General features: G+C 31.8%; 39 protein-coding genes and 1 tRNA gene (1 of these 40 running past the window's edge). 17 read left to right on the top strand and 23 right to left on the bottom strand.

Features of this window, described 5'->3' with window-relative positions:
* Nucleotides 1–1,218: the 3' portion of a S41 family peptidase gene (locus O9267_RS03075; RefSeq protein ID WP_298175854.1), read on the top strand. Its footprint begins 420 nt before the window's first position; the window shows 1,218 of its 1,638 coding nt (coding positions 421–1,638); its start codon lies off the left edge, out of view; it ends in the stop codon at nucleotides 1,216–1,218.
* Nucleotides 1,215–2,033: an OmpA family protein gene (locus O9267_RS03070; RefSeq protein WP_298175852.1), complete on the top strand. Its 819-nt coding sequence runs from the start codon at nucleotides 1,215–1,217 to the stop codon at nucleotides 2,031–2,033. The genes O9267_RS03075 and O9267_RS03070 overlap by 4 nt, the downstream gene beginning before the upstream one ends.
* On the opposite strand, the gene O9267_RS03065 is transcribed toward O9267_RS03070, so the two are convergent.
* From O9267_RS03065 to O9267_RS03045, 5 genes are all read right to left on the bottom strand, one after another.
* Nucleotides 2,030–2,479 carry a GNAT family N-acetyltransferase gene (locus tag O9267_RS03065; protein ID WP_298175850.1) on the bottom strand — a complete coding sequence of 150 codons (450 nt, stop codon included), beginning with the start codon at nucleotides 2,477–2,479 and terminating at the stop codon, nucleotides 2,030–2,032. The two genes, O9267_RS03070 and O9267_RS03065, sit on opposite strands and share 4 nt — an antisense overlap.
* A 4-nt stretch (nucleotides 2,480–2,483) precedes the next feature.
* Nucleotides 2,484–3,485 carry a DUF4837 family protein gene (locus O9267_RS03060; RefSeq protein WP_298175848.1) on the bottom strand — a complete coding sequence of 334 codons (1,002 nt, stop codon included), beginning with the start codon at nucleotides 3,483–3,485 and terminating at the stop codon, nucleotides 2,484–2,486.
* Between the two features lie 49 nt (nucleotides 3,486–3,534).
* Entirely contained in the window at nucleotides 3,535–6,150 is a 2,616-nt protein-coding gene (locus O9267_RS03055) for a LysM peptidoglycan-binding domain-containing protein (protein ID WP_298175845.1), read from the bottom strand.
* Between the two features lie 216 nt (nucleotides 6,151–6,366).
* The gene (locus tag O9267_RS03050) at nucleotides 6,367–7,554 is read right to left on the bottom strand and encodes a phosphoglycerate kinase (RefSeq protein ID WP_298175843.1); all 1,188 of its coding nucleotides are present in this window, start codon (nucleotides 7,552–7,554) and stop codon (nucleotides 6,367–6,369) included.
* 124 nt (nucleotides 7,555–7,678) lie between these two features.
* A complete protein-coding gene (locus tag O9267_RS03045; RefSeq protein ID WP_298175841.1) occupies nucleotides 7,679–9,250 on the bottom strand; it encodes a hypothetical protein in 1,572 nt (523 codons plus the stop codon).
* A gap of 209 nt (nucleotides 9,251–9,459) precedes the next feature.
* Between O9267_RS03045 and O9267_RS03040 the strand changes: the two genes are divergently transcribed.
* Genes O9267_RS03040 through O9267_RS03030 form a run of 3 tightly spaced genes read left to right on the top strand, consistent with a single transcriptional unit; the run spans nucleotide 9,460 to nucleotide 11,776 of the window.
* Nucleotides 9,460–10,608 carry a DNA polymerase III subunit delta' gene (locus tag O9267_RS03040; protein WP_298175839.1) on the top strand — a complete coding sequence of 383 codons (1,149 nt, stop codon included), beginning with the start codon at nucleotides 9,460–9,462 and terminating at the stop codon, nucleotides 10,606–10,608.
* A 4-nt stretch (nucleotides 10,609–10,612) separates the two neighbouring features.
* A complete protein-coding gene (locus O9267_RS03035) occupies nucleotides 10,613–10,996 on the top strand; it encodes a DoxX family protein (RefSeq protein WP_298175837.1) in 384 nt (127 codons plus the stop codon).
* A gap of 15 nt (nucleotides 10,997–11,011) precedes the next feature.
* Nucleotides 11,012–11,776: a GldM family protein gene (locus O9267_RS03030; protein WP_298175835.1), complete on the top strand. Its 765-nt coding sequence runs from the start codon at nucleotides 11,012–11,014 to the stop codon at nucleotides 11,774–11,776.
* Here the strand turns inward: O9267_RS03030 and O9267_RS03025 are convergent.
* The 6 genes from O9267_RS03025 to O9267_RS03000 form a co-directional block, all read right to left on the bottom strand.
* A complete protein-coding gene (locus tag O9267_RS03025; protein WP_298175833.1) occupies nucleotides 11,771–14,029 on the bottom strand; it encodes a helix-turn-helix domain-containing protein in 2,259 nt (752 codons plus the stop codon). The genes O9267_RS03030 and O9267_RS03025 overlap by 6 nt on opposite strands.
* 108 nt (nucleotides 14,030–14,137) lie before the next feature.
* Complete coding sequence (locus tag O9267_RS03020; RefSeq protein ID WP_298175831.1) at nucleotides 14,138–14,722, bottom strand: OmpH family outer membrane protein; 585 nt, start codon at nucleotides 14,720–14,722, stop codon at nucleotides 14,138–14,140.
* Nucleotides 14,723–14,939: 217 nt separating this feature from the next.
* Nucleotides 14,940–15,785: a class I SAM-dependent methyltransferase gene (locus tag O9267_RS03015; protein WP_298175829.1), complete on the bottom strand. Its 846-nt coding sequence runs from the start codon at nucleotides 15,783–15,785 to the stop codon at nucleotides 14,940–14,942.
* 130 nt (nucleotides 15,786–15,915) lie between these two features.
* The gene (mnmG, locus tag O9267_RS03010; RefSeq protein WP_298175827.1) at nucleotides 15,916–17,784 is read right to left on the bottom strand and encodes a tRNA uridine-5-carboxymethylaminomethyl(34) synthesis enzyme MnmG; all 1,869 of its coding nucleotides are present in this window, start codon (nucleotides 17,782–17,784) and stop codon (nucleotides 15,916–15,918) included.
* A gap of 115 nt (nucleotides 17,785–17,899) precedes the next feature.
* Nucleotides 17,900–18,319 carry an rRNA maturation RNase YbeY gene (gene ybeY, locus O9267_RS03005; protein WP_298175824.1) on the bottom strand — a complete coding sequence of 140 codons (420 nt, stop codon included), beginning with the start codon at nucleotides 18,317–18,319 and terminating at the stop codon, nucleotides 17,900–17,902.
* The gene (locus O9267_RS03000) at nucleotides 18,312–21,719 is read right to left on the bottom strand and encodes a DUF4175 family protein (protein WP_298175822.1); all 3,408 of its coding nucleotides are present in this window, start codon (nucleotides 21,717–21,719) and stop codon (nucleotides 18,312–18,314) included. The genes ybeY and O9267_RS03000 overlap by 8 nt, the downstream gene beginning before the upstream one ends.
* Before the next feature lie 143 nt (nucleotides 21,720–21,862).
* On the opposite strand from O9267_RS03000, the gene gltX reads away from it, so the two are divergent.
* A complete protein-coding gene (gene gltX / locus O9267_RS02995) occupies nucleotides 21,863–23,386 on the top strand; it encodes a glutamate--tRNA ligase (protein WP_298175820.1) in 1,524 nt (507 codons plus the stop codon).
* Nucleotides 23,387–23,426: 40 nt separating this feature from the next.
* On the opposite strand, the gene O9267_RS02990 is transcribed toward gltX, so the two are convergent.
* From O9267_RS02990 to O9267_RS02980, 3 genes are read right to left on the bottom strand one after another with little or no spacing between them, the layout of a single operon-like run.
* A complete protein-coding gene (locus O9267_RS02990; RefSeq protein ID WP_298175818.1) occupies nucleotides 23,427–24,101 on the bottom strand; it encodes an outer membrane beta-barrel protein in 675 nt (224 codons plus the stop codon).
* A gap of 5 nt (nucleotides 24,102–24,106) precedes the next feature.
* Nucleotides 24,107–24,688, bottom strand: a complete 582-nt coding sequence (locus O9267_RS02985) for a hypothetical protein (RefSeq protein WP_298175816.1) — start codon at nucleotides 24,686–24,688, stop codon at nucleotides 24,107–24,109.
* Nucleotides 24,689–24,692: 4 nt separating this feature from the next.
* Complete coding sequence (locus tag O9267_RS02980; RefSeq protein WP_298175814.1) at nucleotides 24,693–25,415, bottom strand: hypothetical protein; 723 nt, start codon at nucleotides 25,413–25,415, stop codon at nucleotides 24,693–24,695.
* A gap of 148 nt (nucleotides 25,416–25,563) precedes the next feature.
* Here O9267_RS02980 and O9267_RS02975 point away from each other — a divergent pair, with 148 nt between their 5' ends.
* Nucleotides 25,564–26,550, top strand: a complete 987-nt coding sequence (locus O9267_RS02975; RefSeq protein ID WP_298175811.1) for an SPFH domain-containing protein — start codon at nucleotides 25,564–25,566, stop codon at nucleotides 26,548–26,550.
* 27 nt (nucleotides 26,551–26,577) lie between these two features.
* Here the strand turns inward: O9267_RS02975 and O9267_RS02970 are convergent, their stop codons facing one another.
* From O9267_RS02970 to O9267_RS02955, 4 genes are all read right to left on the bottom strand, one after another.
* Nucleotides 26,578–26,832, bottom strand: a complete 255-nt coding sequence (locus tag O9267_RS02970) for a DUF6327 family protein (protein WP_298175809.1) — start codon at nucleotides 26,830–26,832, stop codon at nucleotides 26,578–26,580.
* A gap of 3 nt (nucleotides 26,833–26,835) precedes the next feature.
* On the bottom strand, nucleotides 26,836–27,186 hold the full coding sequence (locus tag O9267_RS02965) for a competence protein (RefSeq protein ID WP_298175807.1): 351 nt from the start codon (nucleotides 27,184–27,186) through the stop codon (nucleotides 26,836–26,838).
* Nucleotides 27,186–27,515: a YtxH domain-containing protein gene (locus tag O9267_RS02960; RefSeq protein WP_298175805.1), complete on the bottom strand. Its 330-nt coding sequence runs from the start codon at nucleotides 27,513–27,515 to the stop codon at nucleotides 27,186–27,188. Before O9267_RS02960 ends, O9267_RS02965 begins: the two co-directional genes overlap by 1 nt.
* A 278-nt stretch (nucleotides 27,516–27,793) precedes the next feature.
* Entirely contained in the window at nucleotides 27,794–29,476 is a 1,683-nt protein-coding gene (locus tag O9267_RS02955; protein ID WP_298175803.1) for a glutamine--tRNA ligase/YqeY domain fusion protein, read from the bottom strand.
* Between the two features lie 368 nt (nucleotides 29,477–29,844).
* On the opposite strand from O9267_RS02955, the gene O9267_RS02950 reads away from it, so the two are divergent.
* The 6 genes from O9267_RS02950 (at nucleotide 29,845) to O9267_RS02925 (ending at nucleotide 47,564) form a co-directional block, all read left to right on the top strand.
* Nucleotides 29,845–31,155 carry a hypothetical protein gene (locus tag O9267_RS02950; protein ID WP_298175801.1) on the top strand — a complete coding sequence of 437 codons (1,311 nt, stop codon included), beginning with the start codon at nucleotides 29,845–29,847 and terminating at the stop codon, nucleotides 31,153–31,155.
* A gap of 2 nt (nucleotides 31,156–31,157) precedes the next feature.
* Nucleotides 31,158–32,531 carry a PorP/SprF family type IX secretion system membrane protein gene (locus O9267_RS02945; RefSeq protein ID WP_298175799.1) on the top strand — a complete coding sequence of 458 codons (1,374 nt, stop codon included), beginning with the start codon at nucleotides 31,158–31,160 and terminating at the stop codon, nucleotides 32,529–32,531.
* A gap of 4 nt (nucleotides 32,532–32,535) precedes the next feature.
* Nucleotides 32,536–46,029: a T9SS type B sorting domain-containing protein gene (locus O9267_RS02940; protein ID WP_298175798.1), complete on the top strand. Its 13,494-nt coding sequence runs from the start codon at nucleotides 32,536–32,538 to the stop codon at nucleotides 46,027–46,029.
* A 6-nt stretch (nucleotides 46,030–46,035) separates the two neighbouring features.
* Complete coding sequence (locus O9267_RS02935; protein WP_298175796.1) at nucleotides 46,036–47,016, top strand: type IX secretion system membrane protein PorP/SprF; 981 nt, start codon at nucleotides 46,036–46,038, stop codon at nucleotides 47,014–47,016.
* Nucleotide 47,017: 1 nt separating this feature from the next.
* Nucleotides 47,018–47,377: a dihydroneopterin aldolase gene (gene folB / locus O9267_RS02930; protein WP_298175794.1), complete on the top strand. Its 360-nt coding sequence runs from the start codon at nucleotides 47,018–47,020 to the stop codon at nucleotides 47,375–47,377.
* 116 nt (nucleotides 47,378–47,493) lie between these two features.
* Nucleotides 47,494–47,564: transfer RNA gene (locus tag O9267_RS02925), tRNA-Cys, on the top strand.
* Nucleotides 47,565–47,910: 346 nt separating this feature from the next.
* On the opposite strand, the gene O9267_RS02920 is transcribed toward O9267_RS02925, so the two are convergent.
* The 3 genes from O9267_RS02920 to rnr all read right to left on the bottom strand — a co-directional run bounded on the left by O9267_RS02920 (nucleotide 47,911) and on the right by rnr (nucleotide 51,590).
* Nucleotides 47,911–48,597, bottom strand: a complete 687-nt coding sequence (locus O9267_RS02920) for a LysE family transporter (protein ID WP_298175792.1) — start codon at nucleotides 48,595–48,597, stop codon at nucleotides 47,911–47,913.
* Between the two features lie 97 nt (nucleotides 48,598–48,694).
* Nucleotides 48,695–49,360 (bottom strand): head GIN domain-containing protein, encoded by a 666-nt coding sequence (locus O9267_RS02915; RefSeq protein ID WP_298175789.1) that lies wholly within the window; start codon nucleotides 49,358–49,360, stop codon nucleotides 48,695–48,697.
* A gap of 49 nt (nucleotides 49,361–49,409) precedes the next feature.
* Nucleotides 49,410–51,590 carry a ribonuclease R gene (rnr, locus tag O9267_RS02910; RefSeq protein ID WP_298175788.1) on the bottom strand — a complete coding sequence of 727 codons (2,181 nt, stop codon included), beginning with the start codon at nucleotides 51,588–51,590 and terminating at the stop codon, nucleotides 49,410–49,412.
* A gap of 108 nt (nucleotides 51,591–51,698) precedes the next feature.
* Here rnr and O9267_RS02905 point away from each other — a divergent pair, with 108 nt between their 5' ends.
* The 4 genes from O9267_RS02905 (at nucleotide 51,699) to O9267_RS02890 (ending at nucleotide 56,410) form a co-directional block, all read left to right on the top strand.
* Nucleotides 51,699–51,932: a DUF2007 domain-containing protein gene (locus O9267_RS02905; RefSeq protein WP_298175786.1), complete on the top strand. Its 234-nt coding sequence runs from the start codon at nucleotides 51,699–51,701 to the stop codon at nucleotides 51,930–51,932.
* A gap of 681 nt (nucleotides 51,933–52,613) precedes the next feature.
* Complete coding sequence (gene rpiB, locus O9267_RS02900) at nucleotides 52,614–53,042, top strand: ribose 5-phosphate isomerase B (protein WP_298175784.1); 429 nt, start codon at nucleotides 52,614–52,616, stop codon at nucleotides 53,040–53,042.
* Between the two features lie 327 nt (nucleotides 53,043–53,369).
* Nucleotides 53,370–54,272 carry a cation diffusion facilitator family transporter gene (locus O9267_RS02895; protein WP_298175782.1) on the top strand — a complete coding sequence of 301 codons (903 nt, stop codon included), beginning with the start codon at nucleotides 53,370–53,372 and terminating at the stop codon, nucleotides 54,270–54,272.
* Between the two features lie 11 nt (nucleotides 54,273–54,283).
* Entirely contained in the window at nucleotides 54,284–56,410 is a 2,127-nt protein-coding gene (locus O9267_RS02890; protein WP_298175781.1) for a Tex family protein, read from the top strand.
* 3 nt (nucleotides 56,411–56,413) lie between these two features.
* Here O9267_RS02890 and O9267_RS02885 read toward each other — a convergent pair whose 3' ends face one another.
* Nucleotides 56,414–57,175, bottom strand: a complete 762-nt coding sequence (locus tag O9267_RS02885; RefSeq protein ID WP_298175779.1) for a GLPGLI family protein — start codon at nucleotides 57,173–57,175, stop codon at nucleotides 56,414–56,416.
* A 24-nt stretch (nucleotides 57,176–57,199) separates the two neighbouring features.
* Nucleotides 57,200–57,671, bottom strand: a 472-nt coding sequence (locus tag O9267_RS02880) for a hypothetical protein (RefSeq protein WP_298175777.1), incomplete at its 5' end; no start/stop codon positions are given.

Raw genomic sequence — 57,671 nt, 5'->3', positions numbered from 1 at the left:
TTTAAAGACGATGCTTCACAACTATTGAAAGGTGCAAAAAACACCAAAATAGAAGTTAAATACATAAGACAAGGTAAAGAATATACAACCCAAATCACAAGAGATGAAGTTGATATAAACGCCGTTCCTTTTTTCGGGAAAGTTGATGATAAAACAGGTTATATTGTCCTAACAGCTTTTAACAAAAAAACAACTAGCGAAACCAAAGCAGCTCTTGAAAAACTAAAAGCTGATGGTGCCGAAAAAATCATTTTGGATTTAAGAGGAAATCCAGGTGGATTGTTGACAGAAGCTATCAATATTTGCAATCTATTTGTGCCAAAAAACGAAGTTATTGTTACCACAAAATCGAAAAGTGAAAAACATACAAACACATACAAAACAATAAAAGAACCTTATGATTTAACTATTCCGTTGGTAATTTTAATCAATGGTAGAAGTGCTTCGGCTTCTGAAATTGTTTCGGGTGCTTTGCAAGATTTAGATAGAGCCGTTGTTATTGGAAGTCGTAGTTTTGGTAAAGGTTTGGTTCAGCGTCCAATTGATTTGACTTATGGAACACAAGTAAAAGTTACTATTTCGAGATATTACACGCCATCTGGAAGATGTATTCAAGCGTTAGATTATTCACACAAAGATGCCGAAGGAAAAGCAACTAAAACTGATGCTTCTAAATACAACGCATTCAAAACCAGAAAAGGAAGAACGGTTTACGATGGTGGCGGTGTACAACCTGATATTGAATTGGAAGAAACTAAAACCAGCACAATTGTAGAAGCTTTGAACAAAAAAGATGCAATTTTCAATTATGTAACGACTTACTATTATAAAAATCCAACTTTAGGCAACAAAATTCCATCCATTACAGATGCTGATTTTGCCGATTTTAAAGCATTTTTGAAAAAAGAAAAAATTTCATTTGATACGGAAACCGAACTTGCATTGAAAAAAACATTAGCAACAGCTAAAAAAGAAAAAATTGATACTTCAATTACAGTTGAATACGAACAATTATTAGCAGCTGTTCAAAAAAGCGAAGAAAATCAACTAAATGCAAATCAGAAAGAAATAAAAAAATTAATTTTGGAGGAAATTATTAAACGTTATCAGTATAAAGAAGGTTTATATCAATACTACACCCAAAATAATTCAGAGATTAAAAAAGCCTTAGAAATTATAAACAATCCTTCTGAGTATGCTAAAATATTAAAGTTATGATAACTAAATTTTTAAAGATACTATCGCTATTATTTGGAGGATTTCTTTTTGCTCAGGAAGAAGTTGTGCAATCGGTCTATTTTGAATTTGATAAATACAATCTTGATGATGCGCAAGCCAAAACAGTAGTAGATTTTATAAAAAAAACCGATTCAACCAGAATTGAAGATATTCAAATATATGGTTACACTGATGATATTGGAAAAGATGCCTACAATTACAAACTTTCATCCAATAGAGCCAATACGATTCAGCGTAAGCTACTTGAAAACGGTATAACTAACAAAATTATTGTCACAATTGAAGGAAAAGGCAGAATTCTTATTGATGATGATATTGTTGAAAATCTTCCCGAAAAACGCTCAAAAAACCGTCGTGTTGATGTTGTTTTGAACTTAAAACCATTACCAAAAATTGAAATTCCTGGTTTTTTCAAAACGATACAAAAAAAACATATTGTTGGCGACCATATTTATTTAGAAAATTTGCTTTTTGATCGTGGCAGTAGTAAATTGACTTTTAAAGCAAAAAGCGAATTAGATAAAATTGCAAAATTGTTATTAAAATACAAAACATTACAATTTGAAATTCAAGGACATGTTTGTTGTGTTCCGCCTAACCAAAAAGAAGCTATTGATAGAGATACTAAGAAAAGACAGCTTTCTATAAATCGTTCAGAAGCCGTTTATAAATACTTAGCTTTTAAGAAAATTGACAAAAAAAGAATGACTTTCAAAGGTTATGGAAACTCTGTTCCGCTTGGCAAAGGTCCAGAATATGATAGACGTGTTGAGCTGGTGATTACGAAGATTTAGATTTCTTTCCGCATCTCAATATGCTCAATATCATCTTCTAAATACACATCGCTGGTTTTTACAAATCCCATACTTTCGTAGAACCTTTGCAAATATAATTGTGCCGAAATTGTTATTTTGGTTTCGTTATAATGTGTTTCAATTGCATTGATAGCTTGTTGCATTAAGTCAAAACCCCATTTTTTGTCTCGGTAATTTTGAGAAACGATAACTCTTCCTATTGAGGCATTTTCGAAATAATCATTAGGTTTAAAAAGTCTTGCATACGCAACAGTTTTTCCATCATATTCGCCAAACAAATGAAGTGCTTTTACATCTTTTCCATCAATGTCTTGGTAAACGCAATTTTGTTCGACTACAAACACTTCTGAGCGCAATTGTAACACAGAATATAGTTCGGCAACAGAAAGTGCTTCAAACGGCTTTATTTTCCATTTTGGATTCATTTTTTTATTTCTTTTTTGAAATTGTTTTGGAAGATTTTACAAACTTAATTGTTTTGATAATTGCTTCAAGTTCAAACATCAAATCTCTTTTTTCTTTTGACGGTGCATAACAAAATCCTTCAACGACTAAAATTCGTTTGTTGGGTTTGTCAACAATGCAATAATTGATAAATGGTCCCGACATAAAATCGTTTTCCATTTCCCATGTGCCTCTTGTTTCATAAGCATAACGCTTGTCTAAAACGGTATAAGAAAGATACGGTGCGTAAGCGGCTTCGGTAATCATTTTGGTTCTTCGAGAAGTTCCGTGAATATATAGTTTTCCTATTGAATCTCTAATTTTTATAATATCATCAATCACATTGGGTTTTGTTTCTATAACTGATAATGGTAATTGGTAAATTAATATGCTTGTGTTTCCACTTGTAATTTCTTTTTTTAACCAAACAAATTTATCTTTTTTAGAAGCGTATTTGAATTCTCTTGGGATTTTAAGATTGATTTTAAATTGCTTTTCAAGTTTGGTAAAATCAAACAATAAAGTATCGATATGTCGTTGATTTTCTTGAATTTCTAATTTTCTGATTTTTGAAATAATTTCAGGTGCATTTTTCTCAATTAAATCCAATATTGTCGTTGCGTTTTTACCTGAAATATAATAGACATTTTGAGGTTTCGCAAATTCGTTTTCTTTGATGGAAAATTCATTCTTTGCTTCTTTTTTAATCACAATAATATTGCGACAATTATTCATAAATCCTTCGAGAAGTTTTAAAGGATATTGATTGATGTTGAACAAAGGTTCTTCTTGTGGTAAACCAATAACTGGTGAAGCAAACTTGTTTCTAATGCTATCGCCAATTTCGCCATCCCATAATTTATCATCAATAATTACAGAAATAGTGTTTATTTTTCCCGAAGTTGGAGCAAGTTCATCTGTTTTATTTCTGTTGCACGATGGCAAAAAGACTAAAAATAGAAGCACAAAAAAAAGGGCTTTTTTCATTTTTTCTTTGTTAATGAATAAAGCCCTAAATTTAGTTACTATTTTTAAATTATCCGTTAATTTTCAATTTCATTCCCGGTTTTAATTCGTTTCCGCGAATTCCATTCCATTTTTTTAAATCTGAAACAGTAATTCCTGGATATTTTTTGGCAATACTAAAAAGAGAATCGCCTCTTCTTACTTGATAAACTTGTTCTTTTTGAGCAGTTGCTTTATTGTTTTTGGTTTGTTTCTCGGCAACAACGTTTTTCTGATTTTTATCTAAAATTAATTTTTTACCAACAACCAATTTTTCGCCAGCAACAACTGTATTATCATTTATGTTGTTCCATTCTTTCAAATCAGAGATTGCAACACCATGTTTTTTGGCAATACTTCCTAAAAAGTCACCTCTTTGCACTGTGTATTCAACATTTCTAACTTCGCTTTTAGTTGTTGTTTCTTCAGCAGAATCTTCATTGTTGTGAGCAATATCAGCAACTTTTAGTTTAGCTTCTAATTGAACGTTATTGTCGTCCAAATGATTCCATTCTCTTAACTCTTCAACCGTTACATTGTTTCTTTTAGCAATTGTAGATAAATTATCTCCTTTTTGAACTGTGTAATAATTACTAGCTTTTTCTAGCTCGTCGATTCTATCAGATTTGATTGGTTTTTTAACTGTTGTAACTACTTTTTCATTGGTAATTATTTTCAATTCTTTTCCAACAACTACATTATTGCTTCTTAGTTTGTTCCATTTTTTCAAATCGGCAACAGAAACATTATATTTTTCTGAAATTTCACCTAGGTTATCACCTTTTCTAACTTTGTAATTTTTAGTTACATCTTTAAAAGTAACCACTTTTTCATACTTAAAAGCTTTTGCTGCTTTAACAGGTTTTTCAACTACATTTTCAGCAATTGCAGATGAAGTTGTATCAGTTGTAGTATTCTCTTTTTTAGGTGTAGATTTTTCAACAACGGCAACTTCTTGTTCAACATTAGAATCGTTAATAGGTTTTTTAACTCTTGTTGCAACTCTTTCGTTCACAACAACTTTAAGTGTTTTACCAGCAACAGCAGTATTACTTCTTAACTTATTCCATTTTTTTAACTCAGCAACCGTAACGTTATAATTGTCAGCAATTTTACCAAGGTTTTCACCTCTTTTGATTTTGTGGGTTTTAGTAACATCTTTGTTTACATATACTTTTTCCCATTTAAAATTAGCTGGTTCTCTTGAACTTTCAACTTCTTCTTTTTTAGGATGTTGAATCTCAGCAACTGCTTCTATTGCAACAACGTCAGTATTTTTAGGTTCTGTCGCTTTTTTTGTTCTTACAGCTACACGGTCATAAGAAACAATTTTAAGACTTCTTCCTCTTGAAACAGTATTGCTTCGCAAATGATTCCATTTCTTAATTTGAGACATTGAAACATCATATCGATTTGCAATTTCACTCAAACTTTCGCCTCGCCTAACCTTGTGGTACTTAGTTTTTTGAACATTTTTATAGCTCATTTCAGATTCTATGTCAGAATCTGCAATAGCCGTTTGAACTTTGGTAAAAGGTTTCTCTCTTTTACTTAGTTCATGTTGAACGTAGGCATAAATTTTATCTTCATTAGCCGTGAAAACAGCAATTTTATCAATTGGTAATCTTAAATAATGAGCTTTATCTTTGTAATTAGGAACAACTTTTAACTTGTAAGAAGGATTAAATAATTGCAATTGAGCTTCAGAAACGTCTAATAAATCAGAAATTTGTTTGAAAGACAATTGTTGTTTTATTTGAATAGTATCAGTTTCAAAATGTTTTACATCAGCTCTTCTTGGTACAATTCCGTGCTCTTTATGATATTCATAAATGTACATAGTTGCTAAAAAAGCCGGAACATATCCTTGTGTTTCTTTAGGCAAATGCTTTTTGATATTCCAAAAGTTTTTTTGTCCGCCAGATCTTCTTATAGCTTTAGAAACATTTCCAGCACCCGAATTATAAGCGGCTAAAACCAAATCCCAATCGCCAAAAATCTTGTACATATTGGTCATGTATTGCGAAGCTGCAGCACTAGCTTTTAATGGATCACTTCTTTCGTCAACATAAGAATCAATGCTTAGTTTGTATTCTTTTCCTGTTTGATACATAAATTGCCAAAGACCTGTTGCACCAACTCTAGAAACTGCTTTGGGATTTAAGGCAGACTCAACAACCGCTAAATATTTGATTTCTAAAGGAATATTTTGCTTGGAAAAAGCATCTTCAAAAAGAGGAAAATAATATTCAGACAATCCCATCAATCGTTCAAATGATTTTCTTCTATTCTTTAAAAACGATTTAATTAAATTTTCTAATCCAGGATTGTATTCAATATTGAAAGGTGATTTGGCATCCATTTCGGCTAATCTTGCCTTTAATAAATCTGTAGGAAGTTCAAAATCAACATCTTGATTAAGGTCTATTGTTTCAATATCGTTGGTAATATCGGCGTACAAATCGTTGTTGTTCAACTCCTTAACCCACATACTATCTACTTTAGAAGCAATATCATACTTAACAAATGTCTTTTTGATAGAATCTAAATACGTGATTTTAGTTGGTTGAATGATTGAATCGTCCTGGGCAAAAACACTTCCGGTGAGAAGTATTAGAAGCGAGAATGTGATTTTTTTTAGTTTCATTTAGTATGTTTTTTGTTTCTGAAAAAGCCATAAAATGACTATTAAAAAACTTAATTTTTGTATATGCAACAATTTTGCGAAAGCCCTCTTTTTTCAAAAGTTTTCGCAAAATAGTAATTGTCAAATGTTTATATAATTTACAAAGATACAAATCTTACTGCAAAATCATATAATTATAAAACGTAAATTTTTCTTAAATATTGTTTACCACAAAAATTAGTCCAAAATTGCGGCAATTCCGGGTAAAATTCTTCCTTCTAGCATTTCTAGCATTGCTCCACCACCAGTAGAAACATAACTAACTTTATCTTCAAGCCCAAATTGTTTAACCGCCGAAACAGAATCGCCACCGCCAACAAGAGAAAAAGCCCCATTTGCAGTTGCATCTGCGATATATTCGCCTAAAGTGATTGTTCCATGTGCAAAATTTTCCATTTCAAAAACGCCTAATGGACCATTCCAAAGAATTGTTTTTGAATTCATAATCACTTCTTTAAAATTCTCTAAAGATTTTGGTCCGGCATCTAATCCTTGCCATCCATCTGGAATATGACGCACATCTACAATCTGAGTTTCAGCATCATTTGAAAAAGCATTGGCAGCGACAACATCAACTGGAATATGGATATGAACATTTTTTTCTTTTGCTTTATGCAAAATTTCTAATGCTAAATCTAATTTGTCTAGTTCACAAATAGAATCTCCAACGTTTCCGCCAAGTGCTTTTATGAACGTAAAAGTCATCCCGCCACCAATAATCATGTGGTCAACTTTGTCGAGAATATTTTCTATAATAGTGATTTTAGTCGAAACTTTACTTCCACCAAGAACCGCTGTTACTGGTTTTTCTGAATCTTTTAAAACTTTATTTAAACTTGTAATTTCTTTTTCCATCAACAATCCGAAACATTTGCTGTTTGGAAAAAATTGAGCAATAATAGCTGTTGAAGCATGTGCACGATGCGCCGTTCCGAATGCGTCATTTACATAAATATCGCCAAGTGAAGCCAGTTTTTTGGCAAAATCAACATCGCCAGCTTCTTCTTCGGCATAAAATCTTAGATTTTCTAATAATAAAACTTCTTTAGGTTGAAGATTTTTAGCCGCTGTTTCTGCCACTTCGCCAATACAATCAGAGGCAAATTTTACTTCAACTTCCAATACTTCTGAAACTGTTTTTAAAATATGCTTTAATGAATATTTATCTTCTTTTCCTTTTGGTCTTCCTAAGTGTGACATCAATATCACGCTTCCACCATCAGCTAAAATCTTGTCTATTGTTGGTTTAGCAGCAACAATTCTTGAAGTATCAGTAACATTGAAATTTTCATCTAATGGAACATTAAAATCAACACGGATTAAAGCTTTTTTTGAATTGAAATTGAAGTCGGAAATGGTTTTCATTTTAAATTTATTTTAAAGTAGTTAATCGCAAAGATAACCATTTTGTTTTTTTAAATAAAAGACAAAAGTCAGATTTAAAAGAGCTACTTTCAAATCTGACTTTTTTATAAAAAATCCCAACTAACTATTCTTCTGATGCCAACATTGTTTTTGAAGTAAAACTTTCTTTGTTGTTTACTGATAAAACCCATGTTTTCCCTTGGTATTTTGTGTCTGCTAATGCTAAGTATTGGCTAACTGCATCTTGCTCATTGGCAGTTTTAGTAACATAAACATATCTGAATCCATTTTCAGGATTTACAAAATAATCTGCTTCAACTCCTTGTGATTTTAAAGTTTTGATGAATTCTTTTGCAAAATAAGGATCAGAAAAAACATTTGCTACTACATAATATCCGCTTTTTTGATTAGGAATACTTTGCGCTTGAATTTGAACATTTTTATCAACTGAAGCTACTTCATATTTCTCTGTCATTGTTGTAACCATCATGTTTGTTTGATAAGCATCTGCAATAGTTTCGTTACTAAAATCGATTTTTTCAGATTTTGTATTGCTTACCACTGTTGGACTTGCATTTCCAACTTCAACATTGAAAGCTGTAAAGAAAACGTAAGTTCTATCGCCTGTTGAAGCAAATTTTAATATTGTTTCGTTAGAATTATTATCAATATTAGCATTGTCTGCATTAGAAATTTCCATAACAAAAGTGTCATATCCTAATGTGTTTTTGCTGTTTGGATATCTATTAGTCATTTCACCTTTTTCATTAGAAATTGAACTATTAAACACATTTGTTTCATTTCTAGTTTCACTTCCTACAGCAACTAATCCAGCACTTGCACTTGATACATATAATTGATCATTTTTTAAATTTGCATCACCTTCTAAAGCAGCACATGCTATTTTTGCGTTCACTTTTCCTTGTTGAGTAGCACTAAAACCTGAAATTTTTATGCTAGCATTGTTTTCGTTTATATTTGCAAAACCATCATAACTTGCCACAAATTTTTCTGGCATTTGATCATCTTCATATACTACAAATAATGTCCATCCAGAAGCAACTCCGCCTTCTATCTTTCCGTTAGTTGCTCTAACATTTGCAACTGTATAAGAACCATTAGGATTAACCAAACTTGTCATTAAACTCGTTACATCTGCATAAACTGCATAAGGTGCATTTTCTTTGTAGGCTTTAGATTTGTTTCCGTCAAAAATAACTTCGCCTACTACATCTGTGTATTCATCTTGATTAGGCAATTTTATTTTTACTTGTTTGATGGCATCTCTTTTGTTTGAAATTGCTACAAATTTTCCTTCTTCTTTTATAACTCCAGGATTAAACTTGTAAGTTGCTGACCAATATAAACCAGCATAAACTACTTTTTTGTTTTGAGAATTTTCTAATTCTAAAGTTGCAGAACTAGAAGAAAAAGTTGTTTCATCAGAATCGATGTCGATGTAACTCATTTCAAATTCATCATTTAACATTGCGTTGTCAATTTTGTTGTAAGGCGTTAAAGCACTTCCATTGGCATCAACTCTGTTAGTTATTCCATTTGCAATAACAGTCATGTCACCTTTTATAGTAGATTGGTATCTCATTTTGAAAGGAACTCCTGTTTGAGCAAATGAAAAAGAAGAAAATAATACTAAAGCTAGTAAAGCTTGAACTGGGTTTGTAGAATTAGTTTTCATAGTAGTAGGTTTTTTTATTATCAATAATTAGTTTTGGGATTACTAAAGTACAAATCAAAATTAAATAATCGCTAAAAAACATTAAAAAATCGATGAAATACATTTTTTTATTAATTTTATAATTAATGTACTACAATATTGTTTTTTTAATGAATAGATTTTTAATGATGATTTTGATGTCATTTCAATTATTATGTTAACTTTGCTATATGCAATTTTCAGAAATATTAGGTCACGAATACAATAAGAATCACTTACTAAAAAGTGCTACGCAAGGAAGAATTCCTCACGCGCAATTGTTTATTGGCCCTGAAGGTTGTGGAACATTACCAATAGCAATAGCTTATTCGCAGTATATTTTATGTCAAAATTCAGGTGATGAAAATTCAGGTGGAAATGAAGCTTGTAACTTGAAATTCGATCATTTTTCGCATCCTGACTTGCATTTTATTTACCCAACCGTTACAACTGATGATGTAAAATCGAAACCAAAAAGCATTGATTTTATTACCGATTTCAGACAATTTCTAAAGGAAAATCCATACGGAAGTTTGTTTGATTGGTATCAATTATTAGGTGTAAAAAACAAACAAGGTGAAATTAGAGTTGATGATGCGCAAGAAATTTTGAAATCATTAGCCTTAAAATCATACGAAGGTGGTTATAAAATAATGATTATTTGGATGGCCGACAAGATGAATATTGCCGCTTCTAACAAATTATTGAAATTGCTTGAAGAACCAACAGATAAAACGGTTTTTATTCTAATTTCAGAAAACGAAGAAGATATTATACAAACTATTCGTTCGCGTTGTCAAGTGGTTCATTTTAATGCTTTGCCAGAAAAAGTAATTGAAGAAGGATTGATTTTGAAACACAATATCGACCCAAAAATGGCAACCAAAATTGCACATCAGGCGCAAGGAAATTTCAATAAAGCCTTGCAATTGTTAAGTGATGATGGTGAAGATTCGTATTTTGAAAAATGGTTTGTTGATTGGGTTCGTGCTGCTTTTAGAGCAAAAGGAAACGCAGCTGCTATTCAGGATTTGATCAATTGGAGCGACCAAATTGCAGGTTTAGGTAGAGAAACACAGAAAAAGTTCCTGGATTTTTGCATCAATATGTTTAGACAAGCTTTGTTACTAAATTACGAAACACCAAAATTGGTTTATTTAGAACCAAAAGTCGATAAATTCAAGCTTGAAAATTTTGCTCCTTTTGTCAATGGTAAAAATATTCAAGATATTTTCAAAGAACTTTCAGATGCGATGTATCATATTGAAAGAAACGGAAATGCGAAGATTATCTTGACCGATTTATCCATAAAATTAACTCGTTTAATTCACAAAAAATAATACTATGAACAATACAGCTTCTATATTGGTTTTAATTTTTTTGGCGATAACGTTTATAATGTCGGCACATGACAAAGTTTTTCATTGGAACGATAATATGAGTTGGTTAAAACCACATTTTGAAAAAACGTATCTCAAGAATTTTGTTCCACAAAGTGTGTTTTTATTATTAGTTGTTGAGTTAATTGCGGGAATATTATGCGTTGCGGGAATATTTCAGTTGTTGTTTTATTCTTCAAGAACTTTTGGTTTTTATGGCGCAATTTTCTCTTGTATTTCATTGCTTATGATGCTTTTTGGACAACGATTAGCCAAAGATTATGACGGCGCAAGAAATATTGCCATATACTTTATTCCTGCGGTTTTAGCGGTTTTTTGGTTGAGTTGATAAAACATTTTCAACATGAAAAAACTAATTGCCTTTTTCTTATTTTCAATATCCATTTGCGCACAACAATCGAATGTTTCTATGGAAACAAATTCGTTGAAAGGAGTTGTTTCAGCAACAAAAATGAATGTTGTATATCGCGGTATCAGAAATCCAATTTCAATTGCGGTTCCAAATTGCAAATCATTTACAGTAACTTGTCCTGGATTGGAAAAAACCGGCAACATTTATTATTTAACTCCTCAAGCAGGAGCAACTTCTGTAATAAAATTAACTATTATACAAAACGATGATTCTGTAATAACTGAAGAACATACGTTTAGAATTCTTCCTATTTCTAATCCAATTAGCACCATCGATGGTAGAAATTGCTACAATTGTATTGTTGAAATGACAAAAGAAGAATTAATGAATGCTCAGATTAATATTAAATTTGAAGATTATTTATTTGAAGTAAGTTCAATGTTTCTTATAACAGAATTTAAAGTTTATTTTTCAAAAAACAATATAATCCAAGTCACAGGTAATACATTTAATGAGGAATTAAATTTAAAAATTCAAGAATTAAAAATTGGTTCGGAAATCCTAATTAATGACATGCATTATTTTTTACCTGGTTCAAATATTTATATGCTTCCTAGAGTTCTTCCAATTAAAATAAAAATCATTGAGAAAGAAGTGAATTATTTCCAAAGTAAAGAGTTTATAAAAGATAGTTTAAATGCTATAAAGCAAGAAAAAAAAGAACTTAGATTGAGTAAAAAGAAGAAAAAATTATAAACTCGCCTTATACATTTTCAATTCTTCCCAAGTAAATTTTTCTCCGTGTTTTTCTTTTAATTCGGCTACAGAATCACCTTTAAATCCTTTGAAAGCTTCTGCTAATTCTTGAATTTTATCTTCTGGTAAAACATCTGATAGTAAAACCGTTTCCGACTCTATTAGCTTGGTAATATGACCCGTAATAGTATTTTCGGTTAGTTTTCTAATGGCAGCAATTTCTCTTATAGTGTTTTTTTGAATCCACAATTCGTAGGTTTCTTGAACCGTTGATTTTTTGGGTTCTTTGGTCTTTTTCTTTTTCTCGTATCGATCTAAATCAACTTCATCTTCAATAAGCGTTACATTTACTTTTTTGAATTCTTCTGAAATTACTTTTAACTTATTGATTCTGTAATATTTAATTTCATCAGAAGTTAGTTTTTCTTTAGAAATTGTTTCGCCGTTTACTATTGTTTCTATCAATAATTTAGCTTTCATCAAGCGCAAAACTGCTTTTATTTGAAGCTCTTCTAACACTAATAATTCTTCGTAATAGGCTTTTACTTTTTTAATTCGTTTGACTTCTTCTAGTTTCCACAAAAGTTCGTAAACCAAATTATCCATTGGTTGTAAAAAGTAATTAAATGCCGCTTGAATTCTCTCATTAACAAATTGTAAATCAATTTCTTGTGAAAACAATTTGTTTAGTTGTAAAATGAATTTTCGAGAAGGTTCGATTAATTTATCGATTTCTTCGGTACACTTTTTGGCCCAAATGGCATGCTTTGATTTTTCTGACGCATCCGATTTTTCGTTGTAACTAAACTGATGGTTTCGCCATTCTTGCGCCAAATCTGACCAATCAAAACTGTTGCTCAAATAGTTATGAATAAAATTTTTGGTGTCTTGCTGCAAGGTGTTTTCCAAAACTTCTTCGGTGGCTTTATTATTGGCATATTCCATCACATCTTGATCGTTAGAAATACCATTCATTCGCAACGGAGAAAGCAAAATTAGGCCATTTAAAGAACGTAAACGCGATAAGGCAACATAGGCTTGTCCTGGCAAAAAAACTTGCGAAACATCGAGCGCAGCTTTGTCAAACGTTAATCCTTGGCTTTTATGAACGGTTATCGCCCAAGCCAGTTTGATAGGATAATGCACAAAAGTTCCTAAAACCTCTTCTTCAATTTCTTTGGTATTTTCATTTACATAATACCTAATGTTCTGCCATTCATACTTTTCGACTTCGATTGTACGGTTTTCATCAGGAAAATGGACTAGAATTTCTTTTTCAGAAATGGCTTTTACAAAACCCATTTTGCCATTAAAGAATTTTTTTTCGAAAGATAAATCGTTTTTGATAAACATAATTTGCGCTCCAACTTTGAGCTCCAAATATTCTTCTATTGGATATATTTTATCTGGAAAATCGTCTGTAATTTCGGCTTTATAAACCTTTGATTCGCCTTCTAAATCAAGTAGTGACTGAATATTTATTGCATCCGCTTTTGCATTATGCGTTGTAAGTGTTATATAACCTTTATTAGTTTTTAAATCAAAATTAGGATTTACAAACTCATTTAGAATTTGAATATCATTTTGAGTAATTGTATTATTTCGAAGATTATTCAAAACCGAAATAAATCGCTCATCGGTTTGACGGAAAATCTTAGATAATTCAATATATAGCGGTGGATTTTGCTCGATAACATGCGAATGAAAAAAGAATTTTCCTCTGTAATAATTTCTCAAAGTTCGCCATTCTTCATCACGAATTACAGGTGGAAGTTGCAATAAATCGCCAATAAAAAGCACTTGAACACCGCCAAAAGCACGGTTGTTTTTACGAACTGATTGCAACATAAAGTCCATTGCGTCTAACAAATCGGAGCGTAACATACTCACTTCATCTACAATAAGCAATTCCATGTTTCGTATAACAGAACGTTTTAAACTGCTCATTTTGAAATGTCTACGAAGTGTTGCGCGACTTTCAAACTTAGAGTTTTCGTTGAATTGTGGCGAAGAATTATCTGGAATAAAACCACCAAAAGGCAACTGAAACATCGAATGAATGGTTACACCGCCAGCATTTAGTGCTGCAATTCCAGTTGGTGCGACAACGACACAATTTTTATGTGTTGTTTGGATAATTTCTTTAAGAAGTGTAGTCTTTCCAGTTCCTGCTTTTCCGGTTAGAAAAATGGAACGATTGGTTTGGTTGATAAATTGCAAAACGTATTTTGCTTCGGCTGATATAAATTCCATGGCTTGTATGTGTTTAAAAGTCAAAGATATAAATTTTACTTGAAGTGCAAAAACAAAAAAACCTTCAACTAAAAAAGTGAAGGTTTTATGCAAAAATAGTTTATTTATTTATTTTGTTACTGCTGTCGAATCAGTTTTAACTGCTTCTTTTTCAGTAGTTTTTGGTTTGCTTTTATAATTTTCATTGATCAATTTGATCATTTCTTTAGTGATATCAAGCTTGTCTTCTGCGTATAAAACAGTGGCTACTTCACCTGTTCCATATATGTAAGTATAACCGTTTTTCTTGCCATAATCTTTGATAAATTTCTTCAAATTTGACTTTAAGGAATCCATTTCTTTACCACTTTCTTCTTCTAATTGTCTTTGAATTGCTTGTTGAGCATAAGTTAACTGTTGCTCTTTTTGTTGCAATTCTGCTCCTTTTTTCTGAGCCCAAGCCTGACCATTTTTTTGAGCATTAGCTTGAAAATTTTGAGCTTCTGTCTGGAATTTTGCTACTTCGGCTTGCAAATCGGTTCCCATAGTTTTAGCTTTTTCTTTATATTTTGTTTCGATGTCTTTAGCTTCGTCATAATTTTTCAACAATTCCATCGTGTCAACATAAGCTGTTTTAAATTCTTTTGTTTCGGTTGCTTTTTGACAAGAAAAAATGGTTGCTGTCAATGCTAAAATTACTATTGCTTTTTTCATGTGGGATTTTTTAATTTTATAAAATGATTTTGTTCAAAAGTAGTAAAAAAAGTTGTTTTGGTTAACTATAAGAAAATGTTATTGCTTTTATTTAATCGATTTTAAAACTTTATCGAAAGTGAATTCATATAAAGCGATTTAAAAAAACTTTATAAAAATGTCGACAAAATCCTTATTTCGACCTAAAATCGTTTAAAATTTCGTTTAATTTAGCTTTTTATTCGTTTTTTAGGATATAAATGTGTGAGGAATACTCCGAATTGCGTTTTCCGTAGCGATTGGACTTACATCCTATCCAAAATGCTTTTGGGTAGTTCATTTTTCCATTTTTATATTTTTCAGAAAGTAAGCTCACATAAAAACTGTCAAATTTCATTGGGAGCACTTTTTGCAATTTTAATTTTTGTGGTGCAAATAACTTTGCGATAGCTGTTTTTGAAAAATGCCAAAGATGAATTGGCACATCGTAAGCTGCCCAAAATTTACCATAATAATTTGCGTCAAAAGAATTGAAATTGGGAACAGCAATAATTATAGTTCCGTTTGGTTTTATCAATCTTTTCAATTCTGAAATATATTCTTCAAGATTAGGAACGTGTTCTAAAACGTGCCACATGGTAATTATGTCAAATGAATTGTTTTCTAACGAAGCTAAATCATTTACAAATGAAACGCCTTTTTGAATAGCAATTGCTTTTGCTTTTTCGCTAGGTTCAATTCCGACCGTTTGCCAACCATCATTTTTACAAACGGATAAAAAATCGCCAACACCTGCTCCAATATCTAAAATTCTTCCTTTAGGTGATTGCTCGTTGATTAATTTCAATTTGTTTTTTAAAGCAATACTTTTTACAAATTGATATAATTTTTCAAAAAGCGATTTGTTTCCGTCGGTATGCGAAATATAATCCTTGCTTTCGTAGTAGTTCGGTAATTTTTCTAAAGAAGGTTGCGGATGCGTAATCAACATATCCAAATCGGCATCGTGAAGCAACTCGAAAGTTTCTCGAGAAACCGAATGATCTTTTACTGTTAAAAAAGGTTTGGCGTTTACAATATTCATTTTATTTAGTTTTCAGTTTTCAGTCACAGTTTGCAGCTGAAAACCTTTTAATTTCAATGTTTTTAAAAAATGTTTCACGTGGAACGTAGACGGAATGTTTACATCTGAAAACTTAGACTGTCAACTATTATTATCTTCCCATATAAATTAATAACACGGAAATGTCGCTTGGTGAAACTCCGCTTATTCTTGATGCTTGTGAAATGGTTACAGGTCGTATGGCAGATAATTTCTGTTTCGCTTCTATCGACATTGATTTGATTTTGTTATAATCGAAGTTTTTAGGAATTTTAACGTCTTCTAATCTTGTCAATTTATCAGCGTTGTTTCTTTCCTTTTCGATATAGCCAGAATATTTTACTTGGATTTCGGCCTGCTCTATTATTTCTTTATCTAAATCATTAGCGTTGATATATTCTTGTACTTTTTCAAATTTAATAAAATCATCTAACTCCATTTGTGGTCTTGAAAAGACTTTGAACATTTTATCAGATTGATTCATCGGTGAACTTCCTTTAGCTTCAAGAATTGGATTGGCTTCTTCGACAGTAACACTGGTTTCTTTGAAAAAAGCAACCATTGCATCACTTTTAGAAAACTTCTCTTCCATTCGACGCATTCTCTTTTCAGATGCTAAACCAATTTTGAACGACTTAGGTGTTAAACGAGCATCGGCATTATCCTGACGTAATAAAGTTCTATATTCTGCTCTAGAAGTAAACATTCTATAAGGTTCTTCGGTTCCTTTAGTAATTAAATCGTCAATTAAAACACCAATATAAGCTTCGTCACGTTTTAGAATTAATGGTTCTTCTTCTTTGACTTTTAAAGCTGCATTAATTCCAGCCATCATTCCTTGAGAAGCAGCTTCTTCATATCCTGTCGTACCATTTATTTGTCCAGCGAAATATAAACCTTCAACCAACTTGGTTTCTAAAGTATGTTTTAATTGCGTTGGTGGAAAATAATCATATTCTATTGCATAACCTGGTCGAAAGAATTTTACTTTTTCAAATCCAGCTACTGAACTTAAAGCTTTAAATTGAATGTCTTCTGGAAGCGATGTTGAAAAGCCATTTACATAAACTTCGCAAGTATTCCAGCCTTCTGGCTCAACAAATAATTGATGTCTCTCTTTATCGGCAAAACGATTGATTTTATCTTCTATAGAAGGGCAATATCTTGGCCCAAGACTTTTTATTCTACCATTAAACATAGGAGAACGATCAAAACCTTCACGAAGAATATCATGAACTTCTAACGAAGTATAAGTCATGTGACATGATTTTTGATGTATCAAAGGTTTGGTTTCATCAGAATAAGAAAACTTATCCGGACGGATGTCTCCAGGTTCTTCATTCATTTTAGAATAATCTAACGATCGACCATCAACTCTTGGTGGTGTTCCTGTTTTCATTCTACCCGATTCAAATCCTGCTTTAACCAAATCTTCCGTAATTCCATAAGCAGCACTTTCACCAGCTCGACCACCACCAAATTGTTTTTCGCCAATATGAATTAATCCATTTAGGAAAGTTCCATTGGTTAGCACAACCGTTTTGGCTTTGATTTCGATTCCAAGCGAAGTTACTATTCCTTCAACTTTGTTATTCTTGATTAGCAATCCTTTTACCATTTCTTGGTAAAAATCGAGATTAGGAGTTCGTTCTAACATCAAACGCCATTCTTCTGAGAAACGCATTCTGTCAGATTGAACCCTTGGCGACCACATTGCTGGTCCTTTTGACTTATTGAGCATCTTGAATTGAACAGCGGTTTTATCGGAAACAATTCCCGAATAACCACCGAGCGCATCAATTTCGCGCACAATTTGTCCTTTGGCAATGCCGCCCATCGCAGGATTACATGACATCTGCGCTATGTTTTGCAAGCTCATTGTAACCAACAACGTCGCACAACCTAAATTGGCTGCTGCTGCTGCTGCTTCACAACCAGCGTGTCCTGCTCCTACTACTATTACATCGTATGTGTTAAACATTTTTTGAATTACGAATTACGAATTACGAATTACGATTGAACCGCAACTATGAATTCATTTTATTTATGTTCCACGTGGAACGATTTTGATTTATAATTTTTGAAAGATGTTTAAGTTAATGTTCCACGTGAAACATCTTTGTTTTTTCATCTTCTTTACTACGCATTAAAGCTTCGTCTTCTTCAGATTTGTCTTTATATCCGCAGTAGTGTAATATGCCATGAATGATCACTCTTTTAAGTTCATCATCAAATGTGGCATTGAAATCAATTGCGTTATCTTTTACTCTATCAATAGAAACAAAAATATCACCATTCAATTCGTTGCCTACTGAATAGTCAAAACTAATTATATCTGTATAATAATCGTGATCTAAATACTGCTTGTTGATTTCGAGTATGTATTCATCATCACAAAAGATATAATTGATGTCGCCTTCCTTTTTGTTTTCAGACAGAATAACTCTTGAAATCCAATCTGAAAATTGAGTTTCGTTTTCTAGCTGAAATTCTGTTTCGTAATTAAAACTAATCATTTGTTTTGAAATATTCTTGAACCTTCTGGTTGTAATTTGCACGCAAAGGTAATGTTTGTCTGTTTAATATTTCAATGCTATTGATATATTCTTGCAAACGTTGCGGCAAGGCATTTGAAGTATTAGTAAACTCTTTTTTGTTTGTTTCAGATTGGCGTTTCTTTTCTTCTCCTTGCTGTTGAACTGCTTTTTCAAGTTTTAATAATTCATATTTAAGATTCATCATCTTTTGAAGTACATCGTTATTAAAACCTTTATTAAGCAATTGTTTTTCCAACTGTTTCATTTGATCAAGCGTTCCTTGACCAACACCACCAAGACCTTTTTTGTTTAATTCATTTTGCAAAGCTTCTCGCAATTGTTGCTGCTCTTTGTATATTTCCATTATGCGTTCTGCTTCACCTTCACCATCTTCGCCATTTTCACCATCTTTATTTCCTTGACCACTTCCACCGCCGCCTTGACCATCTTTTCCGTTTTTACCTTGACCTTCTTTTCGAGATTTTCCTTCTTTGCCCTTTCCTTCTTTGCCTCCTTCTTTTTCACCTTCACTGCCTTCTTTTCCATCACCAGGTTTTTTTCCAGGTTTCTTTCCTTGCTTAGCTTTTTCAGCTAAACTTTCTTGCTTCTTGATAATGTCTGGCAACTGCATTCCTTCTCCACTACCTTGACCTGGTTTTGGCATTCCTTTTTTACCTGATCCAGAACCCGACATAGACATAGACATTTGCATATTGTTGAGAATATCGCTTAAAAAATCAGCTAATTTATTAGCAGATGAAACAGCATATTGTTGATGCGAAACACCCTTAGAAATATTAGCTTCAGCTAAATTATCAAGTGCTTTGTCCACATTATAATGTACGTTACCAACTTCGGTATTTATGTTTTCGGTAAATTTTGGATTACGCAATGACATTGCAAACAAACTATCATCAACATGTTTAAATTGTTCACGCAAATCTTGTTGCTTTTTTAAATATTTATTGAACGAAGGCGAACCTCTTTTCAAACCTTTAAATTGTCCCATAACATCTTCTTCTGAAAAAGAGAATGCTAAAAGATTATCCAAAATCTGACGCAACATAGCGACGTCTTCTTCCATTTGTTCCATTTCGCCGCCTTCCATTTCCATTTGCATGCCTTGAGACATTTCTTTCATTTTTTTAGAAGCTGATTTTTGTTTAGGTTTTGCTTTTGACGAATTTTGTTTCTTTAATTCTTCACTAGCTTTATTTAAATCATCCTCAATACTTTTTTCTTTTTGCGCATCATTTGGAATATCTAAAGGTTTTTTTAGTTCTTTATTTTCTTTTTCAAGCTCTTTTAATTCTTCTTTAATTTTATCGAACTCTTTATTTATTTCATCTTGCTTATTAGCATCATTTTTTTCGTCTTCTGCTAACTTATCTTGTTTCTCTGCAAGCTTGTCTAATTTATCAGCAATCTGCTCAGCTTTTTTCTGAACATAATATCTTTTGGTTAACTCAACCAATTGCTCCAAATTCTTGTTTTGAGCTTTGCTGCTTTGTTTGAAATTTTCCATTTTTTCAAACAATTCCTCTTTTTGAATTTTGTCGTTGAGTTGCTTTAACTCCTCTAATAACTTTTTATTCTTTTCAAAATCCTTATCAACTTTCTCTAGACGTTCTTTCAATAATTCTTTTACTTGATCCTTTTTATCGGTTTTGAACTTCTCTAAATTATCTTTCATCTTTTCAGCAAATTCTTTCATCATTTCGTCTTGTTGTTTCTGACGTTGGATAAAATCATTTACTTTCTGTTGTTCTTTGAATTCGAGATTGTCTTTCTCTTTGCCCATCTTTTGCAATTTCTCCATTTCGTTGAATTGCTTTTCTTGCGTTTTAAGAGACTTTTCTAATGAATTTATGTTATTGTTTTGTTGTTGCATCATCTCATCTTCTTTCTCTACTTCGGTAGATTCACGATGTGAAAAAACAGCTGACTTGGTAGATTTATAATTATGAATAGCATCATTGTCAAAAATCTCAAAATAGTATTCGTAAGCAACACCTTCTTCAATTGGCAAATTACTTGGGAAAGCAAAAACGAATTGATCGTAAACTTCTTTCTTAACAGCAATTGTTCCACGTTTGGCTTGCATTGGTTTGTCTTTTGGATAATAAATCACTTGCAATTTAGAAAGCCCATAATCATCAGAAACTTGTCCTAAAACATAGTTTTTGGCAATTTTAAGACTGTCTGGAGCATTATTTACATTGATTGTTGGAAATTGATCTTTTACAACCGATATTTGATAGTTAAGTTTCTCATAATCTTTAACTTTTGTATTCGAAGTAATGATTTGATATTCTGTATTTTGAGAAATATTTTTAGTTAAAACAAATTGATTTTCATTCTTAGAAAAAGGATACTTTACATTTGAATCTAACCATTCCACTTTTTGAGTTGCCAAAGTGTTCATTTTCCATGTAACTCGCGTTCCTTCAGGAATAATGGCGTTTCCTGTTCCTTTAATAATTTCTGCCTTTTTATTTAGATACGATGGATAATTCAGCACCATTTCAAAATTAGCAATCGATGGAACAGTTACCACATTTAATTCAAATTCGTTAGAAGAAACTTCATTAGCTTCAATATGAAACTCAACATTCCCTTTTGGTTTAGGAATTACAAACTGAAATTCACCTGCTTTTGTGGTTTCCATAAAATAGCTTTCGTCACCAATAAAAATCATCGCAGTTTCTGGAACAACTTTTCCCACTGTTTTTACTTTCAAAAGAAAATCTTGATTCTGTTCGGTTTGAAGATTTTTATTCAAAACTTGAAATTCAAATGGAGCTGGTGGCAAAAATTGCTCTTTGTAATGCACTACTCTATTGAAACTTTGAGAAAGAATATCGCTTTTGCCAGAAATCATAAAAAACAAAACAAATAGAATCGGAATAATAGCTAATGGCAAATATTTTTTGTTTTTTGAAAAATTAACGGCATTTCCAAAAGGAATTGGTTGCAAAGAATTGGCTTTTTGATCTATTGAAGCCAAAAGTAATTCTGATTTATTGGCGTCTTGAGAAAGTTGCAAAAAGTTGGTAAGCTTGTCTCCTACTTCGTTGAAATGATTTCCAATAATTTTGGAAGCATCATCATAGTTAATTCCTTTTTGGAGTTTAAACAATTTGAAAATTGGAAAAAGAATAAAACGAACCAACAAGAAAAGTTCCACAAGAATAAATGTCCAGAATAGAATAGTCCTAGCCGTTGGTTTTAGCCAAAGAAAATACTCAACAAAAAGAGTGAAGATAAAATACAACAATCCGAGACCAACGAAGAAAATTGTTCCACGTAGCAACTCATTGGCGTAAAACTTCTTGATAAACTGCTCAAGTTTATTGTAAATTATGTTCTGGTTTTCCAAAATTGTTAATCATTTGTTTATAACCGATAAAAGTAATAATTTCTACTTACAATAAAAGTTAAATCTTTACTAAACGAAAAAATCAATTTCAATAGCAATGACAATTTCAATGACAGTTGTATCTTTGACCAAAATTTACAACCATGTCTAAACAAGTTCGTGTGCGTTTTGCACCAAGTCCGACTGGACCTTTACATATTGGCGGAGTTCGAACTGCGCTTTTTAATTATTTATTTGCCAAAAAAAATAATGGTATCTTCTATTTACGAATTGAAGATACCGATCAAAATCGTTTTGTTCCTGGAGCAGAACAATATATTATGGAAGCTTTAGATTGGTTAGGAATCGCGCCAAGTGAAACCGTTGGAAAGAATGAAAAATTTGGCCCTTATCGTCAGTCTGAACGCAAAACTTTATACAAGCAATATGCGGATCAATTGATTGCGTCTGGAAATGCTTACTATGCATTTGACACGGCAGAAAGTTTAGATACGTTGAGAAAACAATATGAGGCTGAAGGAAAGACATTTATATACAATTGGAGCAATCGTGAAAAATTGGATACTTCGTTAGTAATTTCAAAAGAAGAAACCGAAAAAAGAATTGCGGCTGGACAAGATTATGTTATTCGTTTTAAAACACCTGTTGATGAAACTTTGCATTTGCATGACATTATTCGTGGTGATATAAAATTTGAAAGCAATTTGTTAGACGATAAAGTTTTGTTCAAATCTGACGGAATGCCGACGTATCATTTAGCCAATATTGTTGATGATCATTTGATGGAAACCTCACATGTAATTCGTGGTGAAGAATGGCTGCCATCAATGCCATTACACATTTTACTATATAGAGCATTTGGTTGGGAAGCGCCAGAATTTGCCCATTTACCATTGATTTTAAAACCAATTGGAAACGGAAAATTATCAAAACGTGATGGCGACAAAATGGGATTTCCTGTTTTTCCATTAGAATGGACAGATGCTTCCAGCATGACAAAATCGGATGGCTATAGAGAAAAAGGTTTTTTCCCAGAAGCAGTTGTAAATTTTTTAGCCTTATTAGGCTGGAATGACGGAACCGATCAAGAATTATTTACGTTAGAAGAATTGGCTGAAAAATTTGATTTGAATAGAGTTCATAAAGCTGGAGCTAAATTTGATCCTGAGAAAAATAAATGGTTTAATCATCAATATTTGCAAAAACAAAGTGATGAAAATTTGGCAAAAGCCTTCGCTCCTATTTTGGCTGAAAAAGGCACTTCGACTGCGCTCAGTGTGACAGAAGAAAAGTTAACGAAAGTAGTTTCCTTAATAAAAGAACGAGCAAATTTCGTTTCAGATTTCTGGGAATTATCAGATTATTTCTTTGTTGCACCAACATCGTATGATGAAAAAGCAGCTAAAAATTGGAAAGAAGAAACACCAAATTTAATGCAACAATTGATTTCAGTACTAGAAAATATTGGAGATTTCACATCGGTAACTATCGAAACGATTGTAAAAGATTGGATGACAAAAAACGAAATTGGAATGGGAAAAGTAATGCAACCTTTCCGATTGAGTTTGGTTGGTGCTTTGAAAGGTCCACATCTTTTTGATATAGTAGAAATGATTGGAAAAGATGAAACTATTAAGCGATTGGAAAAAGCGATAGCAAGTTTATAGAAAAAAAAGCCCTGAAATTTCAGGGCTTTTCTTTTTTTATCTAGAAAACTTCATAACTTATACCAAAAGAAATTCCTCTTGTTTTAGCTTCTAATATTGGACCTGTATAAATATTATTATCATTAAAACTATCGGTTTGAACTCCCGATAATATATTTGCAAACCCCATACTATATCTTAAATCAAATCTAAATTTGTTATAACCACCCGTTAGACCTAATCCTGGTCCGTAATTAAATTGAGAAGTTTTCTGCAAGTCATTTTCTTCAAGTAAGTAGGGTAAGTATAATTCTCCGTTTACATCTGCACCTTTTGAAGGTTGAATTGGATCAAGAAAAGATACAAAACCGCCTAATTGTGTGCCAAGATAAAATTTATCTTCGTCAGGTTTAATAAAATAATAGTTAACATAAAAACCTAATTCAATATTTGAATATTTGTATTTTGATTCTTTAACTTCTAAAAGATTAACATCAGTAGTTTTTAGGTTTAAGATGTTTTCATTATATAAAATTTCAACTTGATAATTATATGTTTGATGATATCCAAAATTAAAATCTACACCTGCCATAAAACCAGCTCCAGCAGTCGATAACAAATCTTTTGATTCTAAAGCTGATTGGGAAAACCCCGCTGTTACATAAAAAGCCCTTGGCGCTTGACTGTATGCATTTAAAGAAACTACTAATAGAGTTATAAAGTAATATTTTTTCATTTTATTTATTTTTTGCAATTGATATATGTTGTGTCAGTAAAAAACCCTTCTATTGATGTCCTATATATTTCTAGTTTAGCTAATACATCAGGACAATCTGAAAAATGTTTTTCGACCATTGGAGCTACCTTTTCCTTGTCACCCTTTTTTGAGCTTTTAGCACTTGAATTAAAATTTACATCATCAATAATCATTTGATTACTATCAATTACAAGCAATCGATAAGAATCTGTTGAATAGGAAGATCTTCCGCTTGTTACAGTTGTAGTGATTTTTACACCTATTAATTGTTTGTCTTCTTTTTCTCCAAAAACAAAAAAGACGCTATGTGGTCTTTTATTATTTAACTTAAAAGACCTTAATAAACTAGAACCAACAACTGCATAATCTAAATCGTCAAACTTTACATATTTTTCCCAAGTTTTACCTGGTAATGAATAGGATATTCTTTTGTCGATTAAAATAACTCTAACAGATTGATTATCCATTATTGTTCTTCCGCCTTTCTTATCAACGAAGTAAGAATTTTGAGAAAATGAACTTAATGAACTTACCAAAAATAAAAACAGCAATACTATCTTTTTCATAAGTTTAAGGTTTAGTTATTTTAGCAGAACCCTTTACAACAACTGGAAATGCTTGTGAGGAATTGAATAATACTTCACAAAAAGCAAAAGTTAGTTTATTATTAACCAATGTGACAGATACAACACCCGAATTAGCTGAAAAAAAGTATCCCGATTTTAACAACGTTAAACCAACCTCATTACTAGCAAGAGTTGAAGTCCAATCTTTAATATTGTATAATCCAGTTGCAGGAGTATTTCCATTGTAAAAAATCAGCTCAATATCGTCATTTCCATCTGCATTTAAAGTATAATTACCGGAACTTACTGATGAATAAATAGAAGTAAACGTAATTGGATCAAGCACTCCTCCTGAATAACTCATTGTATTATTAGTAGGATTACATGCAACAGGATTTGGAATAACCTCCATAGTTACAACACTCTCAATACTTTCACATATTCCTTTTTTTACTTTTAATTTATAATCTCCAGCCATTGCTGCTGTTGCATTATTAATTGTAGGGTTTGGTAAACTTGAACTAAAACCATTAGGACCACTCCAACTGTAACTATACGAAGTATCTTGAATTAATGGTGTAGATAAATTAATTGTTCCTCCTGAAATTACTGGAGAATTACTTGTCGTTTCTACTGATGGCAAAACACAAGATACGGGTTCTTCCTTTACACAACTGGTTAGCATAAGTGAACCAATCATAAAGAAAAACATTAAATTTTTTTTCATAATACTTTTGTTAAATAAATTTAGTTTTAAAAATCTGACAAATATATATTAATTAGTTTTTAAAAAAAGAATAAGCCATTTAATTTTATTTGTAACATATTGATATTTTGTGCGTATAATAGTTATAACAAATTAATCAAAATAACAAATGAACGTATTTATCTATTTCTTTTTAGGATTGGGAATTTTTATTCTGCTTTCCTCTTTTTTTACTGTAAAACAACAAACCGCTGTCGTTATTGAGCGTTTTGGAAAATTTACGAGTATTAGAAACTCAGGTTTACAACTTAAAATTCCGGTTATTGACAGAGTTGCTGGTCGAGTTAACTTAAGAATTCAACAATTAGATGTCTTGATTGAAACTAAAACTAAAGATAACGTGTTTATCAAAATGAAAGTTTCGGTTCAGTTTAAAGTTATTCAAGACAAAGTTTATGAAGCTTTTTACAAATTAGAATATCCTCACGATCAGATTACTGCGTATGTTTTTGACGTAGTTCGTGCCGAAGTTCCTAAATTGATTTTGGATGACGTTTTTGTTAGAAAAGACGATATTGCTATTGCTGTAAAACGTGAATTGAACGAAGCAATGACAACTTACGGCTATGACATTATCAATACTTTAGTAACCGATATTGATCCCGATATTCAAGTTAAAAATGCGATGAACAGAATCAACGCAGCTGATAGAGAAAAAACGGCTGCTGAATTTGAATCTGAAGCTCAACGTATTAGAATTGTTGCAAAAGCAAAAGCGGAAGCAGAAAGTAAAAAATTGCAAGGTCAAGGTATTGCCGACCAAAGAAGAGAAATTGCTCGTGGATTGGTAGAAAGTGTTGAAGTATTGAATTCTGTTGGAATTAATTCTCAAGAAGCTTCTGCATTAATCGTAGTTACACAACATTATGATACTTTACAAGCAATTGGTGCAGATACTAATTCGAATTTGATTTTATTACCAAATTCACCGCAAGCTGGAAGCGATATGTTGAATAATATGGTGGCAAGTTTTACGGCAAGTAACCAAATTGGTGAAACTATGAAAAACCAACCAAAACGTGTGAAAGCAAAAAATGATCACACTTCAACTGATTTTAATCCTAGTGATACTTCTAATCCAACTGACGAAGTTTAATGTAATATTTCAGATAAAAAAAGAGGCTTAATCGCCTCTTTTTCTGTTTATATACCAATTGATAATATAAGGAATTGCTATTTTTAAAAGTGTTCCATACGTTCCAGAAAATGCTTTTTGATACAAATTTCCAAGAAAAGATATCGATTTGGAAGGAAGAATACTTTCTTTGGTTTTTTCAACACTTAAAAGCATTTTTTGATAATAGAGTTCTTTTTCAACTTTCAGAATTTCCAAATCATTTTCAATTTGTGCGTAAGAGGAATATTTTTTTGTTTCCATAAGTTAATCATTAAAAAATATTTCTGAAAATTTCTCTAAAATTGGACCTTCTACTATTTTATCTTTTACTAAAAACAATAACAACGCCAATACCAAATAAACTCCTGCAACAGCAAGAAATCCAAGAGGATAACTATCAAATAATTGTCCTAAAGCCATTGCTCCTGCAATAGAAATAAAAAGTAAAACAATCATCAAGCACAATGCTATCAAGAAAAACTTGAGCATTAGTGTAGTTGATTTCATAGCCACTTTAAAACCCCAAAGTTTGTAGTATGCTAAACTGCTATCTATATAAGCTTTGGCATTTTCTTGAATGGCATCTGTATTTTCTTTTAGTTCTTCAAAAGCCATTATTTCTGAAGTTTTGCGTTTTCCTTTTTTAATTCGGCTAATTTTTCTTCTAAAAATGTGATTGCTTCTTCCGCTTTGTAACTTGAATTGGAAAGTAAATTTTCTACCGTTTCTTTCAAGTCATCTTTGGTTTTAGAAAATTTTTCTTTGGTTTCTTCTTCAAGAGCATCCCACTTGGTTTTGGCTTCTCCTTTTAAATCATCAAAACCTTCTTTTAGTTTTTCTCTTGTTTTTGAACCTTTGTCAGGTGCAAATAAAATTCCTAACCCAACTCCTATTGCAGCACCTGCTAAAATTGCTAAAATGCTATTTCCATTTTTACTTGACATAACTTTATGTTTTAATTATTCTAAAATTACAAAATTTTATCATGTCGTAGTGTTAAATCACCGTTAAAGAATCGAAAATCATTTTAAAGCGAAATAATGAACGTTTATAAGCGGTTTGGTTGATTATGTTGCTTGATTTTTAAAAATTGATTAGAATTAAAATATGAAGGTCGTTTTTAATAGTGAATTTCTATTAAAATTAAATAACTATAGAAACTTTATATAATAGAAAAACCCAACATTTCTGCTGGGTTTCATAAATAAAAACTATTTTGAAATTATTCTTTACTTTCCACTTTTGCCCAAGTATCTCTTAAGCCAACTGTTTTGTTAAAAACTAATTTTTCTGAAGAAGAATCTTTATCAACACAATAATATCCTAATCGTTGAAATTGAAATCTTTCACCATCTTTTGCAGAAGCCAAACTTGGTTCAAGATATCCTGTAATTACTTCTAAAGAGTTTGGGTTAATGTATTCTTTAAAATCTACATCTTTATCACCATCAGGATTTTCGTGAGTAAAAAGTCGGTCATACAGACGAACTTCAGCTTCAATTGCGTGTTTTATTGAAACCCAATGAATGGTTCCTTTTACTTTTCTTTGGCTTGCTTCTGTTCCACTTCCGCTTCTAGAATCTTCGTCGTAAGTACAGTGAATTTCAGTGATATTTCCTTCCGAATCTTTTACAACTGATTCTCCTTTAATGATATAAGCATTTTTTAAACGAACTTCAGTACCTAAAGTCAAACGGAAAAATTTCTTATTGGCTTCCTCTTGAAAATCTTCTCTTTCTATATATAATTCTCTAGAAAAAGGCACTTGTCTGAAACCTAAACTAGCATCTTCTTGACTGTTTTCAGCTTCTAAACTTTCTTCTTTTCCATCAGGATAATTTGTAATTACCAATTTTACAGGGTTTAAAACCGCCATAACTCTTGGAGCTGTTTTGTTCAAATCTTCGCGAACACAGAACTCTAAAAGTGAAACATCTATAAGATTTGTACGTTTTGCGATTCCGATTGTATTGGCAAAATTTCGTATTGATGCTGGTGTATAACCACGTCTTCTCATTCCTGAAATAGTGCTCATTCTTGGATCATCCCAAGAAGTAACGTGCTTTTCTTGAACTAATTGCAATAGTTTTCTTTTAGAAACTACAGTATGCGAAAGATTTCTTCTGGCAAATTCACGTTGCTTTGGACGCACTTTATTACTATCATAAATTTGATTTAAAAACCAATCGTACAATTCTCTGTGTGGCAAAAATTCTAACGTACAAAACGAATGTGAAATTTGTTCTAAATAGTCACTTTCGCCATGTGCCCAATCGTACATAGGGTAAATACACCATTTATCACCAGTTCTATGATGATGAGCATGTAAAATTCGATACATAATTGGATCACGCATCAACATATTATTAGCGCCCATACTTATCTTAGCACGAAGAATGTGTGTTCCATTTGGAAATTCTCCATTTTTCATTCTTTCAAAAAGGTCTAAATTCTCTTCAACCGAACGATTTCTGTATGGAGAATCGGTTCCTGGAGTTGTTGGTGATCCTTTTTGAATAGCCATTTCTTCAGAAGATTGGCTATCAACATAGGCTTTTCCATCTTTAATAAACTGAACTGCCCAATCGTATAATTCTTGAAAATAATCAGAGGCATAACATTCTTTATCCCATTTAAAACCAAGCCACTCTACATCTCTTTTGATTGCGTCAACAAATTCCTGTTCTTCTTTTGCAGGATTGGTATCATCAAAACGCAAATTTACTGGCGCTTGATAATCAATTCCTAAGCCAAAATTTAAACAAATAGCACTCGCATGACCAACGTGTAAATATCCGTTTGGTTCAGGCGGAAAACGAAAACGAAGTTTATCATTAGACAAACCATTTTTTAAATCTTCTTCTATGATTTGTTCAATAAAATTGAGTGACTTTTCTTCTGACATTACTTTACTTTTTTGCAAAAATAAGGATTTTTATCAACAATTAATTCTATTTATAAACAACTTCTTTGAAAAAAGGTGTAGGTTATTTTTTATTTATTATCGATAAAATGCGAAAATATTAGTTTATTTGCATATATTTGTTAGTTTGTAGGAAATTTAAAGTCGAAATTTAAAAGAGTTTTTATACTTTTGTAAGTATTTAAGGGTCTTAATGTTTATAACAAATTGTGTGAATTATGTTTGATAGAATATTAAATTCTTTAGTTATCAAAAATAGAACATTTTTTTCTATCTTTTGTCTTGTTGTGATAAGCGCAAACTGTTACTCACAAATAAACATTTTAAAACCTTCTCTAGGATTTACACAAGTGTGTTCATCACCTACTTTTAATAATTTCACTTTAACTTTTTCATTTAACCCTCAACCAAATTCTGATAATAACTTTATAGTAGAATTATCAGATGAAACTGGAAGTTTTACATCACCAACTCAACTTACAACCTCTAATTCACAAACTTCACCCGTTTTGGTTTCATTTGCCATGCCTATAACAGTAGCTGGCTCAGCATACAGAATAAGAATAAGAAGCACTTCGCCAGCTAGTTTTAGTATATTAAGTGATTCATTTTCAGCAAATTACTCTATTTATAATGAACCATTTACAATAAATAATAATATTTCGAACCAAAGTTTTTGTCAAAATTCGAGCTATTTATTAAGTGTTGATAATTCAAGTAATAGTCCGCTACAATATCCTCAACTTAAATATAAATGGTTTAGAGATGGTAATTTACTTACCGGAGAAATTTCTTCATCAATACAAGTTACGCAAGCAGGAAATTATTATGCTAGTATAGATTATGGCACATGTACAAACAATGCCTACTCTCAAGCTGTTAGCATGTTTGCCATTCCAGTACCTATTTTAGTAATTGCATCAGAAAATAATGAAACGGTTATTTGTCCTTCAACTGGAATTGTGCTTACTACCTCTAATATTTCAAGTTTAAATTCATATCAATGGTATTTGAATAATTCGGCTATTCCTAATGCAAATAATGATAACTATACCGCAACAGAAGCTGGGATTTATCACTTAAAAATCACTACTCCTAATTGTGGTTTGACTTCAAACAATATAACCTTAACTGAAATTGATGATTCAGGATTAAAAATATTTGATGATTCAGGATTAGAAATAATTTCTGGTTCAGAAATAGAAATAACTTCTGGTGAACAAATGACTATTACTGCTTCGGGAGGAGAATCATATGAATGGAAAGCAGATAATGTTGTGGTAGGAACTGATTCAAATTTAGTAATAAATCAAGCAGAAACAATAGAGTTGAATGCCATAATTGGTGGTTGTACTATTACTAGAAGTTTTATAGTTACTGTAAAAGAAATTCCTAGTGGTGATGGAATTATTCCTAATACAATTACCCCAAATAATGATGATAGTAATAATACTTGGATATTACCTGATGAATATGTAGGTAAAGAAGATGTAGAAGTTGTAATTTTTACTGCATCAAATGAAGAAATTTTAAGAACGAAAAACTATTCAAATAATTGGCCATTAGAAGGATTTGTGAAAAACAACACTGTTTATTATTATAAAATTTTGAAAAAAAATTCAATAGTTGCTAAAGGAACATTATCTATAATAACAAAATAAATATGAGGAAAATTACACCTATTCTTTTTTTTGTTATATGTTTAAAAATGAGCTCCGTAAGCTCACAAAACATCGTAGATAAATTTGATATGCCGTCTCAAACGTTTATCAAGTTTAATAGAAATTATATTAATCCATCCTTTGCACTGTTTAATACTAATAAAGCAGAAATAATTTTAAACCATAGAAGTCAATGGTTTGAAACTAGTGATGCTCCAAAAACCTATTTGATAAGTTTTAACGGAAACAACTATCAAAAAAGTGGTTATGGATTAAGCTTGTATCAAAAAACGGTTGGTGTTTGGAAAAGCATTGGTGCAATAGGAAATTATTCTAGAGGCATAAATTTATCTGAAAACACTGTCTTAGGTTTAGGATTTAATGTCATAGGTTTTAGTTCGGATTTAGATAGAACCAGAATTATAACTGCTGAGCCTGAAACATTGTTTAATCAGTATGAAAAAACAAATTTATTGCTTTTAAATCCGGGTATTTCTCTTCAAATAAGTCAATTTAATATTGGTATTTATGGAGATAATTTGGTAGATTATAATTTTACTACAAGCAAAATTCAAACACCTTTTGCTGAAAAAACATATTCCGGTCATTTGATGTATAGCTCTTCAAAAAGTGAAGCAAGTAACATATTTGAAAACAGTGATTTAACTTTATTAACTAGAGCAAAATACTCTAAAAATGAAGATTTAGAATATACTGGTGGTTTTTTATATAATATGCCAAGAGCTGGTTGGTTGCAAGGTTCATATAACAGTTTGTATGGAGCTTCATTGGGCGTTGGTTTTAATTTATTATCAAAATTTGCCATTGGATATAATTATGAAAAAGGATTAAAAGATGAGATTACAAATTTAGGTCCAACACATGAATTTTATTTAGCTTATGCCTTTAGCAGTAATGACGATTATGTACCTTCAAAACCTACTAAAACTAAGAAAAAAGAATTAGATAAAACAAAAACGTTAGAAGAAGAAGAAATAAGACGCTACAAGAAAAAAGTATATGACAAAGAAGTTGCTATAGACAATAAAACATCGAAAGATAAAATTGATAAATTCAAAAAAATAGCTGAAGAAGAAGATATAAACTATTTAATTCTACCTGAAAAAAACGGTAGTATCAAAAAAGGTTATTATCTAATTACAAATGTGTATAGTGACAAAGCAACTGCTGAGAAAAAATTAGCAGAATTACGAAAATTGGGCTTGAAGAAAAGTGGTTTTTTCACAACAGCAAGTGGTGAGTGGAACTATGTTTTTCTTGAAAGATATGACAACTTAGAAGATGCTAAAAAGGCAAATTCTTCTAATTATAACAAAAAATACAAAGATATAATTTGGATGCTCCCAATCTTATAAAATAATGAAAACAAAATTACCTACTATCAAAACACTTTTATTGTTGTTTTTGCAGCTGTGTGTTGTTATTGGTTATTCACAACCACCAGATGTTGACCCTACAAATCCAAGTATTAGAAATAAATTTGATGCTCGTTATAACACTACTGTTCGTGGTGATATGCTTATTATTGGTAATAATATTGTAAGCAGACATGTTAGTAATGCCTATAACGGTAACTCAGCAAATGATCAAATTGATATGGTGTTTGTAGATATTGACAACGATGTAACAACACGAAATTCAAGTAGTGCTAAACTAACCATAAATGATGTAAATTGTTCAAAAGTAGTATATGCTGGTTTATATTGGGCCGCAACTTACCGATATGAGACCGGAAATGTTCCTTCATCGGGTAGATTTAATGATTGGAATCAAGTCAAATTTAAAGTTCCTGGAGGAAGTTATGTAAATGTAACTGCAACAGATATTTTATACGATGGTTTTGGAGATACCGATCCTAACTTAACAATTCAAAATGATATAAGACACGGGCCTTATTCTTGTTACGCAGATGTAACTCCAATAATTTCTGCTTTATTAAATCCGAATGGAGATTATTATGTTGGAAACATTAGAGTTAGTAAAGGCGGAAATGGAACTGGAAATCAACAAATTTTAGGTGGTGTAGCTGGTGGTTGGTCATTAGTTATTGTTTATGAAAATGTAGCGAAACCAAGTAAATACATTACTACTTTTGATGGGCATGCAGTAATTAAAACTCAAATGCCTGCGCCAATGGATATTCATGTAAGTGGTTTTCAAACCTTACCTTCTCCTCAGCCAGTAAATGCAAGAATTGGTGTAATGGCATTAGAAGGAGATACCACTTTAAGCGGAGACAAGTTTAGTATAAAATCTGATCCTGTGCCGACCAATATACCGCCCTTTAATCCTGCTACCTATACAGATTTATCTAATCCTGGTAATGCAGGTAGCACTAATTTTTTTAACTCGTCAATTACCTTAAATGGAGTAGCACTCAATGCTGCCACTGATAGAAATCCAAATAGCATAAAAACCTTAGGCTGGGATTCCCATTTAAACAAAATTCTACAGACTACTGGTCCGCCATCAGCTCCTCCGTATAATCAAATAATACCAAATAACGGGACAGGTGCTACCTTGAGACTAACAACTAATCAAGATAAATATGATGTTTTCTTTTCATCATTTGATGTTGAGGTTATAGCCCCTGAGATTCCACTAATAAAAACTGTTAGAGATATTGTAACTTCTGAGGATTTAGACGAGGATACCTTGACCATTAATCAAGGTTATTATTATTCTCTTATTTTTCAAAACAATGGAAATGATAATGCCGTTAATTTTACCATAACAGATATTTTACCAGAGAATATTATTTTTCCTCCAAACGGTGGTACAATTCAGCCTGGAGATGTTGTTGTACCAGCTGGTTCTAATATTACTTATACTTACAACTCTACAACCAAGACATTTGTTTTTACCATACCTAATGATTTAGTTATAAAAAATGGTGCGGCTTACGAAATAAAAATTTATGTAAGAACACCTGCCAGTTGTGAAGAACTTGTTAATGCTTGTTCAAATTTTATACAAAATCAAGCTTTTGTTTCCTATCAAGGAGAAGAAAACTCGCAGTCATTTGATTCACCTAGTTACAGTATATTTGATTTATGTACTCAAAATGTTCCTGGCCCAACTAATTATTTAGTAGATATTCATGATTGTATATTTGAAAGTACAGCAATTCTTTGTGGAAATTCTGTAGTTTTAACAGCTCCAAATGGATATGCAACCTATCAATGGGAAAATACTAGTGGTCAAATAATTGGAACTACACAATCAATTGTGGTATCCTCCATTGGAAATTACATTGTCCACATGACAACACCTGCTCCTTGTAAATCAATAGATCAAATTGTACATGTGGTTCCTTTTGCTAATGCTGTAACTAATAATCCTGTTATTCCATTTGCTGATGAGGTCGTAATTTGTCCAAATAACGGAGAACAATTGCCAAAAATATTTTTATGTGGAACTACAGATAATACTCCAATACATTTGAGTATTACTGATGCTACAAGTATCATTTGGCAACAATTAGTAGTTGCAAGTTGTGCTCCTGTTGGAATAAATAATTGTCCAAATACAAACCCAGCATGTACATGGAATACGGTAGGAACGGGACAAGATTACATTGCAAATACTGCTGGTCAATATAGGGTAATCATTAATTATCAAAATGGTTGTTTTAAAACATTCTATTTTAATGTTTACAAAAACAATTTAGCTCCAACAATAATAAAAAATGACATAGTTTGTAATACTCCAGGATCAATAACTGTAAACAATGTTCCTGCTGGTTATACATTTAGCCTAAGCTCAGCTGGTCCATGGCAAACAAGTAACACTTTTCCTATAACAGTTGGAGGAACTTATACGGTATTTATAAAACAAACTGGTGTTGATAACGGGTGTATTTTTGAGTTATCTGTAACTATTACTCAAATAACTGCTACTGCTACAGTTGTTAAAAATGACATATTGTGTAATGGTAGTTTTGGAAGTATCAGAATAGATTTAAGTAATAGCGTTCCACAATATTACTATACTTTAAGTCAAGGCGCTACGGTTATAAATACTGTTGGGCCTGTAAATGGTGCTTATCATATTTTTTCGAACTTGAATTCGGGAACATATACAATTACTGCAACCACAGATGATGGATGTACCTTTACTCAAAATGTTACCATAAATAATTTAGCTAATTTAACTCTTGCTGCAACTGTATCACAACACATAAGTTGTACTCAAGGAAATATTCAGGTAAACCCAACTGGTGGTCAACCTCCATATAATTATGCCATATATAGTTATAATGGAAACCCTGTAAATCCAGCCAACTATGATTTTCAAACAAGTGTCATTTTTGATGTTCAAATAGGTGGGCAAGGAAACTATCAATTTATTGTAATAGACAGTAATGGATGTTCAGCAATTTCAAATACTGTTACTATCAACTTAGAACCACCAGCTGTAACAACTGAAACACATACAAATGTAACTTGTTTTGGTTTGGCTAATGGAACAATTACTGTGACTGCAACACCTACAAATGGATATGCTTTGTCATATAGTATTGATGGAACTAATTATCAACCTTCAAATGTTTTTAGTGGCTTAGCACCTGGAACTTATACAATAACTGTAAAATATAAAAAAGGGAATAGAGAGTGTTTTTATACTATCGATGTTACAATTACGCAACCAAATTTACTTGTTGGAGCCTCACAATTAGTTCAAAATCTTTCTTGTACAACTACAGGAACTATTCAAGCAATTAATGTTTCTGGAGGTACAACCCCATATCAATATAGTATTAATGGAGGAACAACATGGCAATCTTCAAATGTTTTTCCAAATTTATCAGCAGGAAATTTTACAATAACTATTAGAGATGCAAATGGTTGTTTAATAACAACAACTCCTATTCAGTTTACAACTCCAACGCCACTAACTGATTTAACTTTTACATCAACTCCTTTAACTTGCCCTACCTTAGTTAGTACGATTACAGCTACTGTAGTTGGAGGAACATCACCATATGTTTTTCAAATAATTTCTCCCTCAATAATAAATCCTTCTGCAGCTTCTGGAACTACAGCTACTTTTCCAGGTTTAGCAGCAGGAACATATACCATAAGAGTTACAGATGCAAAAGGTTGTTCATATGAAGAAATTAGATCAATACAGGCTATAGATTTAATAACTGTTAATGGAAATACTATTTCAAATGTACAATGTTATGGAACAGCAACTGGTTCGGCATTGTTTGCAGTAGCAAATTTTAATACAACTTATTCTTATACATTGAATGGTGGAACTCCATTTACAAATCAAACAGCAACATCAATATCGCTTAACAATCTTGTTGCAGGAACTTATACAGTTGTTGTAACTGATTCACAAACAAATTGTCAGGCAACAAGAGTAGTTACTGTTACACAACCATCAAGTGCATTACAATTATCAGCACCATTTACACCTAAAACATGTATTGCAAATGGAAGTTTGAACGCAACAGCTTCCGGTGGATGGGGTTCTTATCAATATACTTTAACACAACCTGATACATCAACAATTATACAATTAAGTGGTGTCTTTGGAAATTTATCTCAAACAGGTCCTTATACTATTTCTGTTCAAGACGCAAATAACTGTATTGTTTCATCAACTTTTACAATAAACGCAACTACCAATCCTGATTTAACTCTGAGCCCTACATCAAATTTATGTATATCAAATACTTCTGGAGCAACATTAATAGTAACAACAACTGGAGGAACTCCTGGTTATCAATATCAAATAAACGGTGGAACATTACAAAATAGTGGAACATTCGCCAATTTAGGAGCTGGAACTTATACAATTAGAGTAGTAGATACTTATGGTTGTGAAGACACGATAACTCAAATTATCAATCCGCAATTAACCGCGCAAGCTGTTTTAACTAAAACATTAGATTGTACGACAAATCCGCAAGCAATACTAAATGTTTCAATTAATGGTGGATTGAGTCCTTATCAATATCAAGTAAAATTCAATAATGGGGCTTGGGGAACATTAAATCCAGTAACTGGTTCATCTTTTACTTATACAACAGGAATTGCTGGAAATTATCAATTTCAGATTACAGATGCTCAAGGTTGTGTTTTCCAAACGAATACTATAACAATTAGTCCTATTTCAAATCCATCAATACTTTCTATTGTTCCTGTTTCTCCTTTGTGCGGTGGAGATAATAATGGAACATTGACTGTAAACCTAAATACCTCTTTTGGTACAAGTCCATTTCAATACAATATAAATGGTGGTACTTATCAGACTTCAAATGTTTTCACAAATTTAATCGCTGGAACTTATACAATCGGCGTTAAAGATTCTAAGGATTGTGTTGATACAGAAACATTTGTTTTGACTCAACCTCAACCTTTGTTGGGACAATCACTATTGGTTCAACCATTAACTTGTATAATTACAACTGGAACCATACAAGCAACAGCTATTTCAGGCGGAACAGCACCTTATCAATATAGTATCAATGGAATTACATTTGTAACAAATCCTATTTTTACAGGATTAAGTGCTGGAACTTATACTATTACCATAAAAGATGCAAATGGATGTATTATTACCACTAATCCAATCACATTAACCGTTCCTCTATCGCCAACAGACATAACTTTGACTTCGTCTGCAATTACTTGCCCAAGTTTGAGTACAAACATACAAGCTTCAGCAGTAGGAGGAACAGCTCCGTTTACTTATCAAATAATTTCTCCTAGTACAATTAATCCAACAAGTGTGGCTGGAAATACAGCTAATTTCAACAATTTACCTGTTTCTGCAACCACAATATTTACAGTAAAAGTTACTGATGCAAATGGTTGTGTATATCAAAAGAATATACCTATTCAGTCCATTTCTTTAATTTCTGTAAGTGGATTGGTAAATAATAATGTTGCGTGTTTAAATGATACTAATGGACGAGTTACTTTTACAGTTTCAGGATTTAGTTCGAACTATTCTTATTCTGTGAATTCAGCAACAGTTGTTACAAATCAAACCAATTCACAAATCGTTTTATCTAACCTTGCTGCAGGAAACTATTCAATCCTTGTGAGAGATTTGGTTACAAATTGTACCGCAACAACATCTGTTACAGTGCTTTCGCCGAGCGCTCAATTAGCTTTAACTGCACCTTTTACGCAGCCTACTTGTACTATTGGAGGTTCAGTAAATGCAACGGCTACTGGTGGTTGGGGTTCATATCAATATACGTTAACCTATCCTAGCGGAACGCAATTAACTCAAAGTTCTGGACTATTTACACTTTTGCCAGACAACATAAATCCGTATACTATTAAAGTTACAGATGCAAATGGTTGCGAAGTGAGTCAATCATTTACATTAAATCCATATGTAAACCCATCAATTGTTGTTGATTTGACTAATTCTGATTTATGTTATGATACAACTAATGGTGCTTCATTTGAAGTAATAGCTTCAGGTGGTACGCCAAATTATCAGTATCAAATTCAACTAAATGGTGGTTCTTATAGTTCATTACAAAACAATGCTATTTTTACAAATCTTTCACCGGGAAATTATACTATACAAGTAGTGGATGCGTTCGGTTGTACCGCAACAGTAAGTCAAGTTATTGTACCGCAATTATTAGCAAATGCAACATTGACAAAAAGTCTTGATTGTTCAACATCGCCAAATGCAACAATAAGCATAAACATAACTGGCGGTACAGCACCTTATCAGTACCAAATAAATATAAACAATACTGGTTTTGGAGCATTAACAAACGTGACATCAAATCCAATTAATTACATTGTTTCAACTGCTGGAACATATCAATTTAGTATTACTGATTCGGCAGGTTGTAATTTTGTAACTAATTTTATTACTGTAAATCCAATAACAAACCCAAGCATAACATCTTTGGTTCAAACAACACAAATATTGTGTAATGGAAATAATAATGCAAGTATTACAACAACAATCAATACTTCAAGTGGAATTGGACCATTTCAATATAGTATTGATGGAACAACTTTTCAGGCTTCGCCAACGTTTTCTGGTCTTACAGCAGGAACCTATACAGTAACTGTTAGAGACAGTAATCTTTGTACTGATACTGAAACAATTACCATAAATCAACCAAATTCTGTAGTTTATAATATAACGAAAACCGACATTTTATGTACAGGTTCTGGAACACAATATGGACAAATAAATGTAGAAAATACAACAGGCGGAACACAACCTTATACTTATTACTTGAGTAATAATTTTGGATTAATAGACCAATACTCAACTGTAAGTAATGAAAACCACACTTTTATTGTATTAAATTTTGGTATTTACAGTGTTGAAGTTATAGATGCAAATGGTTGTTCGCTAATTACAAACAATATTATTATAGCTTCACCACCAAATGATTTAGATATTGACGTTTCAACAGCCACAGCGAATTGTGCTTCTGGTGGAACAGCAATAATAACCGTAAGTTCTCCTGTTGCAAGTGGTTCCTATGCATTTGCAATATTAACACAAAACACACCACCTGTCTATCCGGGTCCAGGTTGGATTCCTGCGGATGCTGGTACACCAGAAACTGCCACTTTTACAGGTTTAATTCCAGGCGTAACCTATACATTTATTGTATTAGATTTGGTAACCAATTGTTACTATTTTGAAACTGCAAATGCGCCAATTATAACACCTTCAACCATTACAACTACAATAGATGTATTTCAAAATGTTAGTTGTACAGGAAGTGGAAATGGATCGGTAAGTTTTTCTATGACTAATTTTGATCCATCTACAACTTCAGTTAGTTATCAAATATTTAATTCACAATCTAACACGCCAACAACGCCTGTTTATACAGGAAGTTCGGTTGTAGATCAACCTATTGAAGTTGTAACCAATTTTGCAACTCTTCCACCTGGAATATATTATTTATTAATTACAGAAAATGATGGTATCAACGCGGGGTGTACATCGGCTTCGGCTTCTTTCCCAATTAGCCAATCAACAAACCTTTTAACTGTTACTGCAACTGCAACAAATGATAATTGCAATACAAATGCAGGAGTTGTAACCGCAATTGGTCAATATGGAACTCCTGGATATAATTTTATTATTAGAGATGCTGCTTTGGCTGCTCCATTAGCAACGGATTTAGCTTGGAATTTCTCAAGTGTATTCAATGTTGAATCTGGAAACTATATTGTTTATATTAAAGATGCAAATGGTTGTATTCAACAAACACCTATAAATGTAGGATTAGATACTTCTCCTGAAATTACTTCTGTAGTTGTTACTAATCCTTGTGCCAACGAAGGTTCATTTGAAGTAACAGTAACACTAGACACGGTAACTAATATTGGAATTTCTCCATATACTTATCAAGTTGATGGTGGAGTAGCTTTTGAAGTAAGCGCTACAACATTTACTGTTCCGAATCTTTTCTCTGGAAATCATACAATTAGAATTACAGATGCAAATGGTTGCTTTTTTGATTTTCCTTTTACCATCAACCAAAATTTGTCAGGAAATGTTATTGTTGTTGATCAGCCAACTTGTATTCCTGCTGCTAGCGGTTCAATTCAAGTATCAGCTGCAAACGGAACTGGGGTTTATACTTTTACAATTAATACACCAACACCCGTTTCAATCTCTAACGGAACAAATACTGCGACTTTCACCGGATTAAGTCACGGAAATTATGTGGTTACTATAAATGACGGAAATTGTTCAATTCCTTTATCAATTCAGCTTGAAGAACCAAATCCTGTTGATTTTACATTAATAACACAAAATCCTAGTTGTAATGGTGATACAAACGGAGTTATAGAAGTATTGCTAAATCCATTAAATGATAATAATCCGCCATATACTTATACGTTATCTGCGCCTTCATTTACAACAATTACTCAAAACAACGGTTTGTTTAATCTTGGTTTAGGTGAAAACAATTATACGGTAACTGTAGAGTCGAGTAGAGGTTGTCAATTATCATTACCAATAACTTTAACCGATCCTGATCCTTTGGTTGCAAGTGATACAAATGTGTATACATTTACTTGTACAAATTCTGGAATAATAACTATAGATGGACTTACTGTTACTGGTGGAAATTCTAATTATTCTTATAGTTTGGATAACATAAATTTCCAACCTTTAACAAATCCTTCAAATATTGTAATAACTGATACAGGTGTTCAGCAACCGATTACAGTTTATATTAAAGATGGTAAAGGATGTAGTACCTCTTTTTCATATTTATTTGAAACCAAAGAAACAATATCAAATCCTTCTTTTACTATAAACCCATTACTAAGCTGCGCAGTTAATGAACAAATTTCAATTTCATTTACTGGAAATCCAACTGGTAATTATACATATCAATTATTACCAAGCGGAACCGTTACACCATTTACAGGAACTTCGTTTACACCACCAGCTTTAAATGCAACTGGACAATATACTTATGAAATTATAGATACTTCTACTGGTTGTAGTTTGTTAGCAACTCATAACGTAATGCCTTATCCTGTTACGAATGTCACTGCTCAGCCAACACAAGCTGTTGATTGTTTTGGAAATAGTAACGGTCAACTTTCATTTACTTTACAAAATTATACGGGAAGTTACAATTATAATGTATTTACGTCACCAGGAAATGTTTCTATGTTATCGGGTTCAAGTTCATTAACAACATTTACAACAACGGCAACATTAGCCGCAGGAAATTATTATGTTGTTATAAATGAAAATGCTTATCCTGAGTGTACACTAACTTCACCTGTAATTACAATTGATTCACCGGCGCAATCATTAGCAATTCAATTAGTTGCAACAAATGATAGAAATTGTTTGACAGATATAGGAACAATTTTAGCAACAGCAACTGGTGGAACTTCTCCTTATCAATATCAATTATCAAATGCAGGCGGAATTGTTCAAGCTTTTTCATCTAATAATTATTTTGAAAATTTGGCAAATGGAAACTACACTGTTTCTGTAACAGACGGAAATGGTTGCCAAACTTCAGATACCATTACAATTGGTTTAGATCCAACACCTGAAATAAGTTTGACATTACTAAATCCATGTGCGGCAGAAGGTCAATTTGAAATTGAAGTAAATAGAACAATAGATGGAATTGCACCTTATACTTATATTATAGATGGAAGTGATCCAATAACACAAAACGCAACTCCTTTTGTCGTTACTAGTTTACTTTCTGGATTACATACAATTAGACTAACAGATTCTAATGGCTGTTTTGACGAAAAAACAATAACTATTCTTCCAGTATTGAGCGGAACAATTACTTCTGTTGTGCATCCAAGTTGTGCCAATAATGATGGTGTAATTGATGCTGATGCAACTAATGGAAGTGGAGGTTATACTTATATTCTTCAAAATAATTTAGGTGTAACAATTGATGGCCCAAATAATACAGGTCTATTCAATACAAATTTAGGTCATGGTGATTATACTGTTGTTATAACTGATAATGATCCATTAATAAATTGTTCTGTAACATTACCTGTAACATTAGAACAACCAACACCTGTAAATTATACTTTAGATGTTGTTCAACCTTCATGTAATACATTAAATGGTGGAATTCCAAATGGAAGTATCACGGTACAACTTGATGTAAGCAACAATAATCCACCTTACACATATTCGATTAGTGACGGAGTAAATACTATTACACAAAATAATGGTGTGTTTACTGGCTTAGCTGGTTCCGCAACCGGAATCACTTATACAATTACCGTTGAATCTAATAGAGGTTGTCAAAAAGTAGAAACAGTTACATTGCAAACACCGCCTGAATTAGTAATCCCAACGATTATAGTAGGTTCATTTGGATGTAATACAACAACAAATTCTCCAGAAGTTATTACGATTACTGTTCCAACACCATCAGGTGGAACTTCTCCATATTTATATAGTTTTGATGGAATAAATTTTAGTAATCTTAATACTTTTGATATTATTGACAATGGATCAACACAAACAGTAACGGTAACTGTCAAAGATGCAAATTCATGTATAGCGATACAAACCGTTGGACCAATAAACCCATTAATAAAAGTTGACGCTACTGTAGCTCAAGTTTCTGCGTTGACATGTAATGATGATGAAGTAGTTCAAATCACTATTATTGGAGATCCAACACATAATTATACTTATCAATTATTACCTTCGATAGTCGCAATTCCTGTAACTTCAAATCCTTTTACAACAACATTAAGTCAACCAGGAACATATAATTATTTGATAGTTGATACTTCCACAAATTGTTCAGTAGTAACAAATGATTATGTTATTAATCCGCTACCAGAATTTGAAGTAAATGCAAATCCATTAACAGATGTAACTTGCTATAATGGAAATGATGGAACTATGAACTTTACGGTTTCTAACTATAATGGTAGTTTTAATTATGAGGTAATTGATGAAACCGGAAATCTTTATGCAAATGGCACTAATAACACGAGTAATAATCCAATACAAGTTACAGGATTAATCGCTGGAAATTATACCATTAGCGTTTCTATTCCAAACAATAATTCTTATGAAGATTGTACCAAAATTTCGAATGTAATTAGTATTGGTTCACCTCAGGAATTACAACTTACAATTGCACAAACTTCACCTGTAACATGCATTAATGATAAAGGAACAATAACCGTAACAAGCACTATAGGTGGCTCGGGTTCATATGAGTATCAATTGGTTTCTATGCCTTCAGGAACAATTGTAAGCCCTTATAGTTATAGTTTAACTTCTGTATTTACAGGATTAGGTTCTGGTGATTATAGAGTATTGGTTAGAGATACAAATGCAATTGGTTGTGAAGCAAATCAACTAATAACTCTTAATCCGGCAACTATCATTTCAGCTACTTATAATTTATCTACCAATTTGTTAGATTGTTTTGGAGATAATAATGCAAGTGTTACGGTTACAAATGTAACTGGCGGACAAGGAAGTTATCAATATACATTAACCTATCCTAATGGAACTATAGTTGGTCCACAACAGAGTCCAACATTTACAGGATTAGGTGCTGGAGTAGGATATGTTTTAAGTGTCACAGATGGTTGGGATTGTGATGTTTCGTTAACACCGTTTACGATAAATGAACCAACACCTATTCAGGCTACATTGTCACTTCAAACAGGTTTAACATGTGCAGTTACACCACAAGTAGAAATTACTGCAACTGGTGGAACGCCACCTTATATTGTAAACGGTCTAAGTTTTACTTCTTCAATTATTTTAAATGCAACCATGCCAACAAGTGGAGCAGGAGTATTTCAATATACAGTAACAGATTCTAAAAATTGTACGCCTGTTTTAACCAACGAAATATCAATAAATCCTATTGCACCAATAGTTATTGACCTAGAATCAAATGTAATTGAAGTTAATTGTAATAACGATGACAATGCAATTATAGTTGTTACAAATACAACTGGTGGCTTAGGAAATTATCAATATTATTTACAAGATAGTTCAGGAACAAATATTTTAGGGCCAAACACTAATGGTCAATTTAATAATATTGAAGGTTCTATTATTCCTGGTGAAACATACTATGTTTATGTTACTAGTGGAGACTGTAATCAATTATCTTCAGCAATACTAGTATCAGAACCTGTTACATTAACTGCACCAACAGTAACGGTGAAAAACGTGAAATGTGCAGGTGAAAAAAATGGAGAAATTAGTGTTACTCTTTCTGGTGGTGTTAAACCATATCAATTTGCTATTTCACCAAACCTAGCACAAACAATAGATCCATTAAATCCAGATAAAGTAACACTTACTAATCTTGGAGTTGGAACTTATACCGTTTTATACCAAGATGCCAATGGTTGTTTTAATCAAATAGTGCGAACAGTAACAGAACCATCTGCTCTAATGTATAATACTCCTGTTGTTGTAGATGCTGTTTGCGATGGAGAAAGTGGTAGTATATCAATAACAGCAAGCGGAGGAACACCAGGTCTAAACGGATATGAATTTAGTTTTAATAACGAAAATAATTATGCAGCAAACGGAACAAATACTTTTACTGTAAACTCAGGAGTATTTGGTGGACAAACCTATACTGTATATGTGAGAGATGCAAATGGATGTAAAACTGATTATACAAGAACAATGAAACCAACTGTTGACTTAAGTTCAAATTTTGTTGCTCCAAAAAATTGTGATTCACAAACATATAATATTGAAGTTTTTATAAATGATAATTTACTACCAACAACACAATTTTCGTTAGATAATCAAAATAATTATCAAGACTCTAACGTATTTACTAATGTTGCACCGGGAAATCATATTGTTTATATTAAAAACGACAATGGGTGCATTCAGCAAACTCAAAACATAGTACTTGATCCATTTGTGGTTTTAGAACTTTCAGCTTCTGAAACAGGCTTAAATCAAATTACAGCTATTGCAACCGGTGGACAGGATCCTTACAACTTTATTTTTAACGGAAATAATAATGGTAGTAATAATGTTTACATTATAAACTACACTGGACAACAAATAATAACTGTAATTGATGATAATGGATGCGAAAAAACAGTTCAAATCCCTGCTACTTTCTATGAGATTGAAATTCCAAATTATTTCACACCAGATTTAGGTTGGACTCCCGAAAATATTGATAATTTTGATAATATAATAACAAAAGTTTTTGATAGATACGGAAGAGAAGTTGCCATTTTGAGAAAACATGAAAAATGGTATGGAGAATATAGAGGAAATCCTTTGCCAGCAGGAGATTATTGGTATCTTGTTGAGGTAAATGATGGAGCTGGTAGAACTTTTGTTGGAAACGTTACACTTTATAGATAGATAAAAATGAAAACATATTTAAAAATACTATTCTGTTTACTATTTATTGAAAGTTATTCTCAAGAATTAACAATTCCTAACTTTACTCAATATCTAGGTGATAATCCTGCAGTTGTTTCTCCAACTTATATGGGAATTGGTGATAATATCAAGATAAGAGTCAACGGTTTGACTCAATGGGTTGGAATAAAAGGAGCTCCAGACAACCAATCATTATCTGCCGATGGAAGATTAGGACAACGTTCTGGTATTGGATTATTTATGTATAATGATAAAAACGGAAACACCAATCAAAAAGGTTTCAAAGTTTCGTTTGCTCATCACTTAATTCTTGATTATTATGATGATAAATACTTATCGTTAGGAATTTCATTTGTTCAAAATAACTTCAACATTGATATTAATAATTTCACCGATGGATATCAATTAAATCCTATTATAACAGATAATAGAGAAATGACTAACACCAACTTTGATGTAGGTTTTTTATACCGTCAAAAAAATTGGGATTTTACGGCAAATGCAAATAATATTCTTCAAAAAGAAACAGACAGATTTATTCTAAAAGAGCCTAATAAACTTAGAAACTATAATATCTACACAAGCTTGGTTTTGAAATCAGAAAACAACGATAGAATAGAATATGAACCATCAATGCATTTTCAATATTATGAAAGCGATAATCGTTCGATAACCGACCTAAATTTAAAGGTTAGATCGCTTGGTTTTGAAAGTTATTACTGGGCTGGTATTTCGTATCGTTTCCTAAATGATCAAGTCGCAAAACCTTTAAATATTGGTCCAATGGCTGGTTTAAAGAAAAACAACTTTTACTTTGCTTATTCTTATCAACTAACCACAAATGCTTTTTTTGCTTATAATACAGGAACACACATGGTTACTCTTGGTTTAGATATTTTCCAAAACATCAGTAATTGCCCTTGTACGCAACGATACACCAAACTAGATCCAAAATACAACAGATAAAATGGGAACAATAAAACTCCAAAATATACGCACTTTTTCTTTTCACGGTTGTCTTGAAGAAGAAGGAAAAATTGGTTCAGATTACCGAGTTGATCTTGAAGTAAAAACCGATTTACGCAAGTCCTCACTTTCTGATGAATTAAAAGATACAGTTGATTATGTACTTTTAAACAAAATTGTAGAAGAAGAAATGGCAATTCGTTCGCATTTACTGGAACATGTTGCCAACAGAATCATAACAAGAATCTTCAAAGAAATTCCAGCGGTTTCCCGAATTTTATTAGCCGTTTCTAAACTAAATCCGCCTATTGGTGGTGATGTTGAAGCCGTTACAATAGAAATGGAAGAATACAGAAACTAGAAATTCCAATAGTTAAAATTCCAAATTCCAAGCTTAAGAAGTATATTTTTTAAATTGGAATTTGGAATTTGCTTTTTGGGATTTTTGTATTATATTTGCAATCCAATAAATAAATTGGCGTCGTGGCCGAGCGGCTAGGCTGGGCTCTGCAAAAGCTCCTACTCCGGTTCGAATCCGGACGATGCCTCAAGAAGAGATACAGAAATGTGTCTCTTTTTTTGTTTTTGTTATTCTGAAAGAATCTAGAAAAATTGAGTAAAGTTATTTTCAAATATAGAAATTTAAACACTTTTTTATCATTCTTCGTTCCTCAGAATCTAATAACGCTAACGCGAGCTTCTAGCTCGTGGTCAATCATTTTTAAATTTGAAAATGAACTATTATTATAATACTTCTTTCTATACTTTCAGATTAATAACGAATTCTTGAATATTTGTGTAGACACGAGCTAGAAGCTCGCGTTAGCAGGAGATATGAACTTTCTTTTTTGTTATACTGAAGAATCTAATTAGATTTTAATAATATAATTTCAACTACTCCTTCAACTGTTCCAATTTCTCCTTTATCATTTCTTTTTCTTTTGGGAAGAAACCTTGTACCATTAAGAAACCACCAAAAATCATTAAGATAACGCTTATAACACGTTTTATTTTGTAGATGTTGAAAGGTGTTAATTTGCTTTTTAGTTGTTTGGCAACCAATATTTTTAGAATATCTACAGCAAAGTAAGTAATGATTATAACCGAAATAAAAAGGATAATTCTATTGGTTTCCATATTTAGTTTTGGACCAAAAACTATTATAATTCCCATCCAAAAAGCTAGAACGCCAATATTGATGAAGTTTAGTAAAAATCCTTTAAAAAATAAACCTAAATAATTATTTTTCTTGATGTTATCTTCATCATCATAGTCTTCTTCTTGTTTTTTCTTAAAATCTTTTTTCTCTTTTATATAAGAAATAATTCCAAAACTAAGCATAACAACACCACCAAAAATGAATAATCCTGGATCATCTTTAAGTTTTTCAAGAATTTGATTGGTACTGAAATAAGCTATTAAAATAAAAACAACATCGGCAAATACAACACCAAAATCAAAAACCATTGCAGCTCTAAATCCTTTAGTTATACTGGTTTCTAGTAATATAAAAAATACTGGTCCAATAGTAAAAGCTAATAAAATTCCCCAAGGAAAGGCAGCAAGAATATCGTTAATCATTATTTGAGTTTAGAAGTTGAAAAGTTTAAGAGTTTAGAAGTAAAGTTAAACTAAAAAACAATAAACTCCTAAACTTTTTCAACTTCAAAACTATTTTTTAGTTCGCTTTTCGCACATTTCCTCCAGCGATTATTTTTTGGTTTAACTGTTTTGGATTGCCATAAACGGTAATATCGCCACCAGCTCTTACTTTAGCATCAACTAATTCTGTAGCATAAATATCGGCTTCGCCACCAGCGTTTGTAGTAATTACAGTTTGGTTGGTAATTAGTTTTTTGGCTTCATAACTTCCACCAGAATTCACTATAATATCTTGATTAGTAGCTTTTCCTTGAACGTTTACAATAGAACCATTTGCCACACGTAATGACAATCTGCTAACCTCTAATTTGATTTTTATTTGCGAACCTTCTTTAGCAATTACATCAAAAGCAGTTGTTGTAAAAATATCTTCTGAAGAAATTCTTGAACCTTCATTGGCTTCAATAGCTTCTAATTTAGTGTAATAAACAGTTGCCGAAACATTATCGCCTGAAAGCATTTTGGTTAATGGCATTCTGATTTTTAATTCGCCATTTTTATTGACCAATTCTACTTCTTCAGCATCAGCTCCGCTTAAAATTACTTTGTTTTCATTTCCTTGAACCAATAAAACATCTATTTGATCAAATGATGTTACTTTGGTAAAATCTCCAACGTTTTTTTCAACTTGTGCAAAAGTTATCGAACTGATAAACAATATACTATAAACTAATTTTTTCATACTTTCTTTTTAATTTAAAGACTTAGTAAAATTGTAATTGTTACAAAAATTATGAATTCTTTCTAATAAAATGAAAATCCAATTGTTTCTTAACTAAATCGGCGTTTTTTACTTTAACGTAAACTTCGTCGCCTAATTGTAATAAATCTTTTGACATTTGTCCAACCAAAGCATATTGTTTTTCGTCAAAAGTGTAATAATCATCTTTTATTTCTCTAATTCTACACATTCCTTCACATTTATTAGAAATGATTTCAACATAAATTCCCCATTCGGTAACACCTGAAATCACACCCAAAAACTCTTCATCTTTATGATCTTGCATGAATTTAATCTGCATATATTTAATAGAATCGCGTTCGGCATTGGTTGCTAAACTTTCCATATTACTCGAATGGGCACATTTTTCTTCATAAACATCGGCATCAACACTTTTTCCACCATCTAAGTAATACTGTAGCAAACGATGTACCATAACGTCAGGATAACGACGAATAGGCGATGTAAAATGACTGTAATAATCAAAAGCTAATCCGTAATGACCAATATTTTCTGTTGAATATTTGGCTTTACTCATTGTTCTAATAGCCAATGTATCAATCAAATTTTGTTCTTTTTTTCCATTTACATCTTCCATCAATTGATTTAATGATTTGGAAATATTTTTATTATCGCGTAAATCTAATTTGTAACCAAATTTCATAATCAAAGCTTGCATTGCAAAAAGCTTGTCTTCATTGGGTTCATCGTGAATTCTATACACAAATGTTTTCTTTTGTTTACCAATAAATTCAGCCACTTTTCTATTTGCTAAAAGCATGAATTCTTCAATAAGATGATTAGCATCTTTTGAAACTTTGAAATAAACACCTTCTGGTTCACCTTTTTCATCTAAGTTGAATTTTACTTCTACTTTATCAAATGAAATAGCGCCATTATTCATTCTGTTTCTTCTCAGAATTTTTGCTAATTCATCTAGTTTTAAAGTTGCTTCCGTAACTTCATTGGATGCTTTATATTCTTTTCCAGTTAATGAAATTTCAGCTGGAATTGTTGAAGATTTAGTTTCAATAATAACCTGCGCTTCTTCATAAGCAAAACGTTGATCAGAATTGATAACCGTTCTACCAAACCATTGATTGCGAACCGTTGCTTTTTCATCAATTTCAAAAATAGCAGAAAACGTATATTTTTCTTCATTTGGACGAAGTGAACAAGCAAAATTTGACAAAACTTCGGGTAACATGGGTACAACTCTATCAACTAAATAAACCGAAGTAGCTCGTTTATAAGCTTCATCATCTAGAATGGTTCCTTCTTGTAAATAGTGCGAAACATCGGCAATATGAATCCCGATTTCGTAATTTCCATTTTCTAATTTTTTGAATGATAAGGCATCATCAAAATCTTTTGCATCTTTTGGATCGATGGTAAAAGTCAATGTATCGCGCATATCACGACGCTTTGCAATTTCTTCTGGATGAATAGCGGTATCTAATTTTTGTGCAAAAACTTCCACTTCAACAGGGAAATCATACGGTAAACCATATTCGGCAAGAATAGCGTGAATTTCGGTATCATGTTCGCCAGGTTTTCCTAAAACGTTGATTACTGAACCAAAAGGCGAATCAGCTTTTTTTGGCCAATCTTCAATTTTAACCACAACCACATCACCTTGTACAGCTCCATTGTATTTATCTTTTGGAATAAAAATATCGGTGTACATTTTAGCATTAGCCGTAGAAACAAAAGCAAAATTCTTTTGAATATCTATAACGCCAACGAATTCTGTTTTAGCTCTTTCTAAAACTTCAATAACTTCACCTTCGGGTTTTTTACCACGACGACGGTTGTAAACATAAACTTTTACTTTATCTTTATCTAAAGCGTGATTCAGGTTGATGGTCGGAATAAAAACATCTTCTTCAAATTCATCGCATATAAAATAAGCAGTTCTTCGAGAAGTCATGTCGATAGTTCCTTCGTAATAATCTTGTGAAACAGCTTTTATTAAATAACTTCCAGGCTCGCTTTCAATAATCACTTTTTGAGCAGCCAGAATTTTTAAATCTTTAATAATTTCGTTTCTGCTTTTGGTATCGTTCAATTCAAGAACAGCACATATTTGTTTGTAATTGAATGGTTTATTGGCATTTTTTGATAGTATTTTTAAAATCTTTTCAGAGAATGTTTTCTCTTTTTTTCCAAATTTTTTTGGTAATTTACTCATAATCTTTTTCTAATAAAGTTTAAAATTACGAAGAAGTATTAAGATTAAAGTAGTAAGTAATAAGATTTATCTAAAATATAACTTTTGTATCTTTATAAAAAAATAGAAATGAAAGATTTTCAAACCGTTGCTACTTTCAATTTTGCTCACGAAATCATTGTTTTAAAATCTATTTTAGACCATGAAGGAATTCCGTATTTATTTCAAAACGAAAATCTAATTGCAGTTGATCCATTAGCAACTTTTGCTTACGGTGGCATTCTTCTAAAAGTGCATCCAAACGATATCGAAAAAGTAAAAAAGATTTTAGATAATCTAAATTCAAATTTAAAAATAGTATAAAATCTATTTTCTTTTCTCTTTATTCTATTTTCTAAAAATCGAAAGTTTTCAACATCTATTAAAAACAACAAAAAGAAAATTTAAATTTAAATTAATCTATGATGGTTATTATAGCGTGTTAATTGTTACAATAACTTTTAAATTTAGATGTTGATTTGTAAGTTATCTTTTTTTATACCGATTTATCAACATATTTTTTTAAGGTTAAAAACCTAATTTTGAAGTATTTTTTAGAAATAGTTAACAGTTGTTGACAACCTAAAAAAGATAGTTTTTGTAAATAACTTTAGTTGTTAGTTTCTGTTGAAAAAGCAAAAATTCTTATTGATAACTTTTCTAAAAAAAGAACAAACTAAATTAGATTTTCTCAATCCAATTTTGGATTACAAATTATACCAATACAACCAAGAAAAAGTTCTACTTTTCTATCTAAAGTTGTCAACAAAGCATGTTAATTTAAAGTTAGCTGAATATCAACGATTTGTAAAACGCTATTAACAATCGAAAATTTTAACATTTAAATTAAATAAAAAGCAATGATTTACAGGTGTTTATGAAAATATTTTATCAACAATCTCGCGTTATAGTAAGTAAATCAGGAAGTTGTATTTTTATAAAAATCAAACAGAAATACAAATAAGAATGCCTAAATTTGTTTCCACAACTACAACATAAATAAGTATGAAAATTTCAATAGGAAATGACCACGCAGGACCAGATTATAAAAAAGCAATTGTTGACTTTTTAACAGCTAAAGGTCACGAAATAATCAATCATGGAACAGACACTTTTGACAGTGTTGACTATCCTGATTTTGGTCATCCAGTAGCTATAGATGTAGAAACAGGAAAAGCCGATTTAGGCATAGTAATTTGCGGTTCAGGAAACGGAATTGCCATGACTGTTAACAAACACCAAGGTATTCGAGCAGCGCTTTGTTGGACCAAAGAAATTTCGGCGCTAGCGCGCCAACATAACAATGCTAATGTGGTAAGTATTCCGGCGCGATTTACTTCTATTCAACAAGCAATAGAAATTGTGGATACATTTTTAAATACCGATTTTGAAGGCGGAAGACACGCAACACGAGTTGATAAAATTAGTTGTTAAACATGGAGTTTTTTTTAAAAGAATGTAAAGAACAAATCAATATGAGTAGGCGAGTAGCTTTTTTTACTTTTCTACTAGGAAGCCTTATTTTATTACTTTACTATATCACAAAATTTCATGGCACTATTTATATTGCTCTTTTTTTTATTGTAGCCGCATTCTTTGCAAATACTTTTTTAACTTTTCAGCTTTTGTACAGTTATGCTATTCATAGACAACACAGAAAATCAATATTGATTTCTCTTTTTTTACTTTTTCTAAATATACCTATAGGTCTTTTATATATTAATTTAGGATTCAGAATATATAATTTAATTTCATCATCAATTGTCTAAAGTTCACATACATAAACACGAAGTAAAAGGAAGAAATTTAGTTTTTTCTATTATTCTCAATTTACTCATCACTATAGCTCAGGTAATTGGTGGAATTATTTCGGGAAGTTTAGCCTTGATTTCAGATGCTTTACATAATTTTTCGGATGTAATTACCTTAATTTTTAGTTTAGTTGCCAATAAATTATCGCGCCGAAAAGCATCTATTGATCATACTTTTGGTTTTAAACGCGCCGAACTTATTGCTGCTTTTGTAAATGCTGCAACCTTAATTATTGTAGCCTTGTTTTTAATTTATGGCGCAATTGAACGCTTTTATAATCCGCATCCAATTAAGTCTGGTTTGGTAATCTGGATGGCTCTTTTAGGAATTGCAGTTAACGGAGTTTCGGCTTTAATGCTAAAAAAAGATGCAGAACACAACCTCAATATGAAATCGGCCTACTTGCATTTATTTACCGACATGCTGGCTTCGGTTGCTGTTTTAGTTGGCGGATTACTGATGAAATATTTTGGTTGGTTTTGGGTTGATAGCGTGATGACCATTTTAATTGCCGTTTATCTAATAGTTGTTGGAATTGATTTGCTCAAAACATCAACCAAAATGCTAATGCTTTTTACGCCAGAACATATTGATATTAAGGAAATAGTTAGAGAAGTTCACAAAATTCCGGGAGCTGGAAAATTGCATCACATTCACGTTTGGCATTTAAATGATGAAGAATTACATCTCGAAGCACATTTAGACTGTTCGGAAGACATAAAAATGAGTGAATTTAACGATTTATTGCATCAAATAGAACAAGTTTTGTTTACACAATTCCACATTAACCACATTAATATTCAACCAGAATTCAAAAAAGAAGACCCAAAAGATTTTATCGTTCAAGATTAAAAAAACACGAAATGACCAATATAAATTTCATTCAAAGCCAAGTAAACACAACGCCTAAAAACATTGAAGCAACTTTAAAATTGCTTTCAGAAGATTGTACTATTCCGTTTATTTCGCGTTATCGAAAAGACCAAACCGGAAATCTTGATGAGGTTCAGGTGGAAACTATTGCCAAACTTTCTAAACAATACGATGAAATTGTAAAACGAAAAGAAAGTATTTTAAAAACTATCGAAGAACAAGGTCAACTTTCGCCAGAATTAAAGTCTAAAATAGAAAAATCATTTGATTTACAAGAAATTGAAGATTTGTATTTGCCTTATAAAAAGAAGAAAAAAACCAAAGCTGACGTTGCTCGCGAAAACGGATTAGAACCATTGGCAAATTTGATTTTATCGCAAAAAAACGATGATGTAGATTTCTTGGCAACTCAATTTATCAATAAAAATGTGCCAAATGAAGAAGAAGCTTTGCAAGGCGCAAGAGATATTGTTGCCGAATGGATAAATGAAAATATTGCTGTTCGTCAAAGTTTGCGACGATTGTATAACCGAAAAGCAGTCATTGAAACTAAAGTTGTTAAAAAGAAAGCCGAAGAAGAAGCGGCACAAAAATTCTCTCAATATTTTGATTGGTCAGAACCATTATCAAAAGCACCATCACATAGATTATTAGCAATGCTTCGTGCAGAAAATGAAGGTTTCATAAAACTAAAAATTGAAACTGATATTGACGAAACTTACGATTTGATAGATGAGATTATAATCAAAAACAATAATAGTCCATCAATTTCTCATGTTCAATTAGCTATTGAAGATAGTTACAAACGATTACTTCATCCAGCCATTTCCAACGAAACTTTGCAAGAAGCTAAAGCCAAAGCTGATATTAAAGCAATTGACGTTTTTGCTGGAAATTTGAGTCAACTTTTATTAGCGCCACCATTGGGTGAAAAACGAATTTTAGCTATCGACCCAGGTTATAGAAGCGGTTGTAAAATTGTTTGTTTGGATGAAAAAGGCGATTTGTTATACAACGAAACCATTTATCCACATCAGCCACAGAATGAAACTGCTATGGCAATGAAAAAGATAAAATCGATGGTAAACGCTTATAATATTGAAGCCATTTCAATCGGAAACGGAACCGCCAGTCGTGAAACCGAATTTTTCATTAAGAAAATTGCTTTCGATAAACCAGTTCAAGTTTTTGTAGTTTCCGAAGCTGGAGCATCAATTTATTCAGCAAGTAAAATTGCTCGTGATGAATTTCCAAATTATGATGTAACCGTTCGTGGTTCGGTTTCTATCGGAAGACGACTTTCTGATCCATTAGCAGAATTGGTAAAAATCGACGCAAAATCGATAGGAGTTGGGCAATATCAGCACGATGTTGACCAAACAAAATTGAAAGAAGAATTAGATACAGTTGTTGTTCGCTGCGTGAATTCAGTTGGAATTAATATTAACACTGCGAGTAAATCGTTGTTGAGTTATGTAAGTGGAATAGGTGAGAAGATGGCTGAAAACATTATAGCTTATCGTTCCGAAAATGGTCCATTTGAAGACAGAAAACAAATAAAAAAAGTGCCAAGATTAGGAGAAAAAGCCTATCAACAAGCAGCAGCATTCGTTAGAATTCACAACGGAAAAAATCCGTTAGACAATTCGGCGGTGCATCCAGAAGCATATGGAATTGTAGAAAAAATGGCAAAAGATTTAAAAATTTCGGTTAACGAATTAATCGCCAACAAAGAAAAAATCGATTTAATAAAACCCGAAAATTACACCAACGAAACCATCGGAATTCTTGGTATAAAAGACATTTTAAAAGAATTAGTAAAACCAGGATTAGACCCAAGAAAAGCAGCCAAAGTTTTCGAATTCGACCCAAATGTAAAAACCATAAAAGACGTTCGCACTGGAATGATTTTACCAGGAATTGTAAACAACATCACCGCATTTGGATGTTTCGTAGACATTGGAGTAAAAGAAAGCGGCTTGGTTCACATATCGCAACTAAAAGCTGGTTTTGTTTCTGATGTAAACGAAGTCGTAAAACTCCACCAACACGTTCAAGTAAAAGTGGTTGAGGTAGATGAAGACCGAAAACGTATTCAGTTGACGATGGTCATATAAATTTTAGAGAAATGCATTCCAAAGAAAAACATTTTTTTCTCTTTTTTTCTCTTCTTCATCGTTTCCATAGTTCCACCAATCTTTTGTTTTGTCTTCAATTAGAGTTCTAAATTCAAGATTTGAATACATTTTTTTAGCGGTAATAGGTTTTATTTCCGTTGGATTTGTAACGGTTAAATTTATTTTGGTTGCTATATATGAAGTATATAATCTTGGTATTGTGAGTCCTAAAATCATTCCAGGTAATCCATTAATTGAGCATGGTCCACCAGTAATGGTAATATCATCAGTATAAAATGCAAATATATAAACATCACCAAAGATTTTCCCAACGGCTTTTCGGCAATTATAACCAGCAATTTCACGGTTTTCGTTTGTAATTTTCCATTCAATAGGCGGTATACTATCTGAAATTACAATACTAGAGCCAACAACCTGTTTTTGAGAACTCATAGTATTGGTATTAAAATCATAATACCAACTTTTTTCTTCATCTTGGTCTTTTTGATTTTTGGGAATTCTTGTTTTCTCACTCCAACGATTAAATTTGAAAAGACTTTTGTTGTTGGCAAAACTATAAGTCCAAAATGATGTTTTTAGTTCCGATAGATTTTCTTTCATCATTTCGTCCCAACTATTGTTACTCATGTTTTTCTTGACATTGGTATTGACCTCAAACTCAATTTCGGCTTTATCAACAAATTGTTGAGCTATTGAGGAAAAGGAAAAAAACAGTACAGTTATTACTAAATATAATGATTTCATTGCTTGTAATTTTTTTGTTTTCAACTATTGTTTATTTTTAAAATTCCATGTAAAACCAATCATGACATAGCGTTTTAATCTATCATTTTGTTCTTCTCCAATTACGTTATTGTAGTTGTATCGTTCAATTCCTATGTTTTGATTAAGAATGTCTCTAACCAAAAAGTAGGCAGTAAACTCATCATTTTTAAAGGTGCGTTGCAATCTTGCATTCCATAATTGATTAGTAAGATTACTTTGGAAATCATCTGTTTTTTGTCGGGTATATAAGTTATAATTAGAGATAATTTTCCAATTTTTATTAAAATAATAACTTCCGTCTATACTCAAATTATAACTATTAAAGGACTTTACTTCGTTGTTAAGCGATGTGCTATTTCTGTTATTTGAAAATTGATTATTGATATAATACTCATATTTCTTTTCTTTTGATTTAGATAAATAAATAGAAAGATTTGAATTTATATTCTTTGAATTGCTCAAAGTATTATTAATG

The organism is Flavobacterium sp. (assembly GCF_027531705.1).
Taxonomy (GTDB): Bacteria; Bacteroidota; Bacteroidia; order Flavobacteriales; family Flavobacteriaceae; genus Flavobacterium.
Note: the sequence above shows the minus strand (reverse complement) of the source record. Positions and strands in the feature narration are given on the sequence as shown.

Coding starts and splice junctions, on each gene's coding strand:
- ybeY (WP_298175824.1), bottom strand. CDS start 18,319: ATGATTAGTTTTAATTACGAAACAGAATTTCAGCTAGAAAACGAAACT.
- O9267_RS02915 (WP_298175789.1), bottom strand. CDS start 49,360: ATGAAAAAATTAGTTTATAGTATATTGTTTATCAGTTCGATAACTTTT.
- rpiB (WP_298175784.1), top strand. CDS start 52,614: ATGAAAATTTCAATAGGAAATGACCACGCAGGACCAGATTATAAAAAA.
- O9267_RS02920 (WP_298175792.1), bottom strand. CDS start 48,597: ATGATTAACGATATTCTTGCTGCCTTTCCTTGGGGAATTTTATTAGCT.
- O9267_RS02960 (WP_298175805.1), bottom strand. CDS start 27,515: ATGTCAAGTAAAAATGGAAATAGCATTTTAGCAATTTTAGCAGGTGCT.
- O9267_RS03030 (WP_298175835.1), top strand. CDS start 11,012: ATGAAAAAACTAATTGCCTTTTTCTTATTTTCAATATCCATTTGCGCA.
- O9267_RS02975 (WP_298175811.1), top strand. CDS start 25,564: ATGAACGTATTTATCTATTTCTTTTTAGGATTGGGAATTTTTATTCTG.
- O9267_RS02965 (WP_298175807.1), bottom strand. CDS start 27,186: ATGGCTTTTGAAGAACTAAAAGAAAATACAGATGCCATTCAAGAAAAT.
- O9267_RS02985 (WP_298175816.1), bottom strand. CDS start 24,688: ATGAAAAAGATAGTATTGCTGTTTTTATTTTTGGTAAGTTCATTAAGT.
- O9267_RS02885 (WP_298175779.1), bottom strand. CDS start 57,175: ATGAAATCATTATATTTAGTAATAACTGTACTGTTTTTTTCCTTTTCC.
- O9267_RS03040 (WP_298175839.1), top strand. CDS start 9,460: ATGCAATTTTCAGAAATATTAGGTCACGAATACAATAAGAATCACTTA.
- O9267_RS02940 (WP_298175798.1), top strand. CDS start 32,536: ATGAAAACAAAATTACCTACTATCAAAACACTTTTATTGTTGTTTTTG.
- O9267_RS03045 (WP_298175841.1), bottom strand. CDS start 9,250: ATGAAAACTAATTCTACAAACCCAGTTCAAGCTTTACTAGCTTTAGTA.
- mnmG (WP_298175827.1), bottom strand. CDS start 17,784: ATGTTTAACACATACGATGTAATAGTAGTAGGAGCAGGACACGCTGGT.
- O9267_RS03025 (WP_298175833.1), bottom strand. CDS start 14,029: ATGGAATTTATATCAGCCGAAGCAAAATACGTTTTGCAATTTATCAAC.
- O9267_RS03050 (WP_298175843.1), bottom strand. CDS start 7,554: ATGAAAACCATTTCCGACTTCAATTTCAATTCAAAAAAAGCTTTAATC.
- O9267_RS02990 (WP_298175818.1), bottom strand. CDS start 24,101: ATGAAAAAATATTACTTTATAACTCTATTAGTAGTTTCTTTAAATGCA.
- O9267_RS02955 (WP_298175803.1), bottom strand. CDS start 29,476: ATGTCAGAAGAAAAGTCACTCAATTTTATTGAACAAATCATAGAAGAA.
- O9267_RS02935 (WP_298175796.1), top strand. CDS start 46,036: ATGAAAACATATTTAAAAATACTATTCTGTTTACTATTTATTGAAAGT.
- O9267_RS03015 (WP_298175829.1), bottom strand. CDS start 15,785: ATGAATATTGTAAACGCCAAACCTTTTTTAACAGTAAAAGATCATTCG.
- O9267_RS02890 (WP_298175781.1), top strand. CDS start 54,284: ATGACCAATATAAATTTCATTCAAAGCCAAGTAAACACAACGCCTAAA.
- O9267_RS03020 (WP_298175831.1), bottom strand. CDS start 14,722: ATGAAAAAAGCAATAGTAATTTTAGCATTGACAGCAACCATTTTTTCT.
- O9267_RS03060 (WP_298175848.1), bottom strand. CDS start 3,485: ATGAAAAAAGCCCTTTTTTTTGTGCTTCTATTTTTAGTCTTTTTGCCA.
- O9267_RS02980 (WP_298175814.1), bottom strand. CDS start 25,415: ATGAAAAAAAATTTAATGTTTTTCTTTATGATTGGTTCACTTATGCTA.
- O9267_RS03035 (WP_298175837.1), top strand. CDS start 10,613: ATGAACAATACAGCTTCTATATTGGTTTTAATTTTTTTGGCGATAACG.
- O9267_RS03055 (WP_298175845.1), bottom strand. CDS start 6,150: ATGAAACTAAAAAAAATCACATTCTCGCTTCTAATACTTCTCACCGGA.
- rnr (WP_298175788.1), bottom strand. CDS start 51,590: ATGAGTAAATTACCAAAAAAATTTGGAAAAAAAGAGAAAACATTCTCT.
- folB (WP_298175794.1), top strand. CDS start 47,018: ATGGGAACAATAAAACTCCAAAATATACGCACTTTTTCTTTTCACGGT.
- O9267_RS02905 (WP_298175786.1), top strand. CDS start 51,699: ATGAAAGATTTTCAAACCGTTGCTACTTTCAATTTTGCTCACGAAATC.
- O9267_RS02970 (WP_298175809.1), bottom strand. CDS start 26,832: ATGGAAACAAAAAAATATTCCTCTTACGCACAAATTGAAAATGATTTG.
- gltX (WP_298175820.1), top strand. CDS start 21,863: ATGTCTAAACAAGTTCGTGTGCGTTTTGCACCAAGTCCGACTGGACCT.
- O9267_RS02945 (WP_298175799.1), top strand. CDS start 31,158: ATGAGGAAAATTACACCTATTCTTTTTTTTGTTATATGTTTAAAAATG.
- O9267_RS03065 (WP_298175850.1), bottom strand. CDS start 2,479: ATGAATCCAAAATGGAAAATAAAGCCGTTTGAAGCACTTTCTGTTGCC.
- O9267_RS03070 (WP_298175852.1), top strand. CDS start 1,215: ATGATAACTAAATTTTTAAAGATACTATCGCTATTATTTGGAGGATTT.